Origin of the sequence: Cognaticolwellia aestuarii (assembly GCF_002000025.1) — a bacterium.
In the GTDB taxonomy this organism is placed as follows: Bacteria; Pseudomonadota; Gammaproteobacteria; order Enterobacterales; family Alteromonadaceae; genus Cognaticolwellia; species Cognaticolwellia aestuarii.
Window position 1 is genome coordinate 1 of sequence record NZ_MUZV01000018.1, and the last position, 57,671, is coordinate 57,671.

The following is a 57,671-nucleotide window of genomic DNA, read 5'->3' on the forward strand; positions in this document are numbered from 1 at the left end:
ATTGGCGGAGTGGACGGGACTCGAACCCGCGACCCCCGGCGTGACAGGCCGGTATTCTAACCAACTGAACTACCACTCCACACATCTTGCTTCTGCAAATTTTAAAAGGACTTACAACCTTTGAAACAATTGGCGGAGTGGACGGGACTCGAACCCGCGACCCCCGGCGTGACAGGCCGGTATTCTAACCAACTGAACTACCACTCCACACATCTTGTTTCTGTAAATTTTAAAAGGACTTACAACCTTTTGATTAATTGGCGGAGTGGACGGGACTCGAACCCGCGACCCCCGGCGTGACAGGCCGGTATTCTAACCAACTGAACTACCACTCCACACGTTAATCGTTGCCTTCAACACATCTCGTTGAATGCGGCGGGAATAATACGGTTAAGATTCGATGCCGTCAACCTGTTTTTTTCATTCACTTGCCTATATGTCTAATTGATGAACAATCCGGCGTTTTTAACAGCGAAAATGGCAAATAAAATTGCATGACACTACTTTTATTTACTTTTTTTACGACGCATCAAGACAAATATAAGTGCAGCAATCGTGATCACTAAGGTATTTCCGGCAATAATATACCACAAGGTCGCTTGTTGCTTTTCAGCAATTTTTGTTTCTTGGGCCATTTTCTCTTGTAATAGCACTTCTTTTTGCTTCTCTGCTGCCATTTGTGCGTCTTCAATCGTTTGAGCGCTACTTTGCCCAGACAATAATTTATTATCGCCATCAAGCGAAGGAACTAATGGCCCTCCTACTCGCTCAACATTAAAACTAAACTCAGGCACGGTTGCCCTGAACTCTCTACCGTTAGTTGTTTCGCCAAATACACTTATCTTTACTCTATGCACCCCTGGCTCAGTATAAGCAATATCATAAGTGCGCTTTAAGCCTTTACCTTCAAGTACAGAGAAAGACTCTACTTGTTTATCAGGAAATGTAACTTTACCTTGAATTAAGATACTGTCTGCATCAACAAAGCTATTATTGATGGTAAATGTAACAACATGGGCGCTATTTTCATCTTCGGTGGTTTCTACCGATATTGTGATAGGGTTTTTTCGCACAATAATCGGGGTTTGTCGAAGCTCTCTCGTTGCCATCGGCATTTTAATAAGGTAAACCGGCTCCCACTCACCTGGCGCAAAATCTAATTCAAACTCTCCGGTAAATAAGCTGTCATTCGCATGTTCATCTAAATCTCTGCCGTCATCTCTAAAAGATGTGAGTTTAATCGGTTCAGCGCCAAAATTATAAAAGTCAGCATTATTGGTACTGAAAAAATCAACATCAAGTACTAACACATCATTAAACAAAGGATTATTAATAGCGATGTCGCCGTTAAATAAGCGCCCTTCCATTTTTAAAGTTTCACCTTGTAAAACAATTTCTGGTAATGGCGTTACTTCTAACCTGACTTCTGAAATTACCATGATTTTACTATTGGGTTGTACTTCGCCGATAACTTGCCATGGGCCAATCATCGGCGATTTAATTTTAATCATGTCGTAAGTACGATCATCAAACCATTGCACTTTGTCTTTCGGTAAGTTGTTTATTTTAAGTTTTGAACCATCCGGACGCACGAGAATAACGGGTTGAGTACCACTACGACGATAAAATAACATGGTTATTTCTTCAAGTTGCTCGTCAATACGAAAACGATTGTCAAAGTAAGGTATTTGATTGGTAATATTATCGCCAGCGTAATAATCAATCTCAGCTGGTGGTTGCTGAGCTTGAATATGCAAACTAAATAATAGTGTCGCAATGAAGCTAAATAATGGTGTGCAAAAGCGTGATTGATTTTTACATAGCGTAAGTTTTGTCGTTATTTTTAACGCTGTTATTTTTTCCATAGCGGCTCAGCCCCTTTTTCGGCAACAATAGCTAAACGATTCTCGTGTGCTATTAGTTCATCGGCTGTTGCAGCTAAAACCTTTAATTTAGGACGGTTTTTATCGACTCTACGTATGGCATTAGCATCTTCAGCTTGGCTGTCACCAGACTGTAAATTCAAAGTTGCCTGTTTACGAGTCATTTCAATGTAAACAAACGCCAATAACTGAGCATCTATTAAGGCACCATGATAGGTACGATCAATTAATTTATCGACTTTATAAAAGCGCGCTAAATAGTCTAAAGTTTTTGGTGAGCCAAATTCATCTTTTGCAACTTTCAAGGTATCGGTAATGGTACAAATATCCTCAGTTTTTGGCAGGCCGGGGATCATCGAAAACTCATGGTCCATAAAGCCAACATCAAACTTAGCATTATGAATAACTAAACGTGCTCCTTTAATGAAATCAACAAACGCTTGACCAATTTGTTCAAATACCGGCTTATCATGCAAGAACTCATCGGTTAAACCATGAATATCAATAACCTCTTGGTCCATCACCATTTGCATACCATGAGCCATTGGTTTGATGTAAACATGATAGATTCGACCTGTAAGCTGTCGATTAATCATTTCTACACAACCAATTTCAACAATACGATGCCCTTCTCGTGGGTTAATACCAGTAGTTTCTGTATCAAGTATGATCAGTCGCTCGTCTTGTCTGTTTTCTTCAATCAATTTTTAACCCTTTAATGTTCAATTTTGCTTTATCTATACGCGTATACGCGAAACTTATTTTTCAGGCAATGCTTCTGGAAACTCTGCAATGTTAATGGTAAATCTTTTGCTCGTTACTATATAGCTAACGGCAGCTATAACCAACGAGCAATGTACTAGCAACCACGTTATCGATTGTAAATGCCAAATAAAAGCACCCAACACCCCAATCAATAAGTCAAATACTAGTGCAACAATGAGTAATATTTTACATTTTTTCCAACAAATACGTACCCAAGCTGATGCTGTTGGTCGTCGTAAACTTAAAATTAGAACAATAAACAAGCCAATAACACCAGAAACTAAGTTTAAATAAAATAATGCTGTTTGCGGATAAATCCACTGAATAAAACCCACATGATCACGCATATTGGTCACTGACATAATCCAAATAATATAAGCGCGCAAAATAAACAGTAAGATAAAATAAATTCCAGGTGCTAATTTCAAGCAATCAAAATTATCAAAGTGTTTCGGTAGGTAATTAGCGTATGAGTTAGTCGACATAGGCTGTTATTTATCACTTGTTTGAGATGCGATGTTTGTTTCTGCTGTTAAGTTCGAATATTTTACAGCGCGTTCATGTTCTAAGTATTCTTGCCCTAAAGTAATCGCTCGTACCGCTTTAGAGTTAAATTCTCGACGATATAAGGTATAAACAACAAACAAACTGGCTAAAATAAACATCAGCGGATGAAAAAACCAGCATAGTGCCGCCATAGAAAAGTAATAAGATCGTAAGCCAAAATTATAAGAATGCGCGGCGCGGTCTTGCACTATTGCCATTTGCTCAGCATATTTTTGCAGGTTTTTATTTTGCCCTGTTCGATCAAATGGACAAGCGCCTATCATGACATTAACAAAGCCATATTGTCGCATTGACCAAGTAAATTGAAAAAACGCCATAACAAAAATAAGGGTCAGTAAACTTAATTTTACTTGGATCAAAGCGTGGTTAGGAAACTCTGTAAACGGAATTGAAGCAATCACTGATTCTAGGCGCTCAACTTGAGCAAACAAGGTTAAAACACCGGCTAAAATTAATAGTGTTGAAGAGGCAAAAAAGGTTATGTTGCGCTCTAAATTCGCCAATAGCGCGGCTTCTCCTACGCGCACATCACGGCTAATAACTTCATACATCCAGTGAATTCGATGTTGGTGTAAGCATCTAGCGACACAATTCGTTGTTTTTGCTTTCTTACGTGCAAACTCGGTATAACCAAGCCAACAAACAATAAAACAGCTTAGCGCGATCACATCAAGTACAGAAAATGGCATAGTATTTATTAGGTCTTTCATAATTAACAACGATAAAGTTATTATGCTCTAGAAAATTTTAACATTCGAGTGATTAATAGTGATATTTACTAATAATGCAGATAAATGGCAGTCAGCCACACACTATAAAATGTCTATAGCTGGTACGAAAAACTGACTATTGATGATTTTTTGTTACAAAGTTAACAATATATTGCCATTTATTATCAAATTTGTAACAATTTGCAAAAAATAATTATCCTTACCGTAGAATAAGTTACGTTATAAACGGAATAAAATAATAACATTGGAGTGGTAAATTTGAAGTTTAGTAATCGTGGCTTACCTGCACTCGCCACCGCACTTATGCTGTTTATAAACCCCAGTATTGCCCAAGATACTTCTATTAATTTAGCCCAATTGAATATCCCCCATGTTGAACTTGCACTTAACGTTGATGGAGAATTAAACGATGCGATATGGCAGCAAGCACTAGATATACCACTCAATATTGTTAATAGCCCATGGAACAACAAACCTAGTCCTGTTTCAACCACGGCAAAAGTTGTTGAAAATGGCGACTTTCTCTACGTTGCTTTTATCGCACAAGATCCAAACCCTGAATTAATTCAGGGATTTCTAGGCGATAGAGACACACGTTGGGGTGATGACTTAGTGGGTTTTAAATTAGATACCTACAATAATCGTCGCTTAAATTACGAATTTTTTGTCAATCCTCACGGCGTACAGCACGACAGTATTGCCAATGAAATGACAGGAGATAGTGACTCTGCATGGGATGGTATTTGGGAGTCTGCTGGCAAAATAACCGATGCAGGCTATCAAGTTGAGATTGCTATTCCTTATCATATTCTAAATTTTGCTGACAATAATGATATTAAAACCTGGGCCATGGAGCTTATTCGTTTATATCCTCGTGATACTCGTCTTCGTATATCTCATATAGAGTTAGATCGTGATGACGCCTGCTGGTTGTGTCAAATTCCGGAAATAACCGGATTTAAAAATGCAAAAGCCAGCAAAAACATCATGCTAACCCCTACATTGGTGGCAAATAGAAATGAAAACAGATCGTTTTATGTTGATAGTGAAGGAAAAAATAAAGTCACAGACTGGGAAAGTGAGAACGACTTTGACGCGGGTTTAGATTTACGTTGGGGAATTAATGCCAATACATTGTTAAATGTAACCGTTAACCCTGACTTTTCAAACGTTGAATCAGATGCCGGACAACTGAGTGTTAACAAAACATTCTCTTTATTTTATGATGAAAAACGGCAGTTTTTCGTGGAAAATTCTGAGTATTTTTCCAGTAACTTTGACCTAGTTTATACTCGCAACATTGCTGATCCTGAATATGGCGCTAAGCTGACCGGTACGCGTGGCGATCATAGTTATGGTGCCTTTATCACTAATGACACGCAAACCAATATCATATTGCCAGGCAATACCGGCTCAGCGCTAATTTCATTAACTGAACAAAGTGAATCAGGCGCCGTAAAATACCGTTATGATGTTAATGACAGTTTATCTGTAGGTGCCATAGGTACAATACGTAAAACTGATAACTATCATAACTTTGTCTCAGGTATTGACTCAAAATATCGCTTCGATGATTCTAATACTTTTCAAGCACAAGTACTTTTTGCTGATACTCAAGACGCAGCAACCATGACGCTAAGTGGCATGGAAGAAACATTCACCGATCAGGCCTTTAAGCTTGAATATCAACATGATTCTGAATATTGGCAAGTTGATGTTGAGCATCAAGAAATTGGTGAAAAGTTCCGTGCTGACTTAGGTTTTATGCCTAGAGCGGATTATAAAAAGACTGAAGTCTCAGTTGACCGTTTACTGTATGGTGAACCTGAAAGCACTTGGCAAGAAATGCAATTTTCTGGTCAATGGCAAATTTTACATAATGAAAACAACGAACTGTTAGAGCGTTCTGTTTCAAGTAGCTTTGCAATTGATGGCCCTATGCTGTCAAAATTCGATATTATGGTTGTTGCAGCTGACAAGGTAGGCTTACGTCATTACGAGCTAAACTCAAACTTACCCGTAGATAATAGTATTGACGGCAACACTCAACGTTTTCAAGAAAATCAAGCGGTTATCTACGGCTCAATACAACCTACAGCGCAACTATTAACTGAGGTTGAATTAACTTTAGGTGATAAAATTGATTACGTTAATAATCGCCTAGGTGATTATATTGAACTGTATTCTTACCTTAGTTATAACGTTAATAAGCATTTAGAGTTCGAGTTTTCTCATACCTATAGTGATTTAAGTACTGACAATACAAACGTTTTTACCGAAAATTTAACGGAATTGCGTGTTTCATATCAATTTAATATTAATAGCTACTTAAAATTTAACATTATCTACACAGATATAGATTTCAACTTAGATAATAACCCAGGTATTGATAGAGAGTTCAGTTCAGCAAAAAATAATATTTTATCAACTCAACTTATTTATGCTTATAAAATCAATCCTCAAACCGTGTTTTACTTAGGTTATTCTGACAATAGTTACCAAGATGATCGATTAAAAAGTTTAGAGCGCGGCCAACGTACCGTTTACAGTAAAATCAGTTATGCTTGGTTGCCATAATCAATAGTTTTATAGCACTAATTTAGTGCTATAAAATAGCAAACGCTTGCCTGTAAACCCTGCCGATGGAATCAATAGTTAATTAACAACTATTGATTCCAACCAACCAAAGAAAGCAAAGCAAAACACAATCTACTACCAGTCACTTAACTCATACTGTGCTGTTTAATTTGTAGGGTTACGGGCTTATTTAGCGCCTATATTACTCAACTTGCTTCATGATCATTAACCACAGTTGTGGCTGAAATTTTATCATGAATGGCTTGTCGGTTTGGATCCCAATAAATCTGCGCAAAACCTAATAATCCAGTGGCAATACCTGCACCATAGCCACCATAACGTCCAAAACTATCCCAAATAGATAAAGGTGTACCATCTAACTGAATGACACGAATATGAAAGAGCCTTTTACCTGGCGTTTGACCGTGCCAAATAGCGGTAAACATTGTAAAGTAGAAAGCGGCCCAACCAAAGCCAATACCGAGATCTTCAATCAAACCTTGCAGCCAAGCAAAGCCCTTATAAACAGCATCATTGCTTGAGTTATCAACACTGGTATTCACTTTACTTGTTTCATCTTCTGCACCAGTACTTAAGGTAGTTGTATCTGCTAGGTTATCTTCTCTGTTTTGATCAATAGCGACGTTATTATTGCTAGCAGCAGTAAATTCAGTGTTTGCTGCAAGTGTTTGATTTTTTTGTTTGGCTTCAGTGCTGATGTACAACTGGCTTAGCGCTGTGTTTAATTTTTCAATATCTGAGCGACTTAAGCTTTCTCGCTCAGTAATATTTGTCACCAATAAAGTAATAAATTGCTCTGTTTGCTGAACTGACGGTGAGTGCTCAATATAAGCGAGTAATAAATCTGCAGTTAATTTTTGCCAACATGCATATTCATCGCATTCACTCTGCGCTATGGCAATACTTGCGGCAACTGACAACATGCCTTTTACAACCCCTTGCTCATCATTGTTTTCTCTATCAAGTGACGCGATTTCACGCGTGTCAGACTGTTGCCCTGCTTGTTCAACTTGCTTATTAAAATCGTCCATTTGGGAAAACATACTAGGTAAGGTTTCAAGTAACACAACAAAAACAATAAAAGCCCCAGTAAAACGAAGTAGTGTTTTTCTCAGTCCTGGCTTTTTGCCAAACTTAGCTGCACGCTTTTTACTACCCAATTGAAATAATGTTATAGCAACTAAAATAGCAAGCAACTCACCGGGAGCGCCACTTAAAATTGCGACCAAACATAAATCGATTAATAATGCCGCGCCCCGACGCCAAGGTACAGCAAGTGCAATACCAAATAGTGACTGATCAATTTTAAATGCAAACGGGGTTAATATTTCACGAGTTTCTTCAGCAGATAATACCTGAGCTTCATTTTCTATGGGGGTAGCGTCCGTATTATTTGTTATTCCAGCTACTTTTTTATGATTTGCATTAGCATTATCGCTCACTGTTGTTCCTTTATCATAAATATAAATGCATCAAAGAATTTTGATAAACCTAACAATATCAATCATCTGCTAATACTTCAAACCTTTTGATTATACCTATCAGTATACTAAATAAAGCTCTGTTTCTGCAGCCTCCTGTATTGTCAGTGCCTTGATTTTTAATAACTTGGCAATTTAACTTTTACGGGCAGGAACTTTTTATTTTATTACCATTAACGCAACATCTATTCCTTTTTCGCATATAAGAGATCGAAATATCACTTCTTTTTTCGTCATAAAGCGTTAATCTAACTGCAAAGTGTTAGCTTAGCTGTGCTGTTCTTTCATTTAAGTCTCTGCTATAAAATGATAAGTCTGTACATTGCTCAACCCAAAGATCAACGGCTAATGCATGTAAATAATTAATACATCGGTATGACACTCACGTTCAATACGATGAAACAGGATTAAAAAATGTCTACTATATTTGAAGATAACTCAACAGCAATTGGTAATACCCCTCTCGTTAAACTTAACCGTATTGTTAGTGGTGAAAACACAGCTAATATCTACGCAAAAATAGAAGCACGTAACCCTAGCTTCAGTGTTAAGTGTCGTATTGGTGCTAACATGATTTGGGATGCTGAGAAAAAAGGTCTACTGACTGCGGGTAAATCAATTGTTGAGCCAACCAGTGGTAATACGGGTATTGCTTTAGCATTTGTTGCTGCAGCACGTGGCTATGAAATCACTTTAACCATGCCAAATACTATGAGTTTAGAGCGCAGAAAACTCTTGATCGCTTTAGGCGCAAAATTAGTATTAACCGATGGCGCGAAAGGCATGGGCGGTGCAATAGCAAAAGCACAAGAAATTAAAGATGCAGATCCAGAAAACGTAGTATTACTTGGTCAATTCGATAATCCTGCTAACCCTGAAATTCATGAAAAAACCACAGGCCCAGAAATTTGGCGAGACACTAAAGGCCATGTAGACTTCTTCGTTGCTGGTGTTGGTACCGGTGGTACCATTACAGGTACTAGTCGTTACCTTAAAAGTGTTGCTGAGCACACCATCACCTCAGTTGCCGTTGAGCCAACAGATTCTCCTGTGATCACGCAGGCAATGGCAGGTCAAGAGTTAAAACCAGGTCCTCATAAAATCCAAGGTATTGGTGCTGGCTTTATTCCTGGTAACTTAGACCTTTCTATTGTTGATGCTGTTGAACAAGTATCAAATGATGACTCTATGGCTATGGCACACCGCTTAATGAAAGAAGAAGGTATACTTGCTGGTATTTCATCAGGTGCTGCAGTTGTTGCCGCTAAACGTATCGCAGAAAGACCCGAAAATGCCGGTAAGAATATTGTCGTTATTCTTCCTAGCTCTGCAGAGCGTTACCTTTCAAGTGCTTTGTTTTCTGATTCATTTACCGATGAAGAACTTGCACAATAGTTGACAAAAGAAGATAAATACTGAGCTAGCAATTATGTTAGCTCGACGATAAAAGGCATGACTCACGCCAAGGGTTATGCCTTTTTTGTCACTAACGCCTCCTTCATTCCCCTATGTTTAACCTCCAGCCAAAAACCTTGAAACCCAAAAAAAGCTTATAAAACAGCTAGGTTAGAGCCATCTCACCTTGGTCAGTATTTAAAAATAGCATTATAAATCACCTTCAATCATAGTCAGGCTCTAGTATTGCCCATAACGTTTGAGGTAACATGAGATTAACTTCACATACTTAACTATTAGCATATGAATTATTTAAAATTTATCACCTTAAGCTTTGTGCTTTTATTAACGGCTTGTGGTGAAGAAGACAAAAATAAAATTAACGATGTAGACAACCCTGAGGTAGTCGCCATTGAATTTTTTAATGCGCTGTATAATGAAAAAAATATACAAAAAGCGGCTTCAGTTTGCAGTCCGCAATTATCCCGTATCATTTTGCATTATAAATCGCCGAAAGCCGTTGCAAGACATTTATTCAATATGTCGTACGACAAGGTTGAGATAAAACCTGATGACAGCGGTGTAAAAGTAAGGGAACAATTCAAAAATTCTGCGGTTATTACCGTATTTTTCGATGGTTACTACCACGATGACCATTTAAAAGATGTAAAACGACTATCATTAATTCAAATAGATAATAAATGGGTTATCGATAAAATCTTAAAAGATCCTTTTTAGATAATTTATCTAAACAGTAACTAAAAACGGCGTCAATTATGACGCCGCTTTTAATTGCACCTTATCGCTATATTTCAATAAACAACAACGATATTGCTTAGTTTAGTCATTGATATCTTAATAACCGATAGTAATCATTGATAGTTTAATAACCTATCGCTTTACCTTCACGACGGGGATCTGCGCCGCCTCTTAAATAGCCATTAGATATTTCAATCGCATGAATGCCACTATTTAAATCTCGTACCATGACTTTGTGCCCTTTTGCTTCTAATGCACTTTTAAGCTCTACTAGTTCAGTACCTTTTTCTAAAGTGGTCACTTTATTGCGATTAGTTATATGCGGCAAACTAATGGCTGATTGCGGGTCAAGCTGCCAATCTAAGATTGCAATCATGGCTTGTGCGACATAATTAATAATGCGGCTACCACCCGGAGAGCCAACAACCAATTTTAGCGAGTCGTCTTGATTAAATACCATCATTGGTGCCATAGAACTTCGCGGGCGCTTACCTGGCTCCAACCGATTTGCCACCCATTGCCCGTTTCTTTTCGGATCAAGAGAAAAGTCAGTCAATTGGTTATTAAGGATGAAACCTTCAACCATCAATGCAGAGCCAAAACCCATTTCAACACTTGTGGTCATCGAAACGGCATTACCTTCTTGGTCTACAATAGAAATATGGCTCGTTGAAGGCAGTTCTAAAGCGTTATCATCTGCTTGCGCTACTGCCCCTTTAGGAATACCAGCTGTCGCTATGCCCATATCTTTATCAAGATCAATTAATCTTGAACGTTGTGCCAAATACTGTTTATCAATCAATCCTTGCGTTGGTACACTAACAAAACTGCTATCAGCAACATAACGGTTACGGTCAGCGAATGCTAAACGTGAGCTTTGACTAAATAAGTGGGTAAACTGAGTATCGGCTATCGACATTTTTGCTATGTCAAAGCGCTCAAGTTGGCCTAGAATCTGAATAATAGCTAAACCACCTGAACTTGGCGGTGCCATACCACAAACTTGATATTGTCGATAAGCACCACAAATTGCCGGCAATTCTTTAGCTTGATAATTTTTCATATCGGCTAATGTTAAACGTCCTGGGGCAATAGTTGAATTTTGCACTGCAGCAACAATTTTTTTCGCTACCCAGCCTTGATAAAAAACGTCTACCCCTTGGGCAGCAATACTGCGATATACCGCGGCAAGCTTTTTATTTTTTAATAATTGCCCAGCCTTTATTGCCTCGCCATTAGGGAAGAAATAATTTTTAATCGTTGGTAGTTTAGTTATACCAGGGTTAAATTCCATAGCGACAAGCTTTTCAAGTCGTGGTGACACAATAAAACCTTCTTCAGCCAATGTAATGGCATCTGCAAAAAGCAGCGCCCATGGCAGCTTGCCATACTTATCATGCGCTTTTTTGAGCCCCGCTAAAACACCCGGCACGCCAACTGAACGTCCACCAACAACGGCATTTATCCAAGAAACCGCTTTACCATTCTTATCTAAAAACATATCTGTCGTTGACAAAGCCGGTGCCGTTTCTCTGCCGTCAAATGTGGTTAACGTTTTCTGCTTCTTATCCCAATGCAGCATAAACGCGCCACCACCAATGCCTGATGATTGTGGCTCAACTAAGGTTAATACCAACTGCACAGCAATTGCCGCATCAACCGCGCTACCCCCCTGCTTAAGAATTTTATATCCTGCGTCACTCGCATAAGGATTTGCGGTGGCTACCATGGCATGCTTTGCAACAATGGTTTGCTTTTTAAGCACACCGGTAGCCGCTTCTGGTTCGCGATCTTCTCGCTTTTCAGCAGGCTGCGCGGCAACTAAAACACTGCTAGAGATAAGCAGTAAAGATATTAGCCCTTTAATGGCCGAATTTGACATGATATTCCTTAATTGAGAATTGAAGATAAGCTTAAACGCCATTAGTATGACTTAATGCAAATAAAAATTAAATGGCTTTTGTCACCCAAACCTATCACTTTACAGACTTAGTAAATGCTTGTTGGAACTGATTAAATCGAATAAAACTGTCGAGTAAAACTTGATAAGTTTCGGGTTTATCTTCCAAAAAAGCTAAAGCATGACAACAGGCTTCTAATGAGGATAGCGCGTTTTCTTTTTTCGTACTTCTGATCTGATAAAGGCTGTTAATACCTTTAGGTAAAACAATATGTTGTAATTTATGCAGGCAGGAATTTAGCATAAACATACGATAAGCTTTTTTCCATGTCCCATCGAGCAGAATAATACATTTAATACTACTAAGTGCTCCCCTGGCGCCTAACTCTGATTTAGCACTTAACACTCGTGCTTGCTCACTCGGATAAAGCAGCGCGATGTTGTCACCATAATGGGCTAAACGTTCTTTTAATCTTGCATTATCCTGAAAATTTTCACCAACAATAACTTCACAACGAGATAAAGACTGTTGTAATAAAGTCACCGTACCTTTACTTTGCTTAACTTCACTTGGATGTTGAAGAACAAGGACATCGATATGATTTGCAGCATTAACTGCAAAAGCACAAATACATGCTTTCTCAGGCCGCTGGCATTGAAGACATAACGCTCTAGACATTGATTTTAAATAATTGAATTTACAATCGTTAAGTTTACGAAATTTTCTTTACAAATTTAAGCTATTTGTCACATTTATCAGATAATATTTTCTCTATTTAGCCCCTGCTATTGACGCTGTAATCTCGTGTAATGTGATGTAATAGCGTTAAAATAGTTGTTCTACTATATTAAGATTTTAAACCTTGAAGTCGCTAATGCATGTAATCAACAATAATAAATTAACTTAAACGGTATCGGCTTAAATAAGGTTTTACTGAGGAGTAGTTGTGCATAAAACCTATCAACACCAAACTGTCAACGATTCAGATTATACCCTGAATAACATCTTAGATGTCATTGTAGAAGGCGTTTGGGATTGGAATGGTAACACAAGAAATGTTACTCGAAGTCCTGGCTGGTATCGTATGCTAGGCTACGATATTGCAGTCTTTAAAGATGATGTTTTTACTTGGGAAAACATCATTCACCCGGAAGATTACCCACGGGTAATGCATCAATTTGAATCCTATCTAGCCGGTGAAATCAACCTTTATCAAGTCGAGTATCGTTGTAAGAAATCAGACGGAAGTTACTTATGGATTGTTGACCGGGGCGCTATTATCGAGAGAAATTCAGACGGTAGTGTTGCTCGAATGATCGGCGCACATCACAATATTCACGAACAAGTTATTGCGCAAAATGAGCTAGTTAAACAAAGTAGCCTACTACAAGATGATCACTGGTCATTAGAAAAAATTATTGAACAAAAAACCCATGAATTAGCTGAAAAAAACGCGCAATTAGAAAGAAAAATCATTGAGATAGAATCAATGTCAAATACAGACCCTTTGACTAAGGTAGCTAATCGAAAATTATTCGAAACCGAATTAAATAAAGAAATCATGCGCGCTGATCGCTACCAGCACCCGTTAACTTTAGCAATATTTGATATTGATAAATTTAAAGATATTAATGATAAATATGGTCACAAAGTTGGCGATGCTATCATTTGTGATATTTGCCAATTAGTCGAAAGCAATATTAGAGATGTAGACTTACTTGCCCGTTGGGGTGGTGATGAGTTTGTGATTATTTTTCCTGAACAATCACAACACCAAGCCCATATAACCAGCGATAAACTTCGAGCCATAATCAACCAACATCAAATAGAACCTGATATTTTCGTTACTTGCAGCTTTGGCGTTGCGCAATATCAACCTGGTGATTCAATAAACGACTTATTTCAACGGGTCGACCATTTACTTTATGTCTCAAAAGAGCGTGGTAGAAACCAAGTATATTCTTAAAGAACATTATTAAAATATTTGTAATATATTGCTAGTAACTAAGCAACCAATGGTATTATTTATTAGTTACTGTTGCACTAAGGTACTTTTAAAGCTGATGTTTCTTTGTTAACTTTTCATTGTTAATTTTTCTCAGTTAATTCGTCTCAGTTCAATTTTCCAAGTTAAAGCCCTCAAGCACATGCTTTCAAACTTTGGTTTCTAAAGCTGCGCTCAACTGCTAAAGTGCCCAGTAATCTCATATATTTATATTCACGGCAAAAAGCCTACCACGACATGCTGCAATTAAAACCATTACCGATACAGATCACCCATAGTCTTGGCCCATTAGTTATTTTAACACTCGCTTTTATCGCGTTTGTTTTTGATGCTGAAATTTCTAATACGCTGATTTATAACCGAGAATTAGTTAATACTGGTGAAGTTTGGCGCTTAATTACCGGGCATTTTTTTCATTCAAATGGTAATCACTTTATGCTTAATAGTGCAGCTGTAGCATTATTATGGGCTTTACATGGCCAATATTATCACTACAAAAACTATGGCTTTATTTTTATCTGCAGTGCCCTTATTTGTAGCTTGGGAATTCACTGGCTGTCATTAGACATTGCCTTGTATGTTGGCTTATCGGGCGTTCTTCATGGTTTTTTTGTTTGGGGTGCCCTGATGGATATAAAGCATAAAGAAAATACCGGGTATTTATTACTTATTGGCGTTATTTTAAAAATTGCCCATGAACAAGTTTATGGCGCCAGCGCAGATGTAGAGTTATTGATCGGTGCAAGTGTTGCCACCGACGCCCATTTATATGGTGCGATAGGTGGCTTATTAGCATTCTTAATTTTACATATTAGTCATAAAAAAACGGCAAAGGTTGCCCTTTAAAGCGCCTAATTATCGGTTTGATCATAAGGGTGTAATTTATCAAGCGCGATAGATAAACCGTTATCTTGAATTATACGAACATGTTGACGATCTAACTTTCTTGCGTGCTTAACACCACACGAGTGTGCTAATAACCCAACACCGTATTGAATATATTTATGATAATTTGCAACACGTTCAGCTTTATCTATCGGATCTAAACCGCGCTGTAGTTTAGGGTTATGCGTAGTAATACCTGTCGGGCAAGTATCTTTATTACACTGCATCGCTTGAATACAACCTAATGCAAACATAAAGCCTCTTGCTGAGTTTACCGCATCTGCTCCCATAGCAAGCGCCCAAGCAACTTTCGACGGTGTGATTAACTTGCCCGAACAAATGATTTTGATCCGATCACGTAAACCATATTCAGCCAGTAAATTAATCACTAACGGCAAACTTTCTTTTAACGGTAAGCCAACATAATCCATCAAGGGTTGTGGTGCAGCCCCTGTTCCGCCATCAGCACTATCAATCGTAATAAAGTCGGGGGCAAATTCAGTGCCTTGAAGGTTAATTTCTTCAAACAACGCTCTCAACCAAAGGGATTCTCCAATAACCGCTTTAAAACCAACCGGCTTACCTGTAACTTCACGTACACGATTGACCATAGTTAATATGTCTTGTACTGACTTAATATCAGGGTGAGCATTAGGACTAATTGAATCAACGCCTGGCATGATACCGCGTATTCTAGCAATTTCTTCAGTCACTTTTTTGCCCGGTAAAATACCACCTTTGCCCGGTTTTGCACCTTGAGACAGCTTAATTTCAAACATTTTAATTTGCGGCTTGGCGGCGAGTGTTGCTAACATTTTATCGCATAACTGCCCGTGCTCATCCCTAACACCATATTTAGCTGTACCAATTTGGAACACAATGTCTGCGCCACTCGCTAAATGATATTCACTCACACCGCCCTCACCCGTATTCATCCAACAACCGGCTTTAGCAGCACCATTTGACAAAGCTTTGACCGCAGTCGCCGACAAAGCGCCAAAACTCATCGCTGAGATATTGAATAATGACTCACTGATATAAGGCTCTCGACAATGAGGGCCATAAGTAACAGTACTAGGTGGTACAGCATCTTCTTCAAGAGTCGGAAATGCACAATTCATGAACATGATAGTGCCTGTCGGCTCTAGGTTTCTTGTCGAGCCAAAAGCAACCGTGCGTTCAACATTTTTGGCTGCACGATAAACCCAACTCCGCTCAGCCCTGTTAAAGGGCAACTCTTCTCGATCCATCGCGAAAAAGTATTGTCTAAAAAACTCTCCTTGTTTTTCAAATAAATACCTAAAGCGGCCAATCACCGGATAATTACGGCGTATTGCATGCTTGTTCTGTGTTTTATCAACAATATACATATAAATTATCGCTAAAACCCCTATCCCTAACAACAATATAAACAGTGCTGAAAGTTTTTCTAAATAGCCGAGCATGCCATACATGTTATCCATGATTTACCCCGTAATTGTTATAATGATATAAAAGCTTGATCAACATGCTTTTAGTAATTCCTTGTTAACACCTTTTGCCAAAATAAGAGCCATTTCAGTGCCGTTATTTAAAATACCGTTAACATGACTATATTGCTAATTTTTTGCATTATCATATCAGTTGTATATGATAATTAAGTGCACTAAAAAATAAACAGATAAACGCTGTAATGTCTATTATTCGCCGTCAATGAAATTAGCGTAAAATAAGGAAATTATATTGCTACAAGATAAAAGTTCTCGCGTCTTCAGCACGCAACATCAACCTAGCGTAGTGTCTCAACTAAAAAAGCTCTTATGCCTTGCGAGCATCGTATTCGCGAATGCCGTTTCTGCCGAGGCAAAAAATAATCCTGTTATACATTTAGTCACCGAACATTTACCACCATATCAAATTGAAAGTAAGCACGAAGAATTATCTGGCTTTGCTGTAGATATCATCAAAGAAACAATGGCACGAAGTCGTTACGCCTATTCGTTAAAAAGTTATCCGTGGGTTCGCTCATACAGACTTGCCCAGGTCAAAGAAAACCACTGCATATTTTCAGTCGCACGATTGAAGTCAAGAGAAGCACTATTTAAATGGGTAGGTCCAATATCCCATATCAGTAATACCACCATGTGGGCACTTAAAGACCGCTCAATTGAAGTCAACAACTTAGAGGACGCCAAAAAATATACCATTGCGGTAAATCGAGATGACATTGCTCATATAGGATTAATGGAACGAGGCTTTAAGGAAGGTGAACATTTATATGTCTTAGACGATGCTAAATCATTGGTTAACTTACTGATCACCCGACCAGAAATAGATTTGATTGTTGCTGATAATACTACAATAAAATTTCGTACTGAATTGGCTGGAGCGAAAGTAGAACAGCTACAACTTATTTATGAGATTGAGAATCTATCACTAAACTTTTACTTCGCATGCAGCAAGCAAACAGACGACGATATTATTAATCATTTATCAGATAAGCTACAAAGCGTTTATCAAGACGGGACTTATCACACTATTATAGAAAAGTGGCGTGACAAACTCACTCGGCCAAACCTCTAAATAGTTAGACCAAATATTCATACCAAAGGTATAAACATAAAAGGCCTCTAGCTGTACTTGTAACAGTAAAGCTGAGGCCTTTAAAACGCAGTTTATCGTTCTATCACATCAATTACAGCGTGTTTTCAAACAACTTATAAATTCTGCGGTATTCATTTAACCAAGAGCTAGGTTGTACAAAGCCGTGTGGCTCAACTGGATAAATAGCCGTTTCAAAGTCTTGTTTTTCCAACTCAATTAGGCGCTGAACTAAACGCACCGTATCTTGGAAGAAAACGTTATCATCGACCATAGGCGCGTTTATCAATAATGGTTTTTCTAGGCCTTCGGCAAAATAAATAGGTGAGCTACGCTCATAAGCAATCGGATCATCGCCGGGCATATTTAGAATGTTAGACGTATAGCCGTGGTTGTAATAAGCCCAATCTGACACTAAGCGTAATGCAGAGCCTGATTGAAATAGTTCAGGGTCAGTGAACATTGACATTAAGGTTAAAAAGCCGCCGTAAGAGCCACCGTAAGTACCGACACGTTTGGCATCAACATTGGCATTTTGCACTAACCAATTTACGCCATCGCGCATATCTTGTACTTCTGGCTTACCCATGTGACGATAAATGGCTGTGCGCCAATCACGACCGTAGCCTTTCGATGCACGGTAATCCATATCAATAACCACATAGCCTTGTTGTACTAACATGCTGTGGAACATATATTCACGGAAATAACCAGACCAACCTAAATGTGAGTTTTGTAAATAACCAGCACCATGGCTAAACATCACGGCTTTATTTTTATTGGTGTTTTGGTCATACCCTTTCGGCAAATATACTTTTGAATATATTGGCTGATCTTGATGTGACGACTCAATAGCAACAACATTAGGTGCTGACCAAGGCATCGCTAAAAACGCTTCTGTAACCGTATGCGTTAATTGAATAGCCTCAACATCACTGCCAATGTTTTTCACATAAAGCTCTGGCGGCATGGTAATTTTAGAATGCTGAATCAATAACTTGCTTTCATCAGGGCTCAAAGCATAGTCATTCATGCCACCTAAATCAGTTAATGCTGTCAACTCTGCTGATGCCACATCAACTTTATAAATTTCGTAAATACCTGGATGCTTTTTATTTGCCTTAAAATAAATACTTTTTTCATCGGCAGATACGGTCAGATCATTTACTTCAAAGTTACCTGAGGTTAACGCTTTTGCCTTACCATTGAGGGGCTTAACGTATAAGTGTGCATAACCACTTTCTTCTGAAAGATAATATAAGCTGTTGGTATTATCCAACCAACCTAATTCATTAAAAGTGTAATTTATCCAGGCATCGTCATGTAACCGATGCTGTGATACAAGCGCTTTCTGGTCAAAATCAACGCTAGCTATCCAACGGTCTTTGTTGTCCCATGCTTCAAGCATAATGGCAACTTGCTGACCATTTTCTTGCCATTGAATAGGATCCCAAGCTTGCATAACATGAATATTACGGGCGGACTTTTCTGACTTGTACGTTTTACCTTCTCGAGCGTAGTTTTCTTTACGAACACTCGCTAAAACATCGTCGTCAAAACCTGGTAACTTGTCATAACTTAATAATGTTTTAGTACCTTGGCTTAAATCAAGTAGATATAGCTGCTCAGCATATTGGCGATTATCCGCTACCCGAGCACGGACTTTTTGCGCCTTAATGTGACCATCATTGGCAATATAATTGGGCATAATATCACTGTCTTTACGTGCCGACTTTGCAGGGGCTACACTCACCACTAATTTATCACCTGCTGGTGACAAGCTAGCATGTACAACACGGTTGTCTTTACCAAAATAAAAGTTCGTTTGAGTAACCGTACTGTTTTTTACCCGTAATTGGCGTTTTTGCTCTGCACGTAAGTCTTTATTTCGCTTTTGTAATGCAACATATTCAATCAAATCATGCTGTTCAGCAGCAATATAACTTGTACTTTTTGCGCTAGAGTCTTCGCCACCGGTCATTTTCAAGTTGGCTAACTCAATAATTTTTTGGCTATTCATATCATGTGCGTAAAAAATATTATCAACCCGATAAGCAACATTACCATTGGTTAAAAACATCGCAGAAGACTCAACAGCTGATGTGTACGTTAACTGTTGAACTTTTTGGCTAGCAAGCTCTTTAACAAACACATTACCTTCAAAAGTATACACTTCATGCGTGCCAGCACTATTAAGTATGGCATTTCGGTCTGCAACAACATGCATTTGTGCCAACTTCACTAACTCGCCATTACCTGCCGTGTTGATATTTTTTTGTACTAAATCACGCAGAGGATTACCTTGGCGCTTTTGTTGATAAAAAACTGTGCTGCTGTCGTCGCCCCAATACCAAGCCTCTGGCGAACGGCCAAACCAATCTGGGTCTGCCATTATTTTCTCTAAGGTTATTGTGGTCGAGCTAGCTTGCCCAACAGCTTTAGTAGCCGATACTTCACTGGTGACTGGGCTGTTATTTTCTAAGGCAACGTACTTTTGTTCTGTTGATGCGCAGGCAACTAAAGACAAACTAATAGCGGCGGCAATTAATTGTAGTTTCATAATTTATTTACTTATTTTACTTATATGAGTGGCTTTTGTTTAATTATCTAAATGAGCTAAATATTGTTAACAGCGTTTAGAGCAAACAAACTAATGTACTGATACTTAGCGAGAACTGTTCTGTGCGATGTTAATAATCATGTGATTAAACACGATAGTTAACTCTAGTTATACTAAGCTATTGATAAGTTTTCAATGCCCGTGTTATTTAACACGACCAATAACGAATTTTATACGATGAATATCATAATACTTGGCTAACTAACCTGCGATAAATAACCATGCCACTGCAAAGTGCAGAAGTTCAGCTTAAAGTGGCATAGGTAAATTTATTAAATAACCTCAAGCATGTTTGGGCTTAGGTTTTAATTCTGCTATAATCGCGCGCCGGTTCAATGTGACATTTATCACCAAAGTATATGCCGGAGTATTTGCCGGTCGAAAAATCACGCATTATGGCATTACAACTGGGCACTTCACGAGTGCAACAATTGCAAAAATTAATTTTAGGTATTGTATGAATTTAGCGTCAACACAAAAAGTCACTCCAAAACTATTCGATTACCCAAAATATTGGGCGGAGTGCTATGGAACGGCGCCATTTTTACCTATGTCTCGCCAAGAAATGGACGTACTGGGCTGGGATAGTTGCGATATTATTCTGGTTACCGGCGATGCCTATGTCGATCACCCAAGTTTTGGCATGGCAGTGATCGGGCGAATGCTTGAATCACAAGGCTTTCGTGTTGGCATCATTGCACAACCTGATTGGAAAACTAAAGACGCTTTCATGCAGCTAGGTAAACCGAATTTATTTTTTGGTGTAACGGCTGGCAATATGGATTCGATGATCAATCGCTACACCGCTGAACGTCGCATGCGTCATGATGACGCTTACACTCCGAATGATGAAGGTGGCAAACGCCCAGACCGCGCGGTAACGGCTTACACGCAAAAGTGTAAAGAAGCCTACAAAGGTGTCCCTATAATTATTGGTGGTATTGAAGCAAGTCTTCGACGTATTGCCCATTACGATTATTGGTCTGACAAAGTGCGCCAGTCAGTACTTTTTGACTCAAAAGCTGATTTACTGATTTATGGCAATGCCGAGCGCCCGCTAATAGAAATAGCACACCGTATTGCCAATGGTGACGACGTTAAAAGTATTACCGATGTTCGCGGTAGTGCATTTTTAACCAACCAAGCATTACCCGGTTGGAAAGGCATTGACTCTCGTAGTATTGATAAACCGGGGAAAATAGACCCTATTTACAGTCCATACCAAGATATGACCTCGCCAGACTGCGCAACGACATCAGCCGATGCTGCAGCCAATGCTGCTGAAGATCTGATCAAAAATGCTGCCGAAAAAGACATCACTAAAACCGCACAACCAATCCAATTGAGTGAGTTTCGCGCCGCTGCACACAAAAACAAGTCATGGTCAGATAAGAAAAAACCATGGGAAACAACGTACATTAACTTACCAACCTTTGAGCAAGTTAGAGACAACAAAACTCTTTATGCCCATGCTTCGCGTATTTTTCATCAAGAAGTTAATCCAACATCTGCTAAACCATTAGTGCAAAAACATGGTAGCCGTATCATTTGGTTGAACCCGCCAGCAACACCGTTATCAGAAGCAGAAATGGACGGCGTATTTGGCTTACCGTACCAACGAGTACCGCACCCAAGTTATGGTAATGCTAAAATTCCAGCTTACGACATGATCAAAACGTCTATCAACATTATGCGAGGTTGTTTTGGTGGTTGTACTTTCTGCTCTATTACTGAGCACGAAGGACGTATCATTCAAAGCCGCAGTGAAGACTCGATCATTGCTGAAATTGAAGATATAAAACTAAAAGTACCCGGTTTTACCGGGGTTATTTCTGATCTTGGCGGACCAACTGCCAACATGTATAAGTTAAATTGTAAAAGTGAAAAAGCCGAAGCAACTTGTCGTAAACCGTCATGTGTTTGGCCAACTATTTGTGGCCATTTAGATACTGACCATACCCCGACCATAAACTTATACCGCCGTGCTCGCAAAGTTAAAGGCATTAAAAAAATACTTATTGCTTCAGGCGTAAGGTACGATTTAGCGATTGAATCCCCTGAATATGTTCAAGAGTTAGCAACTCATCATGTGGGTGGTTATTTAAAAATAGCACCAGAACATACCGAAGAAGGTCCATTAAATAAAATGATGAAGCCCGGTATGGGCAGCTATAACCGCTTTAAAGAAATGTTTGATCATTACTCTAAACTTGCTGGAAAGAAACAGTATCTGATCCCTTATTTTATTTCTGCTCACCCGGGCACCACCGACTTAGATATGGTCAACTTGGCGCTGTGGTTAAAAGAGCACGACTTTAAGCTAGATCAAGTACAAAACTTCTACCCTTCGCCGTTGGCGAATGCGACGACGCTTTATCACACTGAAATTGACTCATTACGTAATGTTAAAAAAGACAGTGCATCAGTTTCAGTACCCAAAGGTACTATTCAACGTCGTTTGCATAAAGCCATATTGCGTTACCACGATCCAGCAAACTGGGGTATTATTCGCGAAGCATTGAAAAAAATGGGCTTAGCAAGAAAGTTAATTGGTAGCCAACCGGGTTGTTTAGTGCCCCATGAAACCAGAAATGAAACAGCGCAAGTGCATTACAAAAACAATGGCAAAGGTAAAAATAACGCCCAAGGTAATAAAACCTCACCAGGACAAGAAAAACGCTACGGCAAAAAGCCCATTACAGGTAAAAAGCCAATCAGCGCGAAAAAAGCTAAGCCTGGTGATAAAGCTAAAAAAGGCTTAACCCGCTTTTCTGACAATCAATTTAATGACAGAAAGCCGACAGGCCCAATAAAGAAAAAACGTAATAATAACCCACGTTAACGCCCGCATTAAAGTTATTAACTTATTGACAAAAAACAAAAGCCTAGCATTTTCGCTAGGCTTTTTTGTTACTGTGAACAGGAGTCTATTTTTAGTACAAAGGCTAAGCTTATCCAAATTAGCATAGTAATCGCGCTAATCAAGCCTTAAAACTTATGAAAAAGAATGTCGAAAACCGCACTTTTATCTAAGTCATAAAGCTAACGCTAGCAGAGTTTTTAACGGCCCTAAGCTAGCGGGGATCAAATTATAATTTTTATCTTACCTCTGACACTAAAAAATGAATTCTACATTCTCCTTTCTATTCACCTTACCTTGAGATTTTTAGTAACTCGCCCCTATTAACACCACAATAAACCGCTAAGTGATATTGCCTAAAGTTTGAAATATCAAGGAGCTAACGTTGCCTAATCTAATTTTTCACCTTAGTAGATTGATTACTAAGTATTTTGACATTAGTAATCAAAATCATAATCAAAATTACCAGTACTCCCCATGTTGCAAAATCAACCATTGGGGTCTTAGCACTCGACTCGTATGCGTTTAGTTTTAGAGCATTTTCTTGCTTAAGTGCCAATTTTTCTGCTTTTATTAGCTCTTCTCTTTTTAATTTTTCTTTTTGATATAGTTCTTTGTACGGAATTGCTTCATCACTTTTAAGACCAGCAATAATTCTATAATTCCCTTCGTAGACTTTTTTGGCAATAGCTCTGCCAGTGGGAAGTATTTTTGTTTCATATAGTTCGAGCGCTTTCTTTTTATTAGAGTTTGCATCATAAGCAAATGCCGCCGTCGATACATATTTTAAATTGTTTGATTTTTCTAGTAGGTCAACATAAAACTCATACCCATCTTCAAATTTATTTTTTTTATACATCGCCCATACATGATCATTAATTTTTTTCATATCATCAGGTGATACTTGAGACGCTCCTTTGTTCATAGCAGAAGAGATACTAGAAACATCACCCAAAAAACTAAGAATACCTGCTTGAACAGACACTGGTAGAAGTAGTGAAATAACTAAAATTAAATTTTTCATTTTCGTCCTTTTTTATGATCAGTATATAAATAGCTAAGAAAAGCTTGCGTTTAATTCATGGAAATTTATAGCATTTTGAATAGAAAATATAAATAGTCTATTGACATTTCTTATGATCTGACAGTCATACCTTATTCATTGGCAGCAAAAAAATTTACGAGTACATCCACTCTAAATATTTACTCTTTGGAGGTATTTAAAGTGGGTGCCATCGTCAAGGAGCTGTATCTCTATACAGTGAAACTATATTTCCACCCAAGTCAAGAAATGAGGCATGTTGCCTCATTTCGTCTAAAAGCGAAAACCTTGTGTTTATCTGAAGCTAAGAGGTGGTATTAGCTGCAGGGATTTGTTATTAATATGTAAAATAAATAAGGTGGAAACTTTTTCTCTGTAAAAGAGGCAAGTTGCCTCCTATTAAGTTGTTATATTTTAAGGAGAAAGTATGAGCATCATAACGGATATATTTTTTTGGTTATTAATCGAAACTTCCTTAGGTTTCTTGTTTTACTCAACAGGCTGTTTCATTTTAAAAGTGTTTACGCTTGGTTCCTTTAAAATGGAGTTTAAGGATTTCGCATCTTTTAAAGGACAAAAATCTAGAAAGGTCACTTTAATTACGTTCTTGGGGTTAACCTTTTACGTATTAGCAATTGTGTTTATAGCGTATTTAAACAGTTAAAATATAACAAGACAAATCAGCAGGACTAAAAACAGTTGGCTATTGCTCGTACCTCGCTATTTTAGCCAACAATTTTTAGCCTCTGTTTGAGGCGTTATGTTCTAAGAAGGATAAGTTCAGTTGGACTCTTTTTTTGCTATTGCAGTTTTTCTCTTCGGCTTCGTCTTCATAGCCGCTGCAATTTTATTTGCTTACCTGGCTTATAATGACCGACTAAAAGGAATTGAGTGGTTGAAACCTGCTGTACTTATAAGTTTTTGCTTGTTCATTGCTTACAACACTTTATCAAGTGGCTATTACCGTATGATCAAAAGCGGCTTAATAGGATGAAAGCGGGCGAACATAACAAGCAAATTATGGCACTCGCTTCCGCTCGTTGGGACGCAAACACGTGCGCGGCTTCGCCATTATCGCGCACATGTCTGCGCCCCATATTTGGAAGTTATATTTCTGTAGGGTTTATGCGTAAAATTCCAATTACTTTAATTGCTCTTTTGACTTTGTTCTCCTGTGGACAACAAGATAAATCAGTTGTAGTTACCAACCTCATCGAGGAAAAAAAATTTAATGAAGCTATTGATTTTTTGCCGTTAGACACATGTAAAGCTGAATTGATAGCCTGTGGAATGGTAGGTGTTGGTCTTCTTAGTTTTGGTGGAGAAGAGTTTTCTTCACTTGGTAAGAGTTACCTTGATAAATCTGCTTTGTTAGGAAATATGAAAGCTAAAAGTGTTCTAGGTAATTTTCTTCTTTCTGGAACTTATTACGATAAGGCGGTTAAACAAGGTATTAAGTTCCTCCATGAGGCTAGTGATGGAGGAGACGATGTAGGGTTGTATTATTTGGGTTTTGAGTACTATTCAGGAGCTAATATACCCAAAGACCTTCAAAAAGCCTTCGAGCTTTTCGATGAATCAGCAAAACTCGGTCATAAGTATGCACCGTTCTATGCAGGTATAACACATTATGAAATGCATAATGATTGCCATGTTGCAGAAAAGTATTTTGCTGTAAGTGCCCAGTATATGGAACCAGCAGCTAAAGCATTAAAAGAGATAAGAACAGAGAACCCATGTGCCAAGGTGCTAAACGAAATATAACAACACGCCCTGAGGTGGACCGCAAGTCCTAAAAGTTGCTTTCCATCGCATATTTCAACAAGGGAGAGCCCTTTCTTTTCAGGGCTTCTAGATAGGTCGATTCATCATACGCGGTCTTCGTTTTCCAACACCGAAACAGTATTCTTATCCACTTAAAAGCCAGTGCTCTTATAATAGTATTGTGCGGCTTTCCTTTACTTTTTTGTTGTTCATAATAAGCCTTGGCCCAAAATGAATACCGCACCGATTGACCTGCCCATTCAACAAATGTCTGCCGTAAAAATGTGGTGCATGAGTAGCGCCAATGTATCCATTCTTTTTTGCCACTGCGTTCTGTTACTGGTGCAATACCCGCATATTTTTGTACTTCTTCACTCGATTGATAACGCTCACGGTTTGAGCCCATCGCGGCTAGTAATCTTGGTGCCATTTGCGGACCAGCCCCTGGCAAACTATCAAATATAAATCGGTCGTTATGCTGTTTATAAATCGACTTTATCTCATGGTCGAAACGTTCGATGGATAGCATTAATTGTTTGAGTTGACCCACCAAGCATTCAACCAATAACAAGTTGGGACCGATGATAGCGTTGTCGCTTGTTAAAGGCTCAGCGTGTTTAATGTTATTAATACGCTTTTCGTTTACGTTAGGATAACGGGCGTTAGGAAGTCGCAAAATATCATACTGTCTTTTTCGTTAAACCAATCAAGGACCTGAGGGTAATAGTTCTTAAGTGTCGTGCTCAGTCTGTTGGTTAAATCAACACGGTCTTGCACCAGTTTTCGTCGGTATTCAACCAGCTGAGCCAATGACCTAATACTCTGTGTATCTGGCATGATAACGTTAAGTTTTGACATGTGTTGCTGCAATATTTCTAACTGGATTGCGGCATCTGTCGGGTCATCTTTAGCACCACTGTGTAAATGCCTTTCGATATTTTGCTACGGTTGATGGATTGATAGTAAACAATATAATGTGCTTAAACTTACTGAGCGCATAAATTAAAGGGCCTTTTTTTAATTCACAGGCGACCGCAACTTTCTGTCCATTATATTTTTGTTTTAATGCATTAGCCCATGCATTAATCGCCTCTGGTTTAGCAGAAATCACACTAAAAGTGGTTTCATTATTTTGTTGGTCGAGTTCACAAATATCATGTTTACGGTCAGCCCAATCGATGGCGATAAGGGCGGCAAAATCAGCAGGATTAAAAACTTTCATTTTTGACCTCCAAAGCGTAAAGTTAACCATGGAATATGGCAGTAGTATTGTTTCTCGCAGGTCTTATAGATAGTCGATATAGACGGCAATCCCTGAGTATGCGTAATAAAACAAGTAACTTCTGTTGCTTCGAAAGTCTTGTTAAAAGCATCGAATGTTTTCATTCAAATATTCGTAAGCAACAGAAGCATATTCCGCCTATTAATGCGTTAGGTAAACAGATTAATTAATGGAACGGAGCAACTATAAGTCATTCAAAAGGACAAAAAACAGTTGGTTTTGCTCCTTCGTCGCTTATTTTAACCAACTATTTTTTGCCTGTTAATGAGGCGTTAGGTGACAGATGAGTTTTAATAGAGATCCTTACATAACATATATGAACGCAGCAGGAGTAGCTGTCGCTTGGATTGGTTCAGTGTTAGGACCTCTTTTTGTCTTCTCAACTTTTGGGGATTTTTCACATCCGAATACTTACATTGGAACAGCATTAATAATTATTGTTTTACTCTCCATAAGGGACGGTATAAAAGCGAAAAAAAACGGCAATATATCTGGTTTCATTGCAATGTGTTTAATGCCTTTAATAGTTCCATGTATTGTAATTTTGTCCTTTTATTTATTTTGGAGTTAACAATGAACCGTTTGTCACCTAACAAACCAAGTCATCGGAAAACCACTCACTGGCTGCGCCAAAGCGTTCGTGTTTTCCGCTGCTTGGGGCGTTATATGCCCCTAGGGTTTAGGAGTTAATCATGGATATTGATGAAGATAAAATAGATGAGGCAGCCTTAGCTTTAATGTATCTCACATTGCATGATCATTTCCGAGCATGGAAACAAATTGATTGGGAAGTGACTAATCGACTACATGAAAAAGGTTTAATTTGTGATCCTGTTGGTAAAGCTAAATCTGTTGTACTAACGGATGAAGGACTCAAAAAATCTGAAGAGTTGTTTCATAAACTATTTTCAAAAAATTAAACGGCAAAATGGGCATATAACAAGCAAATTAACAGGACAAAAAACAGTTGGCTTTTGCTCCTGCGTCGCTATTTTAGCCAACAATTTTTTGCCCATTATTTGGGCGTTATGACCCCGCAAGAATCGAGGAATGATCATCAAGAAATATATAATATTTGCAATTTTAGTCATGTTGACGGCTTGCGCAGGTATCACCCAGCCGATTAAGTTTGAAGCTTCATCGATTGTAACAGAGGATACATACCTTAATACCAAAAAGACAAATGGTGTTGTCCTGCTAGATGTTAATTGGGGGCGTTGGTGGGGCTGCAGTGGCTATGAAAATGCCCAGCTCATTAGCTTGGCATTCGATAGGCTTCCAATGAGCCCAATTAACAATGAGGCCGAGCGAACCCTTGTGCTGCATAGTCCTTCCCGTTTGGCTGTTGACCCAGAGTTTATAAATTATGCTTACTCTCTAGAACCAGGAGTGTATGCTATTAGTGCCTTCAGCATAAAGGTTGCCAAATCTATATCTAGCGTAGGTTTTCTCACGGCCCAACGAGATAAGCTTTACTCCGAAGGCAAGCCCGCTGGAGGTACTTTTTCAGTTAAGCCAGGCGAAGTAGTTTTTATTGGTAACTTTTATCTTGATTGTACATATGGTCCAACACTATGGCGGTATCACTCAGATGGTAAGGAGGCATTTGAGGATCAGGTCAGTGAGTATTCCAACCGGTTTCCTTACCTAGACCTGAGTAATGTGCAGTTCCGTTTGTTTAAAACAAAAGAATTCGGCAATGACTATGAGCTTGTGCCATGAAGTGGCTCCCAGTCATAACAAGTTGCGCAAGCGGGACAATACAGCTGGCTATTTTCACTCCGTTCAACATTTTAGCCAGCTATATTTTTCCGCTTAAGCGGGCGTTATATTCAAAGGAAGGTTCTGCGTGTTTAAAAAGTTTTTGAGCGGAATAGTGTTTGGTAGTGGCTTTGCCATAGCTTTTGTTTTTATTTGTTATTTAGGCTTACAAGTGGTCATTCCCACTCTAGTAAATCGCTCTAACAAAGCACCTGAATTTAATAATGAGAAATCAGCTGCTGTCATAGAACAAGAGACTTCATCTACGCCTCAAGTCGCAACTGATACAGATTTTAATTTGTATAAGAGTTCTCGTGCAAAGATGGAAGTGCCTATAGGCGGAGGAATCTTGTCTATTGCTTCCGTCAATACTCCTGCTGGTAATAAATATCCAAGTACCTATCAGCTTTGGATTACAGAGTCAGAATTCTGGCAAGTTAAAACAACTGGGCAAAACGTAGCAATAGAGCAACTTAAATATCCGAATATTTTGCCTATAGATGCTATTGACGCAACGATGAGAAAGCAAGCAGGCTACGCTATGAGTACAATGACTATTCATTCAGAAACAGTTACATCGTTAAAAATGGGTAAAGGTTCATGGCATGATCAGGACATGAACGGAAAAACAAAAATAACAGAGGAAGGTGTTGTTTTTATTCAACCCAATGAATTTTGAATATGACAAGCGCATTAAGTCAGAAGGCTCAATTTGTCCGATTTTTTGCAAATATAAACGACGCAAAAAAGCGTCCAATTAATTGACCCGCTTCTTATGCGGGCGTTCGGGTTACCGATAGATGATAGTGTCGATAAGTATTGTTATAACCACACTAATAATAGGCTTAGTAGAATCACTATTTTATGCTGAATTTAGCGCAAGAATAGCTCGCCAAGAAAAATCATTTGGTATCTCGGGTTTTAAATTTACTCAGTGTTACGAGGCATTCACTGAAGGAAATCATTTAACTCAATACATTACTGAAACTGAGAGGACTAAATTTAAATGGTTCAAACGATTAAGAGTTAGCTTGTTTATTTGCTTTATTATTTCAATTTTTCTAGCGTAAAGTAACCCTAACAAGTTTCTTAAATATCGTTACGGCCAAAAACGGCCTCCACTGGACGCGCAAAAAGCGTTATGTATCTAAAAGGATTTGAGTTTGCATCAGGATTACAGTAAATATTCTCTAGATGAGTTATATGATGTTGAAGAACATATCGATCAGGACTCATACCCTGAAAGGTATCAATTAATTCTGGAGCAAATAAGACTTAAAGAGTCTATTAACGCCGAACCTTTAGCCTCAGCTGAACTTACTAAAGCTCCTGAAGTAAAGGCTAAACCAAAATCTATATCAAACCGAGTTATTAGTATTATATTTGTAGCCGCTTTTTTAGTTTATTCATTAATTAGCGGACAAGTCGGAGCCAAAGGTAAAGTATTATCCGTAACTGAATCTCCGGAAGTGTATTGGGGCATAGTCATAATGCTTGTTTCATTTATTTTGTATGACTTATTTAAAATATATAGAATCAAGAATGGTGTAAAAGATACATAAGAAATTAAACAAGGACAAAAAACAGTTGGCTTTTTGTTCACTTCGTTCACTTATTTTAGCCAACAATTTTTTGCCTGTTAATTAGGCGTTGGTATCTAAGGAAAGTATGGTTAAGATTTTTATTTTTGTAGCATTAATCGTGCTTTCTCAAGTTGCGATAGCAAGCAAGCTACACATCCAATACAAGTAAACTGGATTAACGGCTCTACAGTTATTTCAGAAGAAAATGTGCCAACTAAAATAACCATCGACCATACAACTCTATATTTAACTATTACCTCTGTAACTGAGAGCGAAAATAAATATTTCATTGCTTATCACTGTCAATCAGAGAAGTCAGACTCTAAAGGTAAAGTTGTAAGTTTATCTACTGGTGAGCTAAATGTTGTTTCAATCTCACAAACTGAACCTAGTAAAATAGATTGTGGATTTAACAAGGTATTGGAGTTATCGTTAGCTATAAGTCATTCAAGCAGGACAAAAAATAGTTGTTTTTTGCTCCTTCGTCGCTTATTTTAACCAACTATTTTTAGCCTCTTAATGGGGCGTTGGTACATATTTGATACTATGAAAAACTTTATATTTTTTTTAACTCTTATTTTTTCAAGTCATGTATTTGCTTGCTCATGCACAAAATTTAACGTTGCGGAATATATTAAGTCTTCTAATAAGGTTTATATTGGAAAAGTTATTAATAAACAAAAGCTCAGAGATGAAGGGAAAATGTCCGCAGCACTGACAGTTTCCGAGAAATTTGTTGGGCACCCTTCTGATATAGAAGAAGTCATTACAGACAATTCAAGTTGCAGTGCTGAGTTCTCTATCAACGTAACCTATTTAGTTTTTGAAAATAAACGTGGTCATGTAAATATGTGTTCCATGATAAAGCTTAAATATGTGCCTAATTTAACATTGAATTTAGAAACCCTGCGACACATCAGTAAGTCCGGTATATAACAAAAAAATTATTTTGCTCGAGAACTTAAAGGACCCATCCCAAATACTGTCATTGAAGCTCAAGGTGACAATGTTTTAATTAACCTTGCATCAACGAGTACTTTAAATCGGTAAATAAGAAAGTATTAAAAGCTGAAATAATTACTCTAGCATTTAAAGATTGGATAAATGGTCAATACAAAATGATCAGCTTCTTCGCTAAAAAAGCGCGTGGATTAATGGCGCGTAATATTATTGATAATCAAATTCCAGATGTTGAAAGCTGAAAAAATTCGATGTAACGGGCTATCAGTTTTCAAGTTAATTTAGCAAAGGGAATGACTGGGTTTTTACCCGTAAAGAGCTTGATTAAGTGTAATGTGCTTAATTAAAATAACCGCTATAAAGTTAGATTTACTTATTTACAGCGGTTAATACAAAGCACCGTATGGACCATAAAACTGGCTCATACTGTGCTTTTTAATATGAGTTCGTAAGGTAATAATCGATTAGTTAACTGGATTATATTTATTTAGGAACTGAATGACTTTTTCATAATAGGTAATTCTATTCTTAGGCTTGTAAAAGTAATGCCCTTCATTTTTAATTTCAAACCATTGATATTGCTTGTTGTGCTTTTTTAATTGTTTTATTAATGCTTCTGCTTGTTTGACATCCGCTACGTCATCTTTGGTGCCATGTACTAATAATACGGGGGACTTTAAGTTTTTAATAGCGTTAATGGGTGAATGGTTACTCTGTATCTCTTCTAAGCCTATTCTTTTAGTTAAGGCTCTGGCTTCCTTCGGCGTTTCATCTTCAACATGTAGTTGTATATCGTAAACACCGGAAGTTGCGATTGAACATTTGAATAAATCAGGCGCTATAATACTACTTTGTATAGCGCTATAACCGCCAAAGCTCGAGCCCATAATGCATAAACGATTTTTATCTATATATTGTTTTTCAACTAGATGGTCTATGCTGTCGAGAATATCAAATTGGACTTTCTCTCCCCATTGCTGAAAACCTGAAGACTCGAACTCCCAACCAAAGCCTGTAGAGCCGCGATAATTAACTTGAACTACGGCATACCCGCGTGACGACAATAATTGTACTGCAGGGTCGAAGCCCCAGTAATCACGCGCATGTGGACCACCGTGTACCAATATCACTGCAGGAGATGGTGCTTTGTTTGTTTTTGCCGGCAAGGTTATATATCCCTGAATAGGGACGTTATCTCTTGCCATAAAGTTAAAAGAATATTGAGGATTTAATTGTTCTGTATTGATTTTTTTCTTACTGTTAGCAACAAACGTTAGTTTGTTTTTTTCGCTATCAAACAAGTACCATACCGTTGGTTGAATATCACTTGAAAGGGTAATAAGTGCTCTTTTTTCGTCTGTACTGTTCCAGTTTACAATAACGCTATAGCCTGCAAACCTTTCTAAAAAGCCAGAAAGCTGCTGTGCCATAGTATGGTTGTTATTTAAAATTTTATATTGTGGGTATTCATCAAAATATGAAACCGCGTAAGGTGTGTTTTCTTTATCAAAATACAACCAGTTAGTATCATATCCATCAACTTGATATAAAGGGCTGAGCTCTTTATTCAAGGGGTCAAAAAGACAAATAGATATTGTATTGTTGCCACAGTAATCACTAACGATGAGTTTGTCTTCATCTTTATATTTACTAATGATTGATAAATTGTAGCTAGTATTAATTAATGGATACTCTATCCATGATTCATCTTCGAAATCATAACGCGCTATAATGTTATTTTCATTCTCTTGTTTGCTGCTAAGCCAAAGCTCTTGGTGAGTATCAAAATAGTGTAGTTTAGTTGATTTGTGATCCGCGTTACTATCATCGACTTTTGCTAACGTTTCTGTTTTTCCGCTATATATATTTAACTTAAAGGCCCACATACCTTTATCTTGATATTGCGATGTTGAAATGATGATGTGCTCAGGATCATTTTCTAATATGCTTATTATTTTAGGGTGGGCTAAATGTTTTTCGTAATCGACTGATTGAACATTTTTCTTGATTTTCCCTCTACTGACTAAAGAACGAATGCCAAAAATAAATCTCCCTTCGTCTTCATCAATGTTAATGCTATAAATTTCACCGTAATAGGCTTTTCTTTCTTTATTTCTTTGTTTGCTGGAGAGGAAAATCAGTAATCTTTCGTTATTCGCCCATGAATAGCTGCCAACATTGTCTTTATTAGCAAAAGAAATCTGGTTAATTGCTTTCATCGTTTCAACGTCGACTACGATAAGAACTGGCGTATCTTTTTGATTCTGTATTAAAGCAATATGTTTGCCGTCTGGAGATAAACGAACATCCCGGTAGTCATCGTCCTGAAATAGGACGTTAATATCTAGTTTTTGGTTTTTAACGTTGTTTGATACTTGTGCTGAAACCAGTAAACTGCAACCAAACATAAGGCAAAGCAAGATAATTAACTTCATTGTTTGAAGGTACATGAAACATCCTTTTATCATTATTATATTGTTAATGATTATATCTACCCTTTTTAATGAAGGGAAATGACTTTGCGCATTAAGTTAATTTAAGTAATTATAATTACTATATTTTTAGATAGCTTTAATAAAGTTATGACGAATTTAAGTTGGTAATATTTTTTGTAGACGTTCGAATTTTGGCCTGAAAACACCTCATACTGTGAGCGTATACTCGTTTAATTATTTGTCGTTTTTTCATCACGCTAGCTTAACAAATGGGATCAGAGCCGTTTTAACGAGTAAAGGAAGCAATTACAGAAATATATCTTTCCCCTTTCCTCTGTCCTCACAAAAAAATAAAGCTAGCGGCCTTATAGTAAACATGAATTTAGAATGATGTTTTTGCTGAGCTCTGTTGCTAAATTATCCCGACCTCCCTTTTCACATACCCTTTCATTAATAACTTAATAACTTAAAGGACACCCATCCCAAAATGCAGCTTTATTACTGGGTATTTTACCGAGATGTATGGGTTTAGTACCATGTTGGCCCAAGATGTAAGCCACTTCAGTAAATGTTTTATGGGTATCTAAGCTAATGAAAAGTATGCTATGTTTAGTGATGCTAGCCTCTGTTTTATATTGTTGACACATATATTATGGCTCTGGTTTGTAAAACTAACCCACGTTTAGAGGCTGGCACCTTGTGGGAAGTCATTATGTCTAGGTTTACAAGGAGAGTATGATGAAAAAATCTATATTAGTGTTATTTTTCTTTCTTTTTTCATTTTCGAGTCATGGAAAAGGTAATTACACGCCAGAGCAATTAATCGATAAAGCTAAAGCATTTGTCGCAGCTAAAAATGCGCGTCAACAACCCAACACCACAATCAAAGAAATAGAAAACTATATTTCGCTACTATCAGATAACTTCATTGATGAACACGTCAAGTTTAAGTTTACTTACACAGATAAGGCTAAACTCCGCGAGGATATGATCAATAAATTAAAAGATGAAGTCATACATAGCTCAATCGAAGTAAATGAAATAATGGTTGGTGCTAATGTGGTTTTTATAAAAATGACTGAATCAGGTAAAGTTAAACCTTCTCATATAAACAAGACTATTGAGTACAGTAAAACGAATATTGTTTCACTTGAATTTGATAAATCAGGCTTAGTTAAACATATCCGTCGACATCACGGGTAAGCAGACCTACAAGCTAATTAATAAGGAGAAACAGCTGGCTGTGCTCGTTCCTCGATATTATAGCTAGCCATTTTTAGCCGCTTAGCAAAGCGTTGATACTTAAAGCTCAGAGTGTTAATGGAATATTTATGCCAATAAAAAAATGGACTGTTCAATACGCTATAGCTCTACCAATTATTTTTTCTCTGCTGACAGGCATTCAATACTTAAAAGGCAGAAGTCTAGAGTACTCTATTGAATTTGGTATTTTGTGGGCCTTGGTATCGGTAGCTATTTTTGCTATTAGGCGTTTCTACAATTATCGCAAAAACATTAGTTGTGCTGTTTGCAATGATTTACCTGATAACAATCAAGGCTCTGGTGATCGGTAAACCTAAGTCATTCAAGAAAGACTCGTCACGGCTTGCACGAGTTCCTTCGTCACAAAAGTTTAGCAAGCCTAAATTCGCTTCTTAATGAAGCATTATAAGGAACGGAAGCCTTGCGTAAAACTCTATGTTTATTGCTCATAATAAATTTAATCTCCTTTTCCTCTTCAAGTAAAGAGGCTGTTGATTGTTCTTTGCCTGTGGCAAACAGCACGCAACCATCTGATGATGACATAATAGGGATTTGGTATTATCAATTATCAAATGAAAATTCGAAAGAGTGGAAAGCTTGTGACTTTAAAGCAGATCATTCATATTCTTGCCAAGTGTCTGAGCTACGCCCTATTGAAAGATCCAATTATTTTTCAGAACGTGATTATTATTTCGCAACTGGTAATTGGGGAATCGAAAAGAATAACTTTGTTGTTTGGGTTCCTTTCACATTCGTTTCCTTTTCCGAAAGTGCATTTGAAATTCGAAGTAAAGAAGGATTAACTGAAGTTTTCTTTAAAAACAAGACTTGTGTAAATTCCCTATAACAAGGCAAATAAAGCGAGACTGCTAACCATTTGCTCGGTTCCGCTCCGCTTCACATTTAAGCAAACTATTAATTGGTCCCCTTATTGTGAGTGTTAGGCTTCATCGAATAAAAAGGGTCAGAGCCGTTTTGACTAGTAAAGGAAATAATACAGAAATATATCTGTCCTCTTTTCTCTTTCCTCACAAAAAATAAAGCTAGCGGCCTTATAGCAAACATGAATTTAGAATGATGTTTTTGCTAAGTTCTGTTACTAAGTTCTGTTGCTAAATTATCCCGACCTCCCTTTTCACATACCCTTTCATTACAAGAGATTGATTTTAGAAATGATTGTTTTTCGTTTCGGGTGAAATTATTGCATAGCTTAGCCTGTCTTATGATTTCGTGTATGAAAGCTACTTCACAAAAAGTCTCATCTATTTGATGTACTCATAGCTGCTGCACCTATGAAACGCTTTTTAGAGCATTATGAAACGGTATTAGTGCTTTATACGGCACGGTTTGAGTAGGTTTTAATGTTAAGTTTTAAAGTTTAAATTAAAAACGCTTTTTTAAGTAACCACCTCATTTTAACCCTATAAAAGTAAACAATTTGTATGCTGTTCACAGCTTCAATACCTTAGGTATTAGGCAGACTGACAACCTACATTTATTTGCCAATTATTTATGACCGACCATATAAAACTAATCTAGCGCAATAAAGCGATGAGAACGCGTTAAAAATAAAATTATTAGAGGTACATAATGGAATTTACGAATAAACGCACCATGCTAATTACGGCATCATTATTGTTGGTGTTGGCGATAACACAGGCAATTTTTACTGCCCTTTACAGTGCTGAAATCAGTTTTTCAAGACAGTTTGCATGGGGGCTAGAAGCATTGGTATTTACTGTGCTTGTTGCTTTTGCCGGTGCGGCTATGGTGCAAGCAAAAAATAGTCAACTAGGCTGGTCGGCTATTGCCTTTAGTGCGGTACTTAACATAGTACAGGTGAGTATTGGCCTGACCTTGTTTTCATCGTTTGGTAAAGTTGCGGGCGCCGTAGAAGGAGCACAACCTTTAATTGGTGGTGTGGTTGCTTTGTCTTTCATGATTTACTATGCAGCGAAAGTATTATTGGGCTTAGCAGCAGTTGTTTTTGGCATGACAAGTATAGCTAAAGGTGGCAAAGCGATAGGAGGCCTTACCGCGTTAGCGGGTGTAGTTGCTATGTTTGCCAATGGTATTTTAATTACCTTTGGCCGTGATGGTTTTCTTCCGTCAGGTGTTGCTGGTGCCTCAGGCATGATTGCGACGTTACTTTTAGCGGTATGCTTGATAAGCCTATATCGTAAAAAAGACTAAGGCTTACGCCCTTAATCTTGATAGTTTTTTAATATAGAATAAATATCGGTGCATAATAAATGTATCGATGTTTAACTTCAATAAAGCGGTCATGATAAAGTAATAATAAAGGGTCAGAGCCATTTTAAATGTTAGGCAAAAACAATTACAAAGCCATATCTGCCCTGCTTTCTCTGCCAAAGCAAATGCGGCTAAAACCTTATAGCCAACACTGCGGTATAAAAACGGTTGCAGATAATGCTCTACAACCATTACCTAAAAAAAGCATACCGATAGAAATATTTATAACTCAAACAAAACATCACTACGAATGATATATTTAACTCCGTCGGTAATTGGTACCGAACTGTGAATACAATGTAGAGGGTGCATGCCGTGTGGAAAACATAATATGCCGCCAGCAGGGGTTCTAATATCTACATTTCTAACCTGATCATTTCTTTTCGCTGGTTGAGTAGCGTCATTGGCATTAACCAAAAAGCGGGTTTCACCACCGCGAAAGTCTTCAGTTAGGAAAATTAAAAATGTCATTTGACTATAACGATCAGGATAAGCATTAGTTATTAATTCATTATTAATAACACGGCTGCCCGGCCAAGCACCATCAGAGTGTGGTTTAAAGTAGTCTTGGGCGTTATAACGATAGAAACGAAAGCGTGCATTGATCCCTAACGCTTTACTGCCAGTAAAAATAGCTTGTCTGTCATCCATTAAATGCGCAATACGCTGCCAAATAATACCGTCAGTTTGCTCGTCAACTATCCATGTTAAGCTGTCATTATGGCGAACACTGCGTGGCAGAGAAACCGCTGCATCGGGTAAAAAGCCCAGCTGTTCGCTAATGCTCACTAGTGTTTCGCACTCTTGTTGCGTTAATACGTTTAGTAACTGAAAGGCTCCGGGCACTTGCGCTAATTCGTGTCGCTCAATATTGCTGACATCAACGTTTTGTTTCAAGTTTGCTGGATTTACCTTTCGGTTACCCCATGCCGGTAACGCTGGGTGCTCAGCTCCGGGCTCTAAAGCGGCAACAAAAAAATCATTTACTGTATCTATGTTTTGGTTCATATCTTTCTCTATATTTTACTTAGCAGTCATTAAAAATGACGGCTAAGCTTATGTTTCAATTATTTTTCAAGTGGCATGCAAGTGAGATTAGCGACTTATTTATTGATAACTCTCACTTGAGCAAACTGACGATGACCGGCAGCAGTGCCATGAAAACCGAAACCACTTTGCTTAGCGCCAACCCAAGGTCCAAGTCCTCCAGCGCCTTTATTTATTGCCACCATGCCAGCTTCCATTTGCTCGGCAACATCATTAGCGCCAGCGCCACCAAATACCACCGCAGCTAAGCCGTATGGACTAGCGTTGGCTCGCTCAACCGCTTCAGATAAATGATTAAACCGGCTAATTGCTACTACGGGTCCAAAAGTTTCATCTTGCTCTAAGGTCATATTAGGTGTAATTCCTGTAACAACCGTCGGTTGTATATAAGGTAATTCGTAATGAGGTTTGCCGAGTAAGAACTTCGCGCCTTTAGCGTGAGCATCTTCCAATTGATACAAAATATTAGCATGCTGCTTAGGGTTAACAATGGGACCAATATTGACATGTTGTTGATCCCAAGGGCCAACTTGATAGCGACGAGCTAACGCAACCACTTTCTGCTCAAACTCGTCAGCAACACGCTCATCAACATAAATACGCTCAGTTGATGTACACATTTGACCGGCGTTTTCGAAAGAGCTAGCAACGGCAAACTGAACTGCCTTATCTATATCTGCACTGGCCATAACAATCATCGAGTCATTACCGCCCAACTCCATCACTAAACGCTTAAGCCCTGACGCAGCACTGGCCATAATATGCTTACCTGCAGCGAGTGAGCCGGTAAAAGCAACCATGTTAATGTCGCCGTTAACCAAGGCTTTACCGGTTTCTGCGTCACCATGCGCTATTTGTAATACATTTTCAGGCAGTATTTGGTTCAAGGTGTTAACAAAAAGTTCAGCAACCAAAGGGGTTTCTTCTGAAGGTTTTAATACCACCGTATTACCCGCAATCAGCGCAGGTAATAACAAATTATTCGCCATCGCCAGAGGATAATTCCACGGAGAAATAACAGCGACTACACCTAAAGGGCGATATTGCATTTCACCCTCACGCCCTATTGATTCACTTTGTAGTGCTTGCGCTATTTCTTGAGCAAAATAAGCCGTGTTTTGAATAGTGCCGCCCACTTCATAACTCGCTCTTCGATAATCTTTGCCCATTTCTTTACTGATCAATAATGTCAGCTCATCATCCACTGCGTTAAGCGCTTCGTAAGCGTTAATTATTTTTTGTTGGCGTTCACCAAGAGTTAAAGCAGACCAAGATTTTTGTGCATGCTTTGCCCGTAAAACAACCGCTGGCATATCAACAGGCTCAGTAATGGCAACATCGCCCAGTGGTTTTCTATCAATAGGGCTGTAAGAAGTGAGCGTTGACATAATATAGTTTCCTAAAATGGCATGAATACGAGTGTGAGCTTACCTGCCCCACAACGTGTAAATTGGTTATATGTCAGCATTATGCTAGAGTGGTTAATTAAAGCAACCAGTATACTTTTAGTAACCACCTTAATTAACGTGAAAATAAAATGAAAAGCACAGCAAAAACAAATAGTAGCGCAAAAAAAATAAATGTAGAAACCTGTGAGCAACCTTGCCTGATTGAACGAGGCATGCGAGTTTTAGGCGGAAAATGGAAAGCGTCTATTTTATGGCATCTAAAAGATGGTCCAGTACGCTTTAACGAATTATCGCGCATGTTAGGCGGTGCAAGTAAAAAAATGGTTGATCAGCGCTTAAAAGAATTAGAAGCACAAGGTTTAGTGACGCGAGAAGTGATTAGCGATCGCCCTATTGCCGTAGCTTACGAAATAACAGACTTTGGCCGCACCGCATTAGATATTTTAGAGAAACTAAAAGATTGGACTGAAGATAACAACATTTGATCATGGCGGGTTATCTTCTTTCTTGATCAGTTAGCCAATTAGCCAAAGAAAGTCAGCTATGAGTTTATTGAAGCTATTGGGCCATGAAAAAAACTGATATTGAGAAGCGGCCCTATGTTTAAACTACAATGTTTAAACGCAATGTAAGAAGTTGCAGAAACACTCACGCTACATACGATACCACTAGATTAAAAATTTAGAATGAGTATTTTGCTATTTTTATTAATTTTTCAATGTAAAAAATCCGTTAAAGTTCCAGTCACATTTAAAAATCTACCTGAATCAGTGCTATTCCAATTTCTAAGCTACTTTATCAAGTAGATAATTATAGACAGGCCCTAGTATTTTTTAATCTGCTCAAGCAGCAAGCGGGTTGTCCAATCAATACCGTTATAAGCAATATCTGGCTTATAGTAAGCCCCTTCTCCACGTACTCTATTTACATAGACTTTATTTGGCACAATCACTTTACCTAATCCTGAAGGTAAAGTAGCTAAACGTACTTCCATATACATAGAATCGGCGCTGCTTGGGGCACCAAATAACCGCGTATTGGGAAATAGCTTAAATACATCAATCGCATCTAAGCAGGCACTCGCGCATTGCGGCGGCACTATAACAAACACCTTAGTTTTAAAGTTGCTGGTTAGCGATTTATTTAAGCTTTGCTCACGCTTTTCATCAGGCATTTGTACATAAAATGGTGTTTTATTTTTAAGTGATTTACTCATTCCTTTATGTACTACTTTGAAAAACTCATGAACATCACTTTGATCTTTCACCAGTTCAATTAACGACTCGACATAGTCAGTATTATCTTTTGAGGCTCTCCACCACACTTGTGTATTTTGAGATAAATCGGCTGCTTTTTGCTCTACAACCTTTTCGCCCCATAATCTTTTTGCTATTTGTGAGCTCCAATAAGATGAGCCACCTTGATTATGCCGCAGATCTAAAACCACCGCCTTAGCATTAAGCAGTTTGCTATGTTGCTGTTCTATTTTTTCAAAGAGCTTATTGTAGTCAGCGGTTTGTTTATCGTTTACCGAAAAACTAGGCATGGCGATCCACGCTATCTTTTTATTGGGCCAGGTCAAATCAATGGGAAGTTCATCACCGTTGTCAGCATTCTCTAAATGTTTGTTTACTGATTTAGGCCTTATTGACCAGTTCAGCACTTGTGTATAAGTTTCGCCATTGGCTTTAACAAATTCACATGCTTTTAAGGGCATTAAAAATGGATTACCCTCATCAATTAGTAACCGCCAACCTTGGTTCCACCAATGTCCAGGTTGTGCTACTTCACCATGAAACTTAAAAACCCTTTGGCGCATTAAGGCCTCAGTGCTTTGTCCATCGCATTGGCTGACAACATCGCCTTTACTAATATTGTTGGTTTCGCTGTAATACACTTTTAGCGCATCACCTCGCCATACGGCACTAAAACCCGGCCAGCGGCGCGCCGGTCTTTCTACGCTTGAAAACACACCGGCGTGGCCATCTTGTAACACAGTACTGAAGCGCGCAATTGCCGCAACATGAACCTGCGGTCCGCTCGCTTGTGATGAGAGTGCAAGTGCCTCCGCTTTTGCTTGATTTAATAAATCAGGGAAAGTTGGGTTATTAACATCAAACATACCGGGGTGATTTTTTGCGGATATACTGTAAGCAGCTTCAATATCGCGCTCTGTTATACTGCGCCACTGCTCTGCTGTCATCGAAGTCTCAACTTTCGCTGCAAAACTCAAAGCTGGTATAGTCAATAAAGCGCCAAGCAAAATACTTAGCGTAGTATCAACGTTTTTTGTTTTAGTTTTAGTTTTAGTAGTCATGAAAATCCATTTAAGTCTGCGGTTGATTACACTAATTTAAAATAGTTATTTTATGTTGATTAGTCAGCTTGATAATATTACTTACATACATCCCTACTTTATCACGTAAATTGAATGACTTAACAGATAGAACTTTATACCATCTGCACGCTCATTTATGACCAAGAGTGAATCTATGCTACTAACGACTCCAAAAATAACAAAACATCGAACAGATGGTGACATTAGCACTTACCTATTTGCTAGGGTTTAGACAAATAGCAAGTTTAGTCGCCTCGTATGTATTGGAAGTAACTCCTTGTAAACAGTTAAAACACAGTAAATCTATAAACAGGCGGTAAATCTACATAATGCATAAGAAGAGGAGTAATGCCTTTGAATGAGTTTACTGAGTTATAATCTCAGCATTTATTTTCAATAAATCTTCCCTGCTCTATACTTTTAGATGGCAGGCCTGGTAAGCTTTCATGGTTATTATTAATACTAAGACCCAAAGAACAGTGTAAATTTTATAATAATTATACCGAGCCACTAATGGTTCTTTTACTCCCTTCAAAGCGCCTTTTGTTTGTTATTACATGTACCTTTCCCGTATTTTATAATTCAGAATTAAGCAAAGTTATACCAGTGCTCCACTTTCGCTAATCTTTAAACACCTGTATAATCGCGCGCATTATTTTTACATTTTTTTAGTTGTTATAGGTATGAGTTAACGCGTTAACTTAACTCATCTAAACACTCGCGACGGAACCTTTATGTTAGCTGCAAACAATATTACCCAACAATTTCAAGTGAGCCCATAGTTTTTATTTGGTATCATTCCCACCACAAATAGAATCAAACGAGTTCAAGTCATGGCCAAAGCTATATCATACATACGCTTCTCAAGCTCTAAACAAGAAACTGGCGACTCCTTAAAGCGCCAACAAGCCATGATTAACGACTGGTTTTCTAATAACCCCAATACCGAGCCGTCTGATATGTCGTTCAAAGATTTAGGTCTTTCTGGCTATCATGGCACAAACTTAAAGCATGATTTTGGACGCCTATTAGACGCAATAGAAGCAAATAAAATTAAGGCTGGTGATTATATTCTGGTTGAGGCAATAGATAGAATTGGCCGCCTAGACACACTAACAGCCCTAAGTATAATAACCAATATTTGCATGAATGGCGTGAAGATAATAACCCTTGAAGATAATCAAGAATACTCTAAAGAGGTTGTAAGTAAAAATGCAGGTATCATTTATTACTTGATTGGTAAAATTGATATGGCACACCAGCACTCTAAAAACCTTTCTAGGCGCATTTCTAGTAGATGGCGGTCAAAAAAAGAAGATGCCGCCAAAGGGAAAATGATAAAGAGAAAATCTTTTTGGTGGATAACCAGAAATGATAAAAGCGATATGTTTGACACTGTAACGCCCGAAGATAAAGAATTAATACATTTAGTGGTTAAGATGTTCCTTTCTGGCTCGTCTTATTCTGACTTGGTAAAACATGTTCAATCAGTAGACCAGCAGCGCTTCCTAAAATGCAGTCACACAGCGGTTAAACAATGGCTGTTAAGCCGAACCCTAATGGGCTTTTGGGAAGACGCTGAAATATACCCACCCGTTATAAGTAAGGCTGAATACTATCTAGTTCAAGATGAAATAAAAAAGAGAAAGGACAATAAAGTTCAAGGGAAATCAAGTGGCCATATCATGGCAGGTCTTGTTAAGTGCGGGGTATGTGGCGGTAACTACTCAGTAAGGCAGCATAAACACTCCGGCGCAGTCATGTACTGCACCAAAAGTAAAAGAGCTGGTAAATTATGCAGCAATACAAAATCAATGCCAATGCCAATAATTGAAGAGTTTAGGCGCCTCAACCAGCTTGGTTATATCTATAATATAATTAATGATGATTTACAGTTAGAAATTGAGGACAGTATCATCAAAATAGATGCCAACATAAAAGACCTAACAGAGCGCTCAAATCGCATTAGAACGTCCATCGAATTAAATCATGACCAATTACTTTCCATTAGATTAAAAGATATTAAAGAAGAGATTAACCAGCTAGAAGTCGACAAGCGAAACACAACAATCAACATTAAAACAAAATTTAAAAAGGTAAAGCAGGCAAGTCAAGTTTTTAATGAAAATATGAGCAACTTAATGAGTGAACCCAACAAACTAAATGGCCTATTAAAGAGTGTTGATTTTGCAATTATTGGCAATGGTGCCACCATTAGTATTGATAACTCAAGCTTGGAGTACTTAAGCTTTAATCAAGTAAAAATGGAGTACACATGTTTAAATGAATCTTATGAAGAAATAGTTATTAGTAAGTAAATTAATACTCTAACACCAACCAAAGAATTTTATTGGTTAAATACAATTATAACCCTCAAAGCCTGCAAGACAGTTAACCATGCAAATCACACTTAAGTTATTGCTATAAATACTAACAACTTTTACTGCACCTCCTAACCACATTGAAATCAAAGAACACACCCACACCCCCTTAGATACACACTTCATTATTATTATAAAAATGCTTTATAACCAACGTAACCACTTTGATATTTAATAAAGATTTATACAGCGCAAGGTAACCCGATATTAATTACCATTTTTTAGAATAGCCCCGCCCAATTAATTCGAGAACCTAGAGGTCACCCCTCCCATAGTATGATTCAGATTGCTTTATTGGTTGGACCAAATGAAAGTTAAATTTATTTTTCAGGCTTCGTTAAGGCATATTTAAATTAATAATCATATACGGATTCAAACCCACTAATGCCACAAATATAAAGCTTGATTGCACTAGCGCCCTTTATCAGGAGAATTTGAAAAATAAATAGCTAGCCCTTCTTCATTTCAAGTTGTTTAAGTTACTGAAATCGTATCTAATAACGTCTTGCACCACTCTCACATAATTACATGGAAGTAAAAATGAAAAAAATATTACTCTTAATCATACTCACAGTTATCTCAACCCCATCAAGCGCCACCTTAATTACATTTGATGAACTTGAGTCTGGCAGACACTACAATGACTACACCCAAGCAACCTATAGCCATGATAACTTCATCCTAACTACCACCCAAGCGTTTAACTCGATAGGTATGTTACACCCTAGTTACGGCACATCCACTGGACTTCATGCTGCAGGCGTAAGTGCAGACGTTGAGCTTAAAAGAATAGATAACGCCCTATTTAATATAAACTCTATTGATTTATTGATTGGCCTGTACAATCGTTACGACGATGAAATCCCTGTTTACTTCACAGGACTCAAAAGTAATGGAGTGACTGTTTACCAAGTATTTTCGCTCCCATACGACATCAGCAAATATTCAACTTTTAATTTTGATGATTCATTTACAGAATTAACCTCGCTAACTTGGCAGCAAGGAGCTATATATCATAGTTTCGACAATGTGAACTTAAACAATAGTACTCAAGTTCCTGAGCCATATACTATAATTTTACTTATCCCTGCATTGGTACTGGTATTTAAAAAACGCTACACCTGATGGCAATCGCACAATCAGAATCTAATCATTTGCTATAGCCAATCACACCACGTATCACTGAAAATATAATTAACTATATTTTCAGTGAATTAAAAGAGAATGGACAGAACGGGGAGAGTATGTATTTACATCAACGCCCTCATCAGAAGTACGCATAATTTATATATACAATACTATAGTGTCAGTAAAGGCGACCCTAAAGGAAACTGCGAGCCAAGCCTTGCATGGTGCTTAGCTCAATTAACACTGTATAAAATAACCAATAAAACGTACTTTTTACACAGTGAAAAACCTGCATTTAATTCAATAGATTTTTCGACTTTAGACTAGATAAACTTTTGTTAATAGACGACATTGACAGCTTTGTATTTCGCCTTATAAGCCTCTTTATTTCAATCGGTTTTTTATCCTTAGATATACCATTATTCCATGTCTTAACCATCGACTTTAATCTTTTGTCAATTTTTTTGTTTTCATGTAATTTTATCTTTTCCGGTTTATTATTCTCTTTTGTAGCGTAAGCAAGAAATGATTTATATTGCTCAGCAATAATCACTTTTATTTTTGATGGCTCACTTATCATGTCGTAATCATATAACGGAGTGCCATGCTCATTACCGCTAAGCTGACTTGCTAATACGTGAATTTTTATGCCACGCAATGCATGCTCATTATACAAGTTATATAATTTTTTATGGTAGGACAAAGGAAAGCGCCCAAGCCTAGAGAAATCACGAGTCAATAAAATCGTGTTATCCTCTAAAGATTCGAGAAGTAGCTTTAAATGAGAAAATGAAACACTGCGCCTGCTCTCCACTATAGAGTGATTTTTAGCTGAAGGATAGAATACCGCATGCGCATAACCGCACACCATCAACTGGGAGTTGTTACAGTTTTCCTTGTTTGATGTTCTAACGTAGGTCACTAACTGCTTCTTTTTTGCGAACCCCTTAATACCCTCAGAGCGTCGCATTAATTCGATTATATGGCGTTCTATTATATCGCTTTGGGTGTGACAGTCTTCAAAATTCATGATGTATATTCCTATGTTTTTACGTTGATAAGTCAACGTGTCGCCCGTATCTAGTCACCTTTGCTAGCCGTGGTGTGTTTATAATTATTACTACTATACCCTAAAAACAAACAGACATCTAGACAGCCAAATCAACTTCTTTAATATACCTATAAAGTGTAGCCTTACCAACGCCAGCAGCCTTAGCCGCAGCCTCTTTTGATAAGCCCTTTTCTACATACCCTAATGCCTTGATGCATGCATCAATAGTCTTCTGGCTTTGCTGCTTGCCTTTAAACTTACCTTCAGCTTTAGCCCGTAAAATACCTATCTGTTGCTTTTCAATCATTTGCTCGCGCTGCATTGTTGCGACTGCTGCTAATGTAGTTAACACCATCTTACCTGTGGCTGATGTAATATCGGTTGAACCTAAATCGTCTATTTGAATTGCTACATTTTTATTTGTCATATCTTCAACAAACGATAATAGGGACTGAGTATCACGCGCGAGCCTTGATAAATCTTGACAGATTATAGTGTCTCCACTTTTAACTGTTGATAATAATTTATTGAACGATGGTCGGTCGATTGTTTTGCCAGACTGCTGGTCACTAAACACATCATCTGCTTTGTACTTAGATTCAAGGTAATCTATTTGTTGCTGCACGTTTTGTTCTTTTGTTGATGTTCTAGCGTAAATATATTGCATTTGATTCTTTCACCCAGCTAACAGTCTCATTTAGGACCTATACGATACTTTGTGTCATATAGGTCTGTCAATAACTATACGATACGACTTTGTTGCATGTCTTTTAAGGGTGGTTAAAAAAGACTATTTTTATTTATATCTATTTCAAATGCTAATTATATATGTGATTGCTAAACCTTTAATGACTAGATTTTGGTTTAGTTGATATAGTATTTATAAGAGAAACTATATTAACGGCATTTGATAATTATTCATGAATGACTAATGCTGTGATAGCATCAGTTTACCGTTCACAGTAGCTCTAATTATTGAATGGAATGGGATGCAATTCAACTTCACAAGGATTAGTACATGTCGCCACTAGAGATTACACCTTTTTATCTAAATTGGACTTTTTGGTCTTTCATCATAGCCTCAATAGCGCTCTTAGCATCACAAGAGTTAAGAATAAAACTATTTTTTAAAAAACCAAAGTTAGATTTTGAGCTCTTTTCAAAAATAAATTTAAATCACGCTATTGGAAATTGCGGAATTAATCTTCACTTACACTTACATAACATAGGAGGTACTAAGTTAACGATTAGAGGTGTTGAAGTATCATTATATAGAGATGGTGAAAAATTAACTCAGCTCCCATCACAAGGCTACTTTAAAGAACCTACTGACTTATATCCTTTATTATTTACAAAGTTTTCTTTAGCTCCTGATGAAGAATGGTCGCACAATGTAACCACAAGCCAAGATTGGTCAAGACAAAATGAAAAAACTTTAAATGATGCAATTAAAAATATGCAAGGAGCATTGAAGCAAAAAAAAGAAAAGCTAGGGGAATATCATACTGATTTAATACTCGCACCTGAAGAATGCATTTATCCTTTCAAGAAAATATTTGATGAGAATTTTTTTTGGCTTCATGGTGAATATAAAATGAAGGTTAAGGTATTAACCGACTGCTCTAAAGTAGATGTTGAAAAAACGTTTAAATTTACTTTATTCGAATATTACGAGCAGAGGCTAAGAGAAGCAACGGAGGATTATCAATACGGTTCAGGTATCTATTGGACAAAAAGCAACCCTAAGCCATCCTTTGTTAGAGTAGAAGTTAAAGAAGATAATAATTAATACAATAAACTACCTAATTCTGTTGCAATTAATACATTAGATTTTCTGTTTATTCTTATAATAATCTTCTGTATCTAGCTAATTTTGACACTATTTAGGGAGTTCATTATCCGTGATAGCTTTATACTTTTCATAATAATTGTTAAGTTTATATTGCGAATTTTTGTCAAACATTAATTATAAGGAAACTGTAATGGAAAGGAAGCTAGTTTTTTTCACACCCAAGGAAGGTGCGAAGTTTGATATGCATGTTGCCAAACAACCTATACATCAAGATATAGGAAATACCTATGATAAAGCTTGTGGCTTAATAGTGGAGTTTTTATATCCACTTTACCTCGCCCATAGGATGGTCGATTCAAACCATAATCAGCTAGAACAAACTCTAAAAGAAATCTTGATTAAGTTGGAGCAGGAAACTAAAAAGTCACCTGCTTTAATAGACCCTTATGAAAACATAATTGAAATGATGGTTGAATTGAATAAGTGTGTTCTCAGCACGTTAACAGCAGTAAGTTTATTCCTTGTTAAAGTGACTTCCCTTACTGAAAATCAATTTGGTAAAAACTCCGAAGAATACTCTAAAATAGAGTCATTAAGAAAAACACTACATAAAGACAGCCTAAGTTATAAATTTTGTTATGAGTTAAGAAACTATTCTCAACACTATGGTATTCCAATAAGTCGATTAGCTATAAATATAAATAAAAATCAAAAGCCCTCTCTAGTTGCGACTATTATGAAGTCAAGGCTTACCGCAGGGAGTTATAAATGGAAAGGATTTGGGGCTTCGGCACTAAATGAATTGGATGAAAACTTTGACCTTATTCCCCATCTGGCCAATTATGTAGATATTACTAATCAGCTATTTAGATTTATGTTTAGTGTATGTAAAAGTGAGCTCATAAACTTTAATGATATTGTAATAAATATACTAGAAGATGCTGGTTACCATGGCAATAAAAGGTTTATTTTTGGTTGTGACATGCAAGATGATTTTCCAGATTTCGACATAGAGGAAATACCATATACATTTGTTTTAAAGCTAGAAAAATACATATTGAAATTAGAGGATTTAGCAAGTTAATTATTTTATTCTATTCAAACCATAAGATAATTTGTTTTTGTACTAATAAATTGAAGTTGTTGTCGATGTATAAAATATCACCTCCCGTACATATTCCTCTTTATCACATAGATTCATAAGACTAAAAATAGTCATTTTTATTTAACCCCTGTATAATTCGGGTCATTAGATTCTGTACAAATATATCAGCTAGGAATTACCTGTATGCTCAGTTGCAATAATATTACCCAACAATTCGGTGCTAAGCCGTTATTTGAAAACATTTCACAAAAATTTGGTGGCGGTAACCGCTATGGTTTAATCGGCGCTAATGGTTGTGGTAAATCAACCTTTATGAAAATTTTAGGTGGTGATTTAGAGCAAACATCAGGTAACGTTGCCTTAGATCCGAATGAGCGTATTGGTAAACTTCGTCAAGACCAGTTCGGTTTTGAAGAGTTTTCTGTCGTTGATACCGTTATTATGGGCCACACAGAGCTATGGGCTGTAAAAGAAGAGCGTGATCGTATTTATGCCTTGCCTGAAATGAGCGAAGAAGATGGTATGCGTGCCGGCGATTTAGAGTCTCAATACGCTGAAATGGATGGTTACAGCGCAGAAAGCCGCGCCGGTGAGCTGTTAATGGGTGTTGGTATTCCGGTTGAACAACATTTTGGTTTAATGAGCGATGTAGCCCCAGGTTGGAAACTGCGTGTGCTATTAGCACAAGCCCTGTTCTCTGATCCTGATATTTTATTACTTGATGAGCCAACCAACAACTTAGACATTCATACTATTCAATGGTTAGAAGAAACCTTGAACGAACGTGATTCAACCATGATCATCATCTCGCATGACCGTCATTTTTTAAACAGTGTTTGTACACATATGGCTGATTTAGATTATGGTGAATTACGTGTATTCCCAGGTAACTATGATGAATACATGCTTGCTTCAACACAAGCTAGAGCACAATTAATGGCAGATAACGCGAAGAAAAAAGCACAAATTGGCGAGTTACAAGCCTTTGTTGCCCGTTTCTCAGCCAACGCATCAAAAGCAAAACAAGCAACTTCGCGCGCGAAGCAAATTGATAAGATTCAATTAGCGGAAGTTAAAGCGTCAAGCCGTGTTAACCCGTTTATTCGTTTTGAACAAGAAAAGAAACTTTTCCGAAATGCGCTTGTTATCGAAAACATGAGTAAAAGCTTCGATGATAACAAGGTACTTACAGACCTCAACATGATGATTGAAGTTGGTGAACATGTCGCTATTATCGGTGAAAACGGTGTCGGTAAAACTACTTTTTTACGTACATTGATGGGTGAGGCGCAATATCAGCCAACCTCAGGTTTATATACTTGGTCTGAAAACGTTAACATTGGTTACTACGCGCAAGACCATGCTCATGAGTTTGAAAATGACATGACATTATTTGAGTGGATGAGCCAATGGCGCCAACCTACTGATGACGAGCAAGCGGTTCGTGGTTATTTAGGGCGTTTATTGTTCTCTGCTGATGATATTAAAAAGTCGGTAAAAGTACTTTCTGGTGGTGAACAGGGTCGTATGTTGTTTGGTAAAATCATGATGCAAAAACCAAATATTTTGGTCATGGATGAACCAACTAACCACATGGATATGGAGTCTATCGAGTCATTAAATATGGCAATGGAGCAGTTTGAAGGCACCATTTTATTTGTCAGTCATGACCGTGAGTTTGTTTCAAGCTTAGCGACACGTATTATCGAATTAAAAGCTGACGGTTATACTGACTTTGCTGGTGGTTACGACGAATACTTAGCATCACAAGTTTAAACCCCTGCTTAGTTCTTACTTAACATTTAGCAATACACCATTAAAAATGGCATTATCACTTTGTAGATAATGCCATTTTAGATTTAAACCTGCTCTTCTCTATTATTCTTAAAGGAAATAAAGTGCTTAGTTATCGCCACGCCTTTCACGCCGGAAATTTTGCTGATGTTTTAAAGCATTCCGTTCTCACCCTAGTACTTGAGTACATGACACGAAAAGATAAAGGCTTTTATTATATCGACAGTCACTCTGGCGCTGGTATGTACAAACTAGCTGACGACTACGCACAAAAAACTGGTGAATATAAAGATGGCATTGCTAAGTTAATTGATAATAGTGACTTACCCGAGCCTTTGCAGCCCTACATTGATTTAGTCAAAAGTTTAAACGAAGATGTAATTGACGAACAAGGAGACATTGCGCTTTATCCTGGTTCGCCAGGGATTGCTCGACAATTTACTCGTCGACAAGACAGTGCGCATTTATTTGAGTTACATCCTGCCGATATTGAGCATTTACAAGCTTATAGCCAACGTTGGAATAAATCGCACGTAAAACAATCTGACGGTTATCAAGGGGTTTTGGGCTTAGTACCACCACCAAATCGACGTGGTGTCGTATTAATTGACCCACCATATGAACTCAAAGAAGATTACCTTAAAGCCACTAGAACCATAGTAAATGCCTATAAGAAGTTTGCGACTGGTACGTATATTTTATGGTACCCCGTGGTTAAGCGCGAACTTGTAGAGCAAATGCAAAGTGCATTCACTAAAAGTGAGCTGCGTAATGTTTTGCAAGTTGAGTATTGCCAGAAGGCTGATACCACAGAATACGGCATGACAGGCACAGGTTTATTTATTGTTAACCCGCCATGGCAGCTTTCGCAACAGTTAGCAGAAATATTGCCTTATCTAAAGACTAAGCTAGGCGACAACGAAACAAGTTACACACTTAAACAACTAATTGCTGAATAAGCGTTTTCACTTGTTCTGTATAACGTCGAGATACGGGTACAAGCTGCTGATTAACCAGTTTTAATAGTAGCTTTCGCCCTTCCTTCTCTTCACTGACAATAGCATCTTGTGCCACCCACCATGACCGATGCGTTTGAATGCCTGGATATTCATCTAAGCAAGCAAGTGCATCTTTAAATCTCATTAATATCAAATCACTGCCTTTATCGGTATGCACCTTTAAGTAATGATCGTCCATTTCTAAGCAGATCAACTTACCACGTTTGTCTAGCGGTAACTTTGTCATAAAATCTTGGTATTTTTTATTTATACTGTTCGAATTCTGCGCTTGCTGATCACTTAGCTGCTGCTGTTGCTTTAACAGTTGCTGCTTTTGTGTTTGTAAGTAATTTTTTAAGCTGTAAACACCCGAAATTAAGCCACCAACAATAAAGGTTCTTAACATTATTTGTGGTACTAACGTTAGATAAGCAATTTGAACATCAAAAAAGTTTATCACTACTAAGGGCACAATAAAGCTCATAATAACACTACCCAAAGCTGCTAAAAGCGTTATTCGTAACCAATACCTCGCTCGTAATATTTTCGAGATTTTATATAGAAATTCATTACCAAAATAAATGATCGGAGCATAAACAAAGTAACCACTAAAACAAAGTAGTAGCCAAAAAAACCAGCCCTTGATTAAGCCAACCTTATCCATACCAAATGGGGTTAGTAAGCTTAAAACACTAGCGATTATCATGATCACCACAGCGTCTGACTTAATTTTAGTTTTATCCCATTTTATTATTTTATCTTTATTTTCAATGGGTAATTCACGATTCGTCAATGGTACATCGGCCTTTTTTGTTTATTACACGAAGAATTCAACCTGATGGCGAATTCTTAATTCCTAATTCGATAAAGGCATTTTATCCTCTTTCCCTATCGAAGCAATCACTACTTTTTAATTCAATGTAAATAATAAGGAAAGCAAATGAAAACACTTTTTATAGCAATAATGACAACCAGTATGTTACTCACATCAACACATGCCTTAGCTAATAACGTTACTTTTATTATTGACGATATTAAATCAGATCAAGGAAAAGTGTATGTGCAATTATTTCAAGGTGAAAAAAACTACCAAGCGAATAACGCTTATTTGTCTAGCATCGCTATTGCCAAAAAAGGTCAGATCACAATAACCTTTAATAACTTAGAAGATAACGACTATGGTATTCGATATTTCCATGACGAAAATGATAACAGTGCTATGGAAACTAACCTCTTTGGCATGCCAATAGAAGGCTATGGATATTCAAACAGTGCAAAAGCTAATTATGGTCCAGTTGAATACCAAGCAATTAAATTTCAAGTTGCAGATGCCGCCGTAACTAACCGTTCAACGATTAATTATTAAGGAGACAATGTATGCAACGTCGTCAATTATTAAAAAATATCGCTGGAGCGAGTACTTGTATCGGGGCAAGCAGTCTTTTAATGTCTGTGCCATTTGCCGTTAATGCAAAAATAGTCAATAAAAACCAAATAGACCCACTTGCTAATATAAAAACATCCTTTGCTGATGCCTTGAAGGACAACCCAAGCTTATTAGGTTTGAAGAATACTGCGAATAACTTCGCCCATCAGCAGCTTACTATTGAAGGCAAATTACCCAAAGATCTCACGGGAGTATTCTATCGCAATGGTCCTGCTAAATATGAGCAAGGCAACCAGCGTTATTCACACCAGTTTGAAGGTGACGGTATGATCAATAGCTTTACTTTTGCTAATGGCAATATTGTGCATCAAGGCAAGTTTGTTGAAACCACAAAATTTGTCCAGGAACAGCAACAAAATAAATTTTTATATTCAGGGCCATTAAGTGACATAAAAAATAGCCGTAAAGTAACTCAAGCCGATACAGTTAATACCGCCAATATCAATGTTATTCCTGTTGATGATGAGATTTGGGCATTATGGGAGTCTGGCTCAGCTACGGCATTAGATGCTACAACGCTTGCCACTAAACGACGCGTTAACTTAGGAGCTAACAGCCAGTACGGTGATAAACTTAAAGGCTTAGCATTTTCAGCGCATCCTAAAATTGAAGCTAATGGCGACATTTGGAATTTTGGTTTGAGCTTATCGGGCCATGTCGCGCTGTACCAACTATCAAGTAAAGGGCTAATGAAAAATGTTGGCATTATAAACGCGCGTTACCGCGGCAAGATGCTACATGACTTTCTAATCACCCATAAGCACATTTTACTTATTTTACCGTCGCTGACCTCACAAGCTGATCGCAGCCACAGTAATCTCAAACTCTTCGCAAGTATCGAGTACGATAGCAAGCAACCAATGCGAGTATTAGTTATTGATAAACAGACGTTAACATTGAAAAAGCAATATGAGTTAGATGCAGGTTTCGCTTTTCATTTCGGTAATGCTTGGGAGGAGAATGATGGCACTATTCATTTTGACGCCAGTATTAATGACAACTTTAAGGTCATGGATGAGTTGTCTGAAATAATGTCAGGCACAGCAAAAAATTTAGATCAAAACTCACCTCACACAGCACTGTTCACGTTAAAGCCTAATGGCGGCACAACCAAAGTCGTTGTTGATGGTGACAGTGAATTCCCTCGGGTTTACGATCATTTAGTGGGGCAACGCAATAAAACGTTATATACCCTTTCGCATACGCAGAGCCAATTTTGGCGTGATACAGTATGTTGTCTCAACATGGACAGTGGGAAAAAAGACACATTTATCTACGGTGATGAATTTATCGCTGAAGAGCATATTATTATCTCTAACACAGCTAAGGAAGGTGATGGCTATTTACTGGGTACGGCTTTACATATACCGAGTAAACGCACTTGTTTGAATATATTTAGCGCAAATAACCTCAAGGGTGGACCAATTTGTCGAGCATGGCTGCCTTACCATCTACCATTGGGTTTACATGGAAACTTTAAAGCGAGCTGAGGGCTTATATAATTAACGGTTCATTTTTAATGGTGAAAATAAATAATAACAACGCTGTTAAAAGCAGAACATAAAAGTAACGAAAAAATGAATCAAAAAAGTGCATTAATTCAAGCTAAAAATTAAGCTGAGTTAATGCACTTATCGTATTAAAGGTTTTATCTACTGTCGCCTAATTCCTTCGCGGCTAGGTTTGGTTGAAACTTATGGTGATTTTAAAACGGGCTTAAGTTTATTAGTTAAGCCTAATCAACTTCTTCTATATCATTTTGCTCAATATCTTGTGGTGCCACAGGCTTTTTACGCTTTAATACCGGTAACTCACCAGCATCAGCCGCTAAAAAGCTCTTCTTGACGATTTTCTTCGCTTTCGCTTTCTTAGCCTGTGGTGCTGATTTATTACTGTCTTTGGTTTTACTAACCACTTTGGCTTTCTTAGGTTTTATACCATTGAACTTAACTTTAAAACCTTCAACTTTGTCAAATGTTAGCTTTTGCTGTAAAAACCCTTCAACGTTCTTAAAACTTATCCAATCCTTTGGACCAACAAAAGAGATGGCATCTCCAGTACTGCCTGCGCGGCCAGTACGGCCAATGCGATGAACAAATTCTTCAGTATGTTTTGGCATATCAAAATTAATAACATGCGATACATTGATCAAATCTAAACCACGAGAAGCCAGATCGGTCGTGATCAATATCTTCTGCTGGCCTTTACTAAAGCCGTCCATAATTTGATTACGTTGGCTTTGATTTAACTCTCCACTTAGCGCAACGGTACTTAAGCCCTGCTCTGTTAACAAAGTTGAGAGCCTATCAGTATCAGCACGTGTGGCTGTGAAGATAATCATTTGTTGATGCTGTTCGGTTTCAATAAAGTGCTGCAGCAATTTTTCTTTTTGCGTCAAGTTATCGCAAAGATAAAAACGCTTTGTAATATCTTTATGCTCAGTATGCGCACTACCAATAGCAATACGCTTAGGTTTTTTCAATAAAGCTAAGGCAAAATCATTGACTTGTGCATGGTCTAAAGTTGCCGAAAACATTAATGTTTGACGTTTTCTGTGATCGGCAGCTTTATTTATTTGTGCGAGTTGCTCAGCAAAACCGAGATCTAACATGCGATCTGCTTCATCAAGAATTAGCAGCTCTAATCCATTTAAGTAAAAATGCCCTTGTGAAAGGTGATCAGCTAATCGCCCCGGCGTTGCAACAATAAAGTGTGGGTCTTTCTCTAAAGTTTTTACTTGGTCATTGAAGTTCTCACCGCCGAGTATCAGTACCGCTTTAAACTGTGAACCTGAGGTAAACATTCTTAATTGAGTAAAAACTTGCTTAGCTAGCTCACGAGTAGGCGTTAAAATAACCACACGAGGATCTCGTTTACTCAACGCGCGATTCTTTAATAAGCGTTGCATTGCAGGAATAATAAACGCTAATGTTTTGCCAGAGCCTGTTTTAGATGATGCGATCAAGTCATGACCTGTCATAGCGGCAGGAATGGCCTGTTGCTGGATTTCAGTCGGCTCGTTAAAACCTAAATGTTCAACGGTTGCCATTATCTTACTATCTAACCCAAAATCACTAAACTGCAAACTTACTCTCCACTTACTTCATAACTAGCTAAAAAATTAAAACTCTATTACCGTATTATAACCTGATAAGTAGCATATTTGGCTAAACAATTTAGCCAAAGCGTTAAAATTATCAGGCAGAGATTAAAAAGCTGACTTTTGATAAATCATTTGAGCTATGACAAATAACCTATTGTAGTTTATAGCTAGAATAATGCGGTAATCGTAGTATCAAAACCTAAACCTACAATAAAGTAAACAGAGTAAGGGTGATGAAATGAAGCCTGATCGACATACAGCAATGTGCCTATTGATCAAACAAGTCAGGGATGATTTTCCATTTACCCTGCCTGAAGCACAAATATGCGCAGGAAAATGTGTGGGATGTGCGAAGAAACTTCTCGAATTAGCAGATACCGAACTGTCTGATTGGGAAGTTCGCTTGGCAAACAATGAACAGCCAACATTTGGTGATATTAGTCGTTTAGCGAAATTATGTAAGAATATCCGCCGCGGTTTAGTTCGTAACGAATTAGTAAAATAATATTTTTAATGCTAGTTCGTAACTATTTATCTTGTCAGCATAAGATTACAATAACCATGTATAGCTAAAATTACGCTGTGTAATAACCGATGTGATCAGGTATTATGCTCTGAATGACAATATCAAAGATAGAAAAACACTTGCCTACTCAGCGCTCCACTTACCTGGTAATAAAAGCCAAAAAATCAGACAAAAAAGAC

The 57,671-nt window shown here is 37.8% G+C and carries 47 protein-coding genes, 3 tRNA genes and 3 pseudogenes (1 of these 53 running past the window's edge); 30 read left to right on the forward strand and 23 right to left on the reverse strand.

The features are described 5' to 3' along the window. Positions 1 to 2 precede the first annotated feature (2 nt). From B0169_RS18080 to B0169_RS18110, 7 genes are all read right to left on the reverse strand, one after another. Positions 3 to 79: transfer RNA gene (locus B0169_RS18080), tRNA-Asp, on the reverse strand. 51 nt (positions 80 to 130) lie between these two features. After that, positions 131 to 207 (reverse strand) — tRNA-Asp (locus B0169_RS18085). Between the two features lie 51 nt (positions 208 to 258). Beyond that, a tRNA-Asp gene (locus B0169_RS18090) sits at positions 259 to 335 on the reverse strand. Positions 336 to 506: 171 nt separating this feature from the next. Continuing rightward, on the reverse strand, positions 507 to 1,865 hold the full coding sequence (locus B0169_RS18095; RefSeq protein ID WP_077288316.1) for a TIGR03503 family protein: 1,359 nt from the start codon (positions 1,863 to 1,865) through the stop codon (positions 507 to 509). Further along, positions 1,853 to 2,587 (reverse strand): DNA polymerase III subunit epsilon, encoded by a 735-nt coding sequence (gene dnaQ / locus B0169_RS18100; RefSeq protein WP_235838634.1) that lies wholly within the window; start codon positions 2,585 to 2,587, stop codon positions 1,853 to 1,855. The genes B0169_RS18095 and dnaQ overlap by 13 nt, the downstream gene beginning before the upstream one ends. Positions 2,588 to 2,641: 54 nt before the next feature. After that, a complete protein-coding gene (locus B0169_RS18105; protein WP_077288317.1) occupies positions 2,642 to 3,133 on the reverse strand; it encodes a DUF2919 family protein in 492 nt (163 codons plus the stop codon). 6 nt (positions 3,134 to 3,139) lie between these two features. Then, on the reverse strand, positions 3,140 to 3,904 hold the full coding sequence (locus B0169_RS18110; protein WP_077288365.1) for a DUF599 domain-containing protein: 765 nt from the start codon (positions 3,902 to 3,904) through the stop codon (positions 3,140 to 3,142). Positions 3,905 to 4,204: 300 nt separating this feature from the next. On the opposite strand from B0169_RS18110, the gene B0169_RS18115 reads away from it, so the two are divergent. Next, complete coding sequence (locus B0169_RS18115; protein WP_077288318.1) at positions 4,205 to 6,523, forward strand: carbohydrate binding family 9 domain-containing protein; 2,319 nt, start codon at positions 4,205 to 4,207, stop codon at positions 6,521 to 6,523. Positions 6,524 to 6,729: 206 nt separating this feature from the next. On the opposite strand, the gene B0169_RS18120 is transcribed toward B0169_RS18115, so the two are convergent. Beyond that, positions 6,730 to 7,986, reverse strand: coding sequence for an RDD family protein (locus B0169_RS18120; RefSeq protein ID WP_235838635.1), 1,257 nt, complete (start codon positions 7,984 to 7,986; stop codon positions 6,730 to 6,732). Between the two features lie 453 nt (positions 7,987 to 8,439). On the opposite strand from B0169_RS18120, the gene cysK reads away from it, so the two are divergent. Continuing rightward, positions 8,440 to 9,420, forward strand: a complete 981-nt coding sequence (gene cysK / locus B0169_RS18125; RefSeq protein WP_077288319.1) for a cysteine synthase A — start codon at positions 8,440 to 8,442, stop codon at positions 9,418 to 9,420. A 303-nt stretch (positions 9,421 to 9,723) separates the two neighbouring features. After that, on the forward strand, positions 9,724 to 10,158 hold the full coding sequence (locus tag B0169_RS18130; protein ID WP_077288320.1) for a hypothetical protein: 435 nt from the start codon (positions 9,724 to 9,726) through the stop codon (positions 10,156 to 10,158). A gap of 145 nt (positions 10,159 to 10,303) precedes the next feature. Here B0169_RS18130 and ggt read toward each other — a convergent pair whose 3' ends face one another. Then, a complete protein-coding gene (gene ggt / locus B0169_RS18135; protein WP_077288321.1) occupies positions 10,304 to 12,061 on the reverse strand; it encodes a gamma-glutamyltransferase in 1,758 nt (585 codons plus the stop codon). 94 nt (positions 12,062 to 12,155) lie between these two features. Then, on the reverse strand, positions 12,156 to 12,758 hold the full coding sequence (locus B0169_RS18140; protein ID WP_077288322.1) for a tRNA-uridine aminocarboxypropyltransferase: 603 nt from the start codon (positions 12,756 to 12,758) through the stop codon (positions 12,156 to 12,158). 268 nt (positions 12,759 to 13,026) lie between these two features. Between B0169_RS18140 and B0169_RS18145 the strand changes: the two genes are divergently transcribed. Both B0169_RS18145 and rrtA read left to right on the forward strand, forming a co-directional pair. Further along, on the forward strand, positions 13,027 to 14,046 hold the full coding sequence (locus tag B0169_RS18145) for a sensor domain-containing diguanylate cyclase (protein ID WP_077288323.1): 1,020 nt from the start codon (positions 13,027 to 13,029) through the stop codon (positions 14,044 to 14,046). A gap of 276 nt (positions 14,047 to 14,322) precedes the next feature. Then, positions 14,323 to 14,931, forward strand: coding sequence for a rhombosortase (gene rrtA, locus B0169_RS18150; protein WP_077288324.1), 609 nt, complete (start codon positions 14,323 to 14,325; stop codon positions 14,929 to 14,931). A gap of 5 nt (positions 14,932 to 14,936) precedes the next feature. Here rrtA and B0169_RS18155 read toward each other — a convergent pair whose 3' ends face one another. Next, positions 14,937 to 16,433, reverse strand: coding sequence for an FMN-binding glutamate synthase family protein (locus tag B0169_RS18155; protein ID WP_235838636.1), 1,497 nt, complete (start codon positions 16,431 to 16,433; stop codon positions 14,937 to 14,939). Positions 16,434 to 16,692: 259 nt separating this feature from the next. Here B0169_RS18155 and B0169_RS18160 point away from each other — a divergent pair, with 259 nt between their 5' ends. After that, positions 16,693 to 17,532, forward strand: a complete 840-nt coding sequence (locus tag B0169_RS18160; RefSeq protein ID WP_158077128.1) for a substrate-binding periplasmic protein — start codon at positions 16,693 to 16,695, stop codon at positions 17,530 to 17,532. Between the two features lie 112 nt (positions 17,533 to 17,644). Here the strand turns inward: B0169_RS18160 and B0169_RS18165 are convergent, their stop codons facing one another. Beyond that, positions 17,645 to 20,110, reverse strand: coding sequence for a S9 family peptidase (locus B0169_RS18165; RefSeq protein WP_077288326.1), 2,466 nt, complete (start codon positions 20,108 to 20,110; stop codon positions 17,645 to 17,647). 517 nt (positions 20,111 to 20,627) lie between these two features. On the opposite strand from B0169_RS18165, the gene B0169_RS18170 reads away from it, so the two are divergent. After that, positions 20,628 to 23,012, forward strand: a complete 2,385-nt coding sequence (locus B0169_RS18170; protein ID WP_077288368.1) for a YgiQ family radical SAM protein — start codon at positions 20,628 to 20,630, stop codon at positions 23,010 to 23,012. Between the two features lie 412 nt (positions 23,013 to 23,424). On the opposite strand, the gene B0169_RS18175 is transcribed toward B0169_RS18170, so the two are convergent. Further along, a complete protein-coding gene (locus B0169_RS18175) occupies positions 23,425 to 24,054 on the reverse strand; it encodes a hypothetical protein (RefSeq protein ID WP_077288327.1) in 630 nt (209 codons plus the stop codon). Between the two features lie 1,008 nt (positions 24,055 to 25,062). Between B0169_RS18175 and B0169_RS18190 the strand changes: the two genes are divergently transcribed. Then, positions 25,063 to 25,836: a tetratricopeptide repeat protein gene (locus B0169_RS18190; RefSeq protein WP_077288330.1), complete on the forward strand. Its 774-nt coding sequence runs from the start codon at positions 25,063 to 25,065 to the stop codon at positions 25,834 to 25,836. 28 nt (positions 25,837 to 25,864) lie between these two features. On the opposite strand, the pseudogene B0169_RS18195 reads toward B0169_RS18190, so the two are convergent. After that, positions 25,865 to 27,058, reverse strand: a pseudogene (locus tag B0169_RS18195) (IS110 family RNA-guided transposase). Between the two features lie 343 nt (positions 27,059 to 27,401). On the opposite strand from B0169_RS18195, the gene B0169_RS18200 reads away from it, so the two are divergent. The 7 genes and pseudogenes from B0169_RS18200 to yaaA all read left to right on the forward strand — a co-directional run. Then, the gene (locus B0169_RS18200; RefSeq protein ID WP_077288331.1) at positions 27,402 to 27,689 is read left to right on the forward strand and encodes a hypothetical protein; all 288 of its coding nucleotides are present in this window, start codon (positions 27,402 to 27,404) and stop codon (positions 27,687 to 27,689) included. 121 nt (positions 27,690 to 27,810) lie between these two features. Next, positions 27,811 to 28,038 carry a DUF6429 family protein gene (locus tag B0169_RS18205; RefSeq protein ID WP_077288332.1) on the forward strand — a complete coding sequence of 76 codons (228 nt, stop codon included), beginning with the start codon at positions 27,811 to 27,813 and terminating at the stop codon, positions 28,036 to 28,038. 130 nt (positions 28,039 to 28,168) lie between these two features. Further along, positions 28,169 to 28,840 carry a hypothetical protein gene (locus tag B0169_RS18215; RefSeq protein WP_143323599.1) on the forward strand — a complete coding sequence of 224 codons (672 nt, stop codon included), beginning with the start codon at positions 28,169 to 28,171 and terminating at the stop codon, positions 28,838 to 28,840. 127 nt (positions 28,841 to 28,967) lie between these two features. Further along, the gene (locus B0169_RS18220; protein ID WP_077288335.1) at positions 28,968 to 29,558 is read left to right on the forward strand and encodes a hypothetical protein; all 591 of its coding nucleotides are present in this window, start codon (positions 28,968 to 28,970) and stop codon (positions 29,556 to 29,558) included. A 484-nt stretch (positions 29,559 to 30,042) separates the two neighbouring features. Further along, positions 30,043 to 30,441, forward strand: coding sequence for a hypothetical protein (locus tag B0169_RS18225; protein WP_077288336.1), 399 nt, complete (start codon positions 30,043 to 30,045; stop codon positions 30,439 to 30,441). Between the two features lie 567 nt (positions 30,442 to 31,008). After that, complete coding sequence (locus tag B0169_RS18230) at positions 31,009 to 31,398, forward strand: hypothetical protein (RefSeq protein ID WP_143323600.1); 390 nt, start codon at positions 31,009 to 31,011, stop codon at positions 31,396 to 31,398. 66 nt (positions 31,399 to 31,464) lie between these two features. Beyond that, a pseudogene (yaaA, locus tag B0169_RS18235) lies at positions 31,465 to 31,702 on the forward strand (peroxide stress protein YaaA); the annotation flags it as partial. 184 nt (positions 31,703 to 31,886) lie between these two features. Here the strand turns inward: yaaA and B0169_RS18240 are convergent. Then, positions 31,887 to 33,872, reverse strand: coding sequence for a S9 family peptidase (locus tag B0169_RS18240; protein ID WP_158077129.1), 1,986 nt, complete (start codon positions 33,870 to 33,872; stop codon positions 31,887 to 31,889). Between the two features lie 470 nt (positions 33,873 to 34,342). Beyond that, positions 34,343 to 34,474 (reverse strand): annotated as a pseudogene (locus tag B0169_RS18245) (IS110 family transposase); the annotation flags it as partial. A gap of 121 nt (positions 34,475 to 34,595) precedes the next feature. Here B0169_RS18245 and B0169_RS18250 point away from each other — a divergent pair. The 4 genes from B0169_RS18250 (at position 34,596) to B0169_RS18265 (ending at position 37,313) form a co-directional block, all read left to right on the forward strand. Beyond that, positions 34,596 to 35,060, forward strand: a complete 465-nt coding sequence (locus B0169_RS18250; protein WP_077288340.1) for a hypothetical protein — start codon at positions 34,596 to 34,598, stop codon at positions 35,058 to 35,060. Between the two features lie 128 nt (positions 35,061 to 35,188). Next, positions 35,189 to 35,431, forward strand: a complete 243-nt coding sequence (locus B0169_RS18255) for a hypothetical protein (RefSeq protein ID WP_077288341.1) — start codon at positions 35,189 to 35,191, stop codon at positions 35,429 to 35,431. A gap of 110 nt (positions 35,432 to 35,541) precedes the next feature. After that, complete coding sequence (locus B0169_RS19180; protein WP_143323601.1) at positions 35,542 to 35,967, forward strand: hypothetical protein; 426 nt, start codon at positions 35,542 to 35,544, stop codon at positions 35,965 to 35,967. Positions 35,968 to 36,710: 743 nt separating this feature from the next. Beyond that, positions 36,711 to 37,313, forward strand: coding sequence for a thiamine biosynthesis protein ThiC (locus tag B0169_RS18265; RefSeq protein ID WP_077288343.1), 603 nt, complete (start codon positions 36,711 to 36,713; stop codon positions 37,311 to 37,313). A 282-nt stretch (positions 37,314 to 37,595) separates the two neighbouring features. Here B0169_RS18265 and B0169_RS18275 read toward each other — a convergent pair whose 3' ends face one another. Together B0169_RS18275 and B0169_RS18280 are read right to left on the reverse strand one after the other, a co-directional pair. Next, positions 37,596 to 38,381: a 2OG-Fe(II) oxygenase family protein gene (locus B0169_RS18275; protein ID WP_077288345.1), complete on the reverse strand. Its 786-nt coding sequence runs from the start codon at positions 38,379 to 38,381 to the stop codon at positions 37,596 to 37,598. 95 nt (positions 38,382 to 38,476) lie between these two features. Beyond that, positions 38,477 to 39,808, reverse strand: coding sequence for an aldehyde dehydrogenase family protein (locus tag B0169_RS18280; protein WP_077288346.1), 1,332 nt, complete (start codon positions 39,806 to 39,808; stop codon positions 38,477 to 38,479). A gap of 149 nt (positions 39,809 to 39,957) precedes the next feature. Between B0169_RS18280 and B0169_RS18285 the strand changes: the two genes are divergently transcribed. Further along, positions 39,958 to 40,314: a winged helix-turn-helix transcriptional regulator gene (locus tag B0169_RS18285; RefSeq protein ID WP_077288347.1), complete on the forward strand. Its 357-nt coding sequence runs from the start codon at positions 39,958 to 39,960 to the stop codon at positions 40,312 to 40,314. A 338-nt stretch (positions 40,315 to 40,652) separates the two neighbouring features. On the opposite strand, the gene B0169_RS18290 is transcribed toward B0169_RS18285, so the two are convergent. Then, a complete protein-coding gene (locus tag B0169_RS18290) occupies positions 40,653 to 42,146 on the reverse strand; it encodes a S41 family peptidase (RefSeq protein WP_077288348.1) in 1,494 nt (497 codons plus the stop codon). A gap of 854 nt (positions 42,147 to 43,000) precedes the next feature. Here B0169_RS18290 and B0169_RS18295 point away from each other — a divergent pair. Both B0169_RS18295 and B0169_RS18300 read left to right on the forward strand, forming a co-directional pair. Continuing rightward, positions 43,001 to 44,485, forward strand: coding sequence for a recombinase family protein (locus B0169_RS18295; protein WP_077288349.1), 1,485 nt, complete (start codon positions 43,001 to 43,003; stop codon positions 44,483 to 44,485). Positions 44,486 to 45,088: 603 nt separating this feature from the next. Continuing rightward, a complete protein-coding gene (locus B0169_RS18300; RefSeq protein WP_077288350.1) occupies positions 45,089 to 45,673 on the forward strand; it encodes a hypothetical protein in 585 nt (194 codons plus the stop codon). Positions 45,674 to 45,971: 298 nt separating this feature from the next. Here the strand turns inward: B0169_RS18300 and B0169_RS18305 are convergent, their stop codons facing one another. After that, the gene (locus B0169_RS18305) at positions 45,972 to 46,706 is read right to left on the reverse strand and encodes a hypothetical protein (RefSeq protein ID WP_077288351.1); all 735 of its coding nucleotides are present in this window, start codon (positions 46,704 to 46,706) and stop codon (positions 45,972 to 45,974) included. 118 nt (positions 46,707 to 46,824) lie between these two features. Next, the gene (locus B0169_RS18310; RefSeq protein ID WP_077288352.1) at positions 46,825 to 47,394 is read right to left on the reverse strand and encodes a recombinase family protein; all 570 of its coding nucleotides are present in this window, start codon (positions 47,392 to 47,394) and stop codon (positions 46,825 to 46,827) included. Positions 47,395 to 47,745: 351 nt separating this feature from the next. Here B0169_RS18310 and B0169_RS18315 point away from each other — a divergent pair, with 351 nt between their 5' ends. The 4 genes from B0169_RS18315 (at position 47,746) to B0169_RS18330 (ending at position 52,377) form a co-directional block, all read left to right on the forward strand. Beyond that, the gene (locus B0169_RS18315; protein WP_077288353.1) at positions 47,746 to 48,516 is read left to right on the forward strand and encodes a hypothetical protein; all 771 of its coding nucleotides are present in this window, start codon (positions 47,746 to 47,748) and stop codon (positions 48,514 to 48,516) included. 193 nt (positions 48,517 to 48,709) lie between these two features. Further along, entirely contained in the window at positions 48,710 to 49,603 is an 894-nt protein-coding gene (locus B0169_RS18320; protein ID WP_077288354.1) for a hypothetical protein, read from the forward strand. A gap of 204 nt (positions 49,604 to 49,807) precedes the next feature. After that, positions 49,808 to 51,400: an ABC-F family ATPase gene (locus B0169_RS18325; protein ID WP_077288355.1), complete on the forward strand. Its 1,593-nt coding sequence runs from the start codon at positions 49,808 to 49,810 to the stop codon at positions 51,398 to 51,400. Between the two features lie 122 nt (positions 51,401 to 51,522). Next, positions 51,523 to 52,377, forward strand: coding sequence for a 23S rRNA (adenine(2030)-N(6))-methyltransferase RlmJ (locus tag B0169_RS18330; protein ID WP_077288356.1), 855 nt, complete (start codon positions 51,523 to 51,525; stop codon positions 52,375 to 52,377). On the opposite strand, the gene B0169_RS18335 is transcribed toward B0169_RS18330, so the two are convergent. Beyond that, positions 52,355 to 53,209 (reverse strand): LytTR family DNA-binding domain-containing protein, encoded by an 855-nt coding sequence (locus B0169_RS18335; protein WP_077288357.1) that lies wholly within the window; start codon positions 53,207 to 53,209, stop codon positions 52,355 to 52,357. The genes B0169_RS18330 and B0169_RS18335 overlap by 23 nt on opposite strands. A 147-nt stretch (positions 53,210 to 53,356) precedes the next feature. Between B0169_RS18335 and B0169_RS18340 the strand changes: the two genes are divergently transcribed. Together B0169_RS18340 and B0169_RS18345 are read left to right on the forward strand one after the other, a co-directional pair. Further along, on the forward strand, positions 53,357 to 53,782 hold the full coding sequence (locus B0169_RS18340) for a DUF2141 domain-containing protein (protein WP_077288358.1): 426 nt from the start codon (positions 53,357 to 53,359) through the stop codon (positions 53,780 to 53,782). A gap of 11 nt (positions 53,783 to 53,793) precedes the next feature. Continuing rightward, positions 53,794 to 55,353, forward strand: a complete 1,560-nt coding sequence (locus tag B0169_RS18345) for a carotenoid oxygenase family protein (protein ID WP_077288359.1) — start codon at positions 53,794 to 53,796, stop codon at positions 55,351 to 55,353. Positions 55,354 to 55,598: 245 nt separating this feature from the next. Here the strand turns inward: B0169_RS18345 and B0169_RS18350 are convergent, their stop codons facing one another. After that, positions 55,599 to 56,948: a DEAD/DEAH box helicase gene (locus B0169_RS18350; RefSeq protein WP_077288360.1), complete on the reverse strand. Its 1,350-nt coding sequence runs from the start codon at positions 56,946 to 56,948 to the stop codon at positions 55,599 to 55,601. A gap of 256 nt (positions 56,949 to 57,204) precedes the next feature. On the opposite strand from B0169_RS18350, the gene B0169_RS18355 reads away from it, so the two are divergent. Both B0169_RS18355 and B0169_RS18360 read left to right on the forward strand, forming a co-directional pair. Further along, on the forward strand, positions 57,205 to 57,471 hold the full coding sequence (locus B0169_RS18355) for a hypothetical protein (protein ID WP_077288361.1): 267 nt from the start codon (positions 57,205 to 57,207) through the stop codon (positions 57,469 to 57,471). Between the two features lie 113 nt (positions 57,472 to 57,584). Beyond that, on the forward strand, positions 57,585 to 57,671 hold the 5' portion of the coding sequence (locus B0169_RS18360; protein WP_077288362.1) for a GNAT family N-acetyltransferase. It continues 444 nt past the right edge of the window; 87 of the gene's 531 nt are visible here — the first part of the coding sequence; the start codon lies at positions 57,585 to 57,587; its stop codon lies beyond the right edge, outside the window.

What these genes read in the sequence shown, in the direction of transcription:
- B0169_RS18095 (WP_077288316.1), bottom strand. Translation starts at nt 1,865, where the DNA reads ATGGAAAAAATAACAGCGTTAAAAATAACGACAAAACTTACGCTATGT.
- B0169_RS18105 (WP_077288317.1), bottom strand. Translation starts at nt 3,133, where the DNA reads ATGTCGACTAACTCATACGCTAATTACCTACCGAAACACTTTGATAAT.
- B0169_RS18110 (WP_077288365.1), bottom strand. Translation starts at nt 3,904, where the DNA reads ATGCCATTTTCTGTACTTGATGTGATCGCGCTAAGCTGTTTTATTGTT.
- cysK (WP_077288319.1), top strand. Translation starts at nt 8,440, where the DNA reads ATGTCTACTATATTTGAAGATAACTCAACAGCAATTGGTAATACCCCT.
- B0169_RS18130 (WP_077288320.1), top strand. Translation starts at nt 9,724, where the DNA reads ATGAATTATTTAAAATTTATCACCTTAAGCTTTGTGCTTTTATTAACG.
- ggt (WP_077288321.1), bottom strand. Translation starts at nt 12,061, where the DNA reads ATGTCAAATTCGGCCATTAAAGGGCTAATATCTTTACTGCTTATCTCT.
- B0169_RS18140 (WP_077288322.1), bottom strand. Translation starts at nt 12,758, where the DNA reads ATGTCTAGAGCGTTATGTCTTCAATGCCAGCGGCCTGAGAAAGCATGT.
- rrtA (WP_077288324.1), top strand. Translation starts at nt 14,323, where the DNA reads ATGCTGCAATTAAAACCATTACCGATACAGATCACCCATAGTCTTGGC.
- B0169_RS18155 (WP_235838636.1), bottom strand. Translation starts at nt 16,433, where the DNA reads ATGGATAACATGTATGGCATGCTCGGCTATTTAGAAAAACTTTCAGCA.
- B0169_RS18165 (WP_077288326.1), bottom strand. Translation starts at nt 20,110, where the DNA reads ATGAAACTACAATTAATTGCCGCCGCTATTAGTTTGTCTTTAGTTGCC.
- B0169_RS18170 (WP_077288368.1), top strand. Translation starts at nt 20,628, where the DNA reads ATGAATTTAGCGTCAACACAAAAAGTCACTCCAAAACTATTCGATTAC.
- B0169_RS18175 (WP_077288327.1), bottom strand. Translation starts at nt 24,054, where the DNA reads ATGAAAAATTTAATTTTAGTTATTTCACTACTTCTACCAGTGTCTGTT.
- B0169_RS18190 (WP_077288330.1), top strand. Translation starts at nt 25,063, where the DNA reads ATGAAAGCGGGCGAACATAACAAGCAAATTATGGCACTCGCTTCCGCT.
- B0169_RS18200 (WP_077288331.1), top strand. Translation starts at nt 27,402, where the DNA reads ATGAGTTTTAATAGAGATCCTTACATAACATATATGAACGCAGCAGGA.
- B0169_RS18205 (WP_077288332.1), top strand. Translation starts at nt 27,811, where the DNA reads ATGGATATTGATGAAGATAAAATAGATGAGGCAGCCTTAGCTTTAATG.
- B0169_RS18215 (WP_143323599.1), top strand. Translation starts at nt 28,169, where the DNA reads ATGATCATCAAGAAATATATAATATTTGCAATTTTAGTCATGTTGACG.
- B0169_RS18230 (WP_143323600.1), top strand. Translation starts at nt 31,009, where the DNA reads ATGAAAAACTTTATATTTTTTTTAACTCTTATTTTTTCAAGTCATGTA.
- B0169_RS18240 (WP_158077129.1), bottom strand. Translation starts at nt 33,872, where the DNA reads ATGTACCTTCAAACAATGAAGTTAATTATCTTGCTTTGCCTTATGTTT.
- B0169_RS18250 (WP_077288340.1), top strand. Translation starts at nt 34,596, where the DNA reads ATGAAAAAATCTATATTAGTGTTATTTTTCTTTCTTTTTTCATTTTCG.
- B0169_RS18255 (WP_077288341.1), top strand. Translation starts at nt 35,189, where the DNA reads ATGCCAATAAAAAAATGGACTGTTCAATACGCTATAGCTCTACCAATT.
- B0169_RS18265 (WP_077288343.1), top strand. Translation starts at nt 36,711, where the DNA reads ATGGAATTTACGAATAAACGCACCATGCTAATTACGGCATCATTATTG.
- B0169_RS18275 (WP_077288345.1), bottom strand. Translation starts at nt 38,381, where the DNA reads ATGAACCAAAACATAGATACAGTAAATGATTTTTTTGTTGCCGCTTTA.
- B0169_RS18280 (WP_077288346.1), bottom strand. Translation starts at nt 39,808, where the DNA reads ATGTCAACGCTCACTTCTTACAGCCCTATTGATAGAAAACCACTGGGC.
- B0169_RS18285 (WP_077288347.1), top strand. Translation starts at nt 39,958, where the DNA reads ATGAAAAGCACAGCAAAAACAAATAGTAGCGCAAAAAAAATAAATGTA.
- B0169_RS18290 (WP_077288348.1), bottom strand. Translation starts at nt 42,146, where the DNA reads ATGACTACTAAAACTAAAACTAAAACAAAAAACGTTGATACTACGCTA.
- B0169_RS18295 (WP_077288349.1), top strand. Translation starts at nt 43,001, where the DNA reads ATGGCCAAAGCTATATCATACATACGCTTCTCAAGCTCTAAACAAGAA.
- B0169_RS18300 (WP_077288350.1), top strand. Translation starts at nt 45,089, where the DNA reads ATGAAAAAAATATTACTCTTAATCATACTCACAGTTATCTCAACCCCA.
- B0169_RS18305 (WP_077288351.1), bottom strand. Translation starts at nt 46,706, where the DNA reads ATGAATTTTGAAGACTGTCACACCCAAAGCGATATAATAGAACGCCAT.
- B0169_RS18310 (WP_077288352.1), bottom strand. Translation starts at nt 47,394, where the DNA reads ATGCAATATATTTACGCTAGAACATCAACAAAAGAACAAAACGTGCAG.
- B0169_RS18315 (WP_077288353.1), top strand. Translation starts at nt 47,746, where the DNA reads ATGTCGCCACTAGAGATTACACCTTTTTATCTAAATTGGACTTTTTGG.
- B0169_RS18320 (WP_077288354.1), top strand. Translation starts at nt 48,710, where the DNA reads ATGGAAAGGAAGCTAGTTTTTTTCACACCCAAGGAAGGTGCGAAGTTT.
- B0169_RS18325 (WP_077288355.1), top strand. Translation starts at nt 49,808, where the DNA reads ATGCTCAGTTGCAATAATATTACCCAACAATTCGGTGCTAAGCCGTTA.
- B0169_RS18340 (WP_077288358.1), top strand. Translation starts at nt 53,357, where the DNA reads ATGAAAACACTTTTTATAGCAATAATGACAACCAGTATGTTACTCACA.
- B0169_RS18345 (WP_077288359.1), top strand. Translation starts at nt 53,794, where the DNA reads ATGCAACGTCGTCAATTATTAAAAAATATCGCTGGAGCGAGTACTTGT.
- B0169_RS18355 (WP_077288361.1), top strand. Translation starts at nt 57,205, where the DNA reads ATGAAGCCTGATCGACATACAGCAATGTGCCTATTGATCAAACAAGTC.